Annotated in this window: 58 protein-coding genes (2 of these 58 cut by a window edge); 24 read left to right on the top strand and 34 right to left on the bottom strand. The window is 66.4% G+C overall.

The window, feature by feature from the left end:
• The 6 genes from OG225_RS43425 to OG225_RS43400 all read left to right on the top strand — a co-directional run.
• Positions 1-1,150, top strand: the 3' portion of a protein-coding gene (locus OG225_RS43425) for an NAD(P)/FAD-dependent oxidoreductase (RefSeq protein ID WP_331760997.1). 407 nt of this gene lie to the left of the window's left edge; the window shows 1,150 of its 1,557 coding nt (coding positions 408-1,557); its start codon lies beyond the left edge, outside the window; the stop codon is at positions 1,148-1,150.
• On the top strand, positions 1,147-2,589 hold the full coding sequence (locus OG225_RS43420; protein ID WP_405183686.1) for an NAD(P)/FAD-dependent oxidoreductase: 1,443 nt from the start codon (positions 1,147-1,149) through the stop codon (positions 2,587-2,589). The genes OG225_RS43425 and OG225_RS43420 overlap by 4 nt, the downstream gene beginning before the upstream one ends.
• A gap of 1 nt (position 2,590) precedes the next feature.
• Entirely contained in the window at positions 2,591-3,880 is a 1,290-nt protein-coding gene (locus tag OG225_RS43415) for an oxygenase MpaB family protein (RefSeq protein WP_331760995.1), read from the top strand.
• On the top strand, positions 3,871-4,947 hold the full coding sequence (locus tag OG225_RS43410; protein WP_331760994.1) for a porin PorA family protein: 1,077 nt from the start codon (positions 3,871-3,873) through the stop codon (positions 4,945-4,947). The genes OG225_RS43415 and OG225_RS43410 overlap by 10 nt, the downstream gene beginning before the upstream one ends.
• A gap of 2 nt (positions 4,948-4,949) precedes the next feature.
• Positions 4,950-6,623 carry an enoyl-CoA hydratase-related protein gene (locus OG225_RS43405; protein ID WP_331760993.1) on the top strand — a complete coding sequence of 558 codons (1,674 nt, stop codon included), beginning with the start codon at positions 4,950-4,952 and terminating at the stop codon, positions 6,621-6,623.
• 184 nt (positions 6,624-6,807) lie between these two features.
• Positions 6,808-6,951, top strand: coding sequence for a hypothetical protein (locus tag OG225_RS43400; RefSeq protein ID WP_331760992.1), 144 nt, complete (start codon positions 6,808-6,810; stop codon positions 6,949-6,951).
• Between the two features lie 38 nt (positions 6,952-6,989).
• Here OG225_RS43400 and OG225_RS43395 read toward each other — a convergent pair whose 3' ends face one another.
• Entirely contained in the window at positions 6,990-7,538 is a 549-nt protein-coding gene (locus OG225_RS43395) for a GNAT family N-acetyltransferase (protein ID WP_331760990.1), read from the bottom strand.
• Positions 7,539-7,670: 132 nt separating this feature from the next.
• Complete coding sequence (locus OG225_RS43390; RefSeq protein ID WP_331760988.1) at positions 7,671-8,489, bottom strand: abortive infection family protein; 819 nt, start codon at positions 8,487-8,489, stop codon at positions 7,671-7,673.
• Positions 8,490-8,809: 320 nt separating this feature from the next.
• Between OG225_RS43390 and OG225_RS43385 the strand changes: the two genes are divergently transcribed.
• From OG225_RS43385 to OG225_RS43365, 5 genes are all read left to right on the top strand, one after another.
• Positions 8,810-10,288, top strand: a complete 1,479-nt coding sequence (locus OG225_RS43385) for a hypothetical protein (protein WP_405183685.1) — start codon at positions 8,810-8,812, stop codon at positions 10,286-10,288.
• 94 nt (positions 10,289-10,382) lie between these two features.
• Positions 10,383-10,820, top strand: a complete 438-nt coding sequence (locus tag OG225_RS43380) for a hypothetical protein (RefSeq protein WP_331760985.1) — start codon at positions 10,383-10,385, stop codon at positions 10,818-10,820.
• Between the two features lie 221 nt (positions 10,821-11,041).
• On the top strand, positions 11,042-11,245 hold the full coding sequence (locus OG225_RS43375; RefSeq protein ID WP_331758815.1) for a cold-shock protein: 204 nt from the start codon (positions 11,042-11,044) through the stop codon (positions 11,243-11,245).
• A 281-nt stretch (positions 11,246-11,526) separates the two neighbouring features.
• A complete protein-coding gene (locus tag OG225_RS43370; RefSeq protein ID WP_331760983.1) occupies positions 11,527-12,045 on the top strand; it encodes a hypothetical protein in 519 nt (172 codons plus the stop codon).
• Positions 12,046-12,115: 70 nt separating this feature from the next.
• Positions 12,116-12,532, top strand: a complete 417-nt coding sequence (locus OG225_RS43365; protein WP_405183684.1) for an ECF-type sigma factor — start codon at positions 12,116-12,118, stop codon at positions 12,530-12,532.
• Positions 12,533-12,569: 37 nt separating this feature from the next.
• On the opposite strand, the gene OG225_RS43360 is transcribed toward OG225_RS43365, so the two are convergent.
• From OG225_RS43360 to OG225_RS43310, 11 genes are all read right to left on the bottom strand, one after another.
• A complete protein-coding gene (locus tag OG225_RS43360) occupies positions 12,570-12,833 on the bottom strand; it encodes a hypothetical protein (protein WP_331760979.1) in 264 nt (87 codons plus the stop codon).
• Positions 12,834-13,251: 418 nt separating this feature from the next.
• Positions 13,252-14,550: a M23 family metallopeptidase gene (locus OG225_RS43355; RefSeq protein WP_331760977.1), complete on the bottom strand. Its 1,299-nt coding sequence runs from the start codon at positions 14,548-14,550 to the stop codon at positions 13,252-13,254.
• Between the two features lie 382 nt (positions 14,551-14,932).
• Complete coding sequence (locus tag OG225_RS43350; RefSeq protein WP_405183683.1) at positions 14,933-15,580, bottom strand: hypothetical protein; 648 nt, start codon at positions 15,578-15,580, stop codon at positions 14,933-14,935.
• A 1,026-nt stretch (positions 15,581-16,606) separates the two neighbouring features.
• Positions 16,607-18,433, bottom strand: a complete 1,827-nt coding sequence (locus OG225_RS43345) for a hypothetical protein (protein WP_331760973.1) — start codon at positions 18,431-18,433, stop codon at positions 16,607-16,609.
• Entirely contained in the window at positions 18,430-18,555 is a 126-nt protein-coding gene (locus OG225_RS43340) for a hypothetical protein (RefSeq protein WP_405183682.1), read from the bottom strand. The genes OG225_RS43345 and OG225_RS43340 overlap by 4 nt, the downstream gene beginning before the upstream one ends.
• A 571-nt stretch (positions 18,556-19,126) precedes the next feature.
• Positions 19,127-19,531 (bottom strand): RNA-binding S4 domain-containing protein, encoded by a 405-nt coding sequence (locus OG225_RS43335; RefSeq protein WP_331760971.1) that lies wholly within the window; start codon positions 19,529-19,531, stop codon positions 19,127-19,129.
• 4 nt (positions 19,532-19,535) lie between these two features.
• Positions 19,536-20,186 (bottom strand): C40 family peptidase, encoded by a 651-nt coding sequence (locus OG225_RS43330; protein WP_405183681.1) that lies wholly within the window; start codon positions 20,184-20,186, stop codon positions 19,536-19,538.
• 699 nt (positions 20,187-20,885) lie between these two features.
• Positions 20,886-22,979 carry a biotin/lipoyl-containing protein gene (locus OG225_RS43325; protein ID WP_405183680.1) on the bottom strand — a complete coding sequence of 698 codons (2,094 nt, stop codon included), beginning with the start codon at positions 22,977-22,979 and terminating at the stop codon, positions 20,886-20,888.
• Between the two features lie 23 nt (positions 22,980-23,002).
• Positions 23,003-23,125, bottom strand: coding sequence for a hypothetical protein (locus OG225_RS43320; RefSeq protein WP_405183679.1), 123 nt, complete (start codon positions 23,123-23,125; stop codon positions 23,003-23,005).
• A gap of 2,140 nt (positions 23,126-25,265) precedes the next feature.
• Positions 25,266-26,183 carry a hypothetical protein gene (locus tag OG225_RS43315; RefSeq protein ID WP_405183678.1) on the bottom strand — a complete coding sequence of 306 codons (918 nt, stop codon included), beginning with the start codon at positions 26,181-26,183 and terminating at the stop codon, positions 25,266-25,268.
• Between the two features lie 310 nt (positions 26,184-26,493).
• A complete protein-coding gene (locus OG225_RS43310; protein ID WP_405183714.1) occupies positions 26,494-27,405 on the bottom strand; it encodes a hypothetical protein in 912 nt (303 codons plus the stop codon).
• Between the two features lie 287 nt (positions 27,406-27,692).
• Between OG225_RS43310 and OG225_RS43305 the strand changes: the two genes are divergently transcribed.
• The 4 genes from OG225_RS43305 (at position 27,693) to OG225_RS43290 (ending at position 30,177) form a co-directional block, all read left to right on the top strand.
• Positions 27,693-27,953, top strand: coding sequence for a hypothetical protein (locus OG225_RS43305; protein ID WP_405183713.1), 261 nt, complete (start codon positions 27,693-27,695; stop codon positions 27,951-27,953).
• Entirely contained in the window at positions 27,950-29,041 is a 1,092-nt protein-coding gene (locus OG225_RS43300; protein WP_331761261.1) for a site-specific integrase, read from the top strand. The genes OG225_RS43305 and OG225_RS43300 overlap by 4 nt, the downstream gene beginning before the upstream one ends.
• A gap of 128 nt (positions 29,042-29,169) precedes the next feature.
• The gene (locus OG225_RS43295) at positions 29,170-29,469 is read left to right on the top strand and encodes a hypothetical protein (RefSeq protein WP_331761260.1); all 300 of its coding nucleotides are present in this window, start codon (positions 29,170-29,172) and stop codon (positions 29,467-29,469) included.
• Between the two features lie 501 nt (positions 29,470-29,970).
• Entirely contained in the window at positions 29,971-30,177 is a 207-nt protein-coding gene (locus OG225_RS43290; RefSeq protein WP_331761259.1) for a hypothetical protein, read from the top strand.
• Positions 30,178-30,820: 643 nt separating this feature from the next.
• On the opposite strand, the gene OG225_RS43285 is transcribed toward OG225_RS43290, so the two are convergent.
• Complete coding sequence (locus tag OG225_RS43285; protein WP_331761257.1) at positions 30,821-31,081, bottom strand: helix-turn-helix transcriptional regulator; 261 nt, start codon at positions 31,079-31,081, stop codon at positions 30,821-30,823.
• 2,371 nt (positions 31,082-33,452) lie between these two features.
• On the opposite strand from OG225_RS43285, the gene OG225_RS43280 reads away from it, so the two are divergent.
• Positions 33,453-34,433, top strand: a complete 981-nt coding sequence (locus tag OG225_RS43280; protein ID WP_405183712.1) for a hypothetical protein — start codon at positions 33,453-33,455, stop codon at positions 34,431-34,433.
• Between the two features lie 176 nt (positions 34,434-34,609).
• Here the strand turns inward: OG225_RS43280 and OG225_RS43275 are convergent, their stop codons facing one another.
• A complete protein-coding gene (locus OG225_RS43275) occupies positions 34,610-34,804 on the bottom strand; it encodes a hypothetical protein (protein ID WP_331761251.1) in 195 nt (64 codons plus the stop codon).
• A 465-nt stretch (positions 34,805-35,269) separates the two neighbouring features.
• Between OG225_RS43275 and OG225_RS43270 the strand changes: the two genes are divergently transcribed.
• On the top strand, positions 35,270-36,076 hold the full coding sequence (locus OG225_RS43270; RefSeq protein ID WP_405183711.1) for a hypothetical protein: 807 nt from the start codon (positions 35,270-35,272) through the stop codon (positions 36,074-36,076).
• A 113-nt stretch (positions 36,077-36,189) separates the two neighbouring features.
• Here the strand turns inward: OG225_RS43270 and OG225_RS43265 are convergent, their stop codons facing one another.
• Positions 36,190-36,555 carry a hypothetical protein gene (locus OG225_RS43265; RefSeq protein ID WP_331761246.1) on the bottom strand — a complete coding sequence of 122 codons (366 nt, stop codon included), beginning with the start codon at positions 36,553-36,555 and terminating at the stop codon, positions 36,190-36,192.
• Between the two features lie 70 nt (positions 36,556-36,625).
• Positions 36,626-36,862, bottom strand: coding sequence for a hypothetical protein (locus OG225_RS43260; RefSeq protein WP_331761244.1), 237 nt, complete (start codon positions 36,860-36,862; stop codon positions 36,626-36,628).
• Positions 36,863-36,925: 63 nt separating this feature from the next.
• Here OG225_RS43260 and OG225_RS43255 point away from each other — a divergent pair, with 63 nt between their 5' ends.
• Positions 36,926-37,222, top strand: coding sequence for a PadR family transcriptional regulator (locus OG225_RS43255; protein WP_405183710.1), 297 nt, complete (start codon positions 36,926-36,928; stop codon positions 37,220-37,222).
• A gap of 475 nt (positions 37,223-37,697) precedes the next feature.
• Here OG225_RS43255 and OG225_RS43250 read toward each other — a convergent pair whose 3' ends face one another.
• Both OG225_RS43250 and OG225_RS43245 read right to left on the bottom strand, forming a co-directional pair.
• A complete protein-coding gene (locus tag OG225_RS43250; protein WP_331761239.1) occupies positions 37,698-38,462 on the bottom strand; it encodes a hypothetical protein in 765 nt (254 codons plus the stop codon).
• A gap of 142 nt (positions 38,463-38,604) precedes the next feature.
• Positions 38,605-38,739, bottom strand: coding sequence for a hypothetical protein (locus tag OG225_RS43245; protein ID WP_405183709.1), 135 nt, complete (start codon positions 38,737-38,739; stop codon positions 38,605-38,607).
• Positions 38,740-38,875: 136 nt separating this feature from the next.
• Between OG225_RS43245 and OG225_RS43240 the strand changes: the two genes are divergently transcribed.
• The 5 genes from OG225_RS43240 (at position 38,876) to OG225_RS43220 (ending at position 41,452) form a co-directional block, all read left to right on the top strand.
• Positions 38,876-39,124, top strand: a complete 249-nt coding sequence (locus OG225_RS43240) for a hypothetical protein (RefSeq protein ID WP_331761237.1) — start codon at positions 38,876-38,878, stop codon at positions 39,122-39,124.
• Positions 39,125-39,133: 9 nt separating this feature from the next.
• Entirely contained in the window at positions 39,134-39,463 is a 330-nt protein-coding gene (locus tag OG225_RS43235) for a type II toxin-antitoxin system PemK/MazF family toxin (protein ID WP_331761234.1), read from the top strand.
• A gap of 267 nt (positions 39,464-39,730) precedes the next feature.
• Positions 39,731-40,288 (top strand): hypothetical protein, encoded by a 558-nt coding sequence (locus OG225_RS43230; RefSeq protein ID WP_405183708.1) that lies wholly within the window; start codon positions 39,731-39,733, stop codon positions 40,286-40,288.
• A 100-nt stretch (positions 40,289-40,388) separates the two neighbouring features.
• Positions 40,389-40,757 carry a hypothetical protein gene (locus tag OG225_RS43225; RefSeq protein WP_331761229.1) on the top strand — a complete coding sequence of 123 codons (369 nt, stop codon included), beginning with the start codon at positions 40,389-40,391 and terminating at the stop codon, positions 40,755-40,757.
• Entirely contained in the window at positions 40,757-41,452 is a 696-nt protein-coding gene (locus OG225_RS43220) for a hypothetical protein (protein WP_331761227.1), read from the top strand. Before OG225_RS43225 ends, OG225_RS43220 begins: the two co-directional genes overlap by 1 nt.
• Here the strand turns inward: OG225_RS43220 and OG225_RS43215 are convergent.
• The 15 genes from OG225_RS43215 to OG225_RS43145 form a co-directional block, all read right to left on the bottom strand.
• A complete protein-coding gene (locus OG225_RS43215) occupies positions 41,449-42,000 on the bottom strand; it encodes a hypothetical protein (RefSeq protein WP_331761225.1) in 552 nt (183 codons plus the stop codon). The genes OG225_RS43220 and OG225_RS43215 overlap by 4 nt on opposite strands.
• Positions 42,001-42,154: 154 nt before the next feature.
• Positions 42,155-43,678, bottom strand: a complete 1,524-nt coding sequence (locus OG225_RS43210; RefSeq protein ID WP_331761224.1) for a peptidoglycan DD-metalloendopeptidase family protein — start codon at positions 43,676-43,678, stop codon at positions 42,155-42,157.
• Positions 43,678-45,387, bottom strand: coding sequence for a hypothetical protein (locus OG225_RS43205; protein ID WP_331761223.1), 1,710 nt, complete (start codon positions 45,385-45,387; stop codon positions 43,678-43,680). The genes OG225_RS43210 and OG225_RS43205 overlap by 1 nt, the downstream gene beginning before the upstream one ends.
• Positions 45,371-46,852: an SCO6880 family protein gene (locus OG225_RS43200; protein ID WP_331761221.1), complete on the bottom strand. Its 1,482-nt coding sequence runs from the start codon at positions 46,850-46,852 to the stop codon at positions 45,371-45,373. The genes OG225_RS43205 and OG225_RS43200 overlap by 17 nt, the downstream gene beginning before the upstream one ends.
• A 40-nt stretch (positions 46,853-46,892) precedes the next feature.
• A complete protein-coding gene (locus OG225_RS43195) occupies positions 46,893-48,734 on the bottom strand; it encodes a hypothetical protein (protein WP_331761219.1) in 1,842 nt (613 codons plus the stop codon).
• Positions 48,728-49,543: a hypothetical protein gene (locus OG225_RS43190; protein ID WP_331761217.1), complete on the bottom strand. Its 816-nt coding sequence runs from the start codon at positions 49,541-49,543 to the stop codon at positions 48,728-48,730. The genes OG225_RS43195 and OG225_RS43190 overlap by 7 nt, the downstream gene beginning before the upstream one ends.
• A gap of 35 nt (positions 49,544-49,578) precedes the next feature.
• Positions 49,579-50,169 carry a hypothetical protein gene (locus tag OG225_RS43185; protein ID WP_405183707.1) on the bottom strand — a complete coding sequence of 197 codons (591 nt, stop codon included), beginning with the start codon at positions 50,167-50,169 and terminating at the stop codon, positions 49,579-49,581.
• Positions 50,170-50,183: 14 nt separating this feature from the next.
• The gene (locus tag OG225_RS43180) at positions 50,184-50,426 is read right to left on the bottom strand and encodes a hypothetical protein (RefSeq protein WP_331761213.1); all 243 of its coding nucleotides are present in this window, start codon (positions 50,424-50,426) and stop codon (positions 50,184-50,186) included.
• 2 nt (positions 50,427-50,428) lie between these two features.
• Complete coding sequence (locus OG225_RS43175; RefSeq protein ID WP_331761210.1) at positions 50,429-50,701, bottom strand: hypothetical protein; 273 nt, start codon at positions 50,699-50,701, stop codon at positions 50,429-50,431.
• The gene (locus OG225_RS43170; protein WP_331761208.1) at positions 50,698-51,360 is read right to left on the bottom strand and encodes a hypothetical protein; all 663 of its coding nucleotides are present in this window, start codon (positions 51,358-51,360) and stop codon (positions 50,698-50,700) included. The genes OG225_RS43175 and OG225_RS43170 overlap by 4 nt, the downstream gene beginning before the upstream one ends.
• Positions 51,357-53,237: a cutinase family protein gene (locus tag OG225_RS43165; RefSeq protein ID WP_331761206.1), complete on the bottom strand. Its 1,881-nt coding sequence runs from the start codon at positions 53,235-53,237 to the stop codon at positions 51,357-51,359. Before OG225_RS43165 ends, OG225_RS43170 begins: the two co-directional genes overlap by 4 nt.
• The gene (locus OG225_RS43160) at positions 53,234-53,881 is read right to left on the bottom strand and encodes a hypothetical protein (RefSeq protein ID WP_331761204.1); all 648 of its coding nucleotides are present in this window, start codon (positions 53,879-53,881) and stop codon (positions 53,234-53,236) included. Before OG225_RS43160 ends, OG225_RS43165 begins: the two co-directional genes overlap by 4 nt.
• Positions 53,882-53,908: 27 nt before the next feature.
• Complete coding sequence (locus tag OG225_RS43155) at positions 53,909-54,610, bottom strand: hypothetical protein (RefSeq protein WP_331761203.1); 702 nt, start codon at positions 54,608-54,610, stop codon at positions 53,909-53,911.
• A gap of 19 nt (positions 54,611-54,629) precedes the next feature.
• Entirely contained in the window at positions 54,630-55,532 is a 903-nt protein-coding gene (locus tag OG225_RS43150) for a hypothetical protein (protein ID WP_331761202.1), read from the bottom strand.
• A gap of 29 nt (positions 55,533-55,561) precedes the next feature.
• The gene (locus OG225_RS43145) at positions 55,562-57,346 is read right to left on the bottom strand and encodes a hypothetical protein (protein WP_405183706.1); all 1,785 of its coding nucleotides are present in this window, start codon (positions 57,344-57,346) and stop codon (positions 55,562-55,564) included.
• Between the two features lie 320 nt (positions 57,347-57,666).
• Between OG225_RS43145 and OG225_RS43140 the strand changes: the two genes are divergently transcribed.
• On the top strand, positions 57,667-57,671 hold the 5' portion of the coding sequence (locus tag OG225_RS43140) for a helix-turn-helix transcriptional regulator (protein WP_331761196.1). 523 nt of this gene lie beyond the right edge of the window; only the first 5 of its 528 coding nucleotides appear in the window; its start codon is at positions 57,667-57,669; the stop codon falls past the right edge of the window.

Here is a 57,671-nt window from a genome sequence, read left to right as displayed (position 1 = left end):
CACCACCACCGGCGGGCAACACATCCTCGCCGAATACGTGGTGTGGGCCGTCGGTCAACTACACCGCCCCGCCATCGCGGATCTGCGCGGGCTGGCCACCTTCGGCGGCCACGCGTTCCACTCCGCCCGGTGGGACCACAGCGCCGATCTCACCGGCCACATCGCGGTGATCGGCACGGGATCCTCTGCTGCGCAGATCGTCCCGCACCTCGCCCGTACCGCAGCGAGGGTGACGGTGTACCAGCGCACCGCGGCCTGGATCCTGCCCCGCCCGCGCGAACGGTTCGGCCCGATCAGCCGCGCGGCCCTCCGATCCGTGCCCGGCCTGCACCGGATCTACCGCCACGGGATCTACCGCGCAGCCGATCTCGTCCTCGCCCCGATCATGCGTGGCGGGTGGTCGGCCCGCCCTGCGGAATGGATCGCTCGCGCGCACCTGCGACGCCACGTCAGCGACCCCTGGCTGCGGTCGCGCCTGACCCCGGACTACCGCATCGGCGAGAAACGGATCCTGCTCGACAACAACTTCTACCCTGCGCTGACGCTGCCGCACGTCGAGCTGGTCACCGATGAAATCGACCACGTCAGCGCCGACGGAATCCACACCACCGACGGCACTTTCCGGCAAGCGCAGGTGATCGTGCTCGGTACCGGGTTCACCGCCTCGCAATTCCTCGGCGGGATCACCGTGCGCGGCCGGGACGGGGCGGACCTGCACGCGCAATGGCAGCAGGCCGGAAGATCCGAAGCGTACTTCGGGCTCGCGGTACCGAACTTCCCGAACATGTTCCTGATCGCCGGACCGAACTCCTTCACCGCCGCCAACTCCAATCCGGCCATCAAGGCCAGCCAAGCCCGCTACATCATGCGCGCTCTCGCACTCGGAACCCGGCTTCGCACACCGATCGAGGTCAGCGCGTCCGCCATGGTCGACTACCGCCGATGGCTCCACGACGCCCTCGCCGACACCGTGTGGTCGACCGGCGTGCCCAGCTGGTTCAAACAACCCGACGGCGCGGTCACCAACCCCTGGCCGGGATCGGCGAGCGCGTTCGAGCGAATGACAGCACACGCCCGCCCCGAACACGACTTCGTGACAGTGCCCTCCGCGGCGCCGCACCTGCTCGCGACCGCGAGGCGGACAGCATGAGCGCTCCCCCAGTCCCGAATCCGCGCACAGCACCCAGCAGTGAGGACCGCCTACCGGCACCCTCCACCGCGCGGCATCGATCCCGAACTCACACCGACGCCTTGGTGAACGGCACCGAGCACGGCGAGGTGAGCACCGCAGTCGTCATCGGCGGAGGGATCGCAGGCACGCTCGCCGCCTGGGCGCTGCGCGGATACGCCGAGCGCGTGATCGTCATCGAACGCGACCACTACCCGCAGCAGCCCGAATTCCGCTCCGGTGTTCCCCAAGCCCGTCACGCCCACCTGGTACTACACGGCGGGCACCAGGCCCTCGAGGAACTGATCCCCGGCATCGGCGCCGACCTGGCCGCCGCGGGCGCGAACCGCGTCGCAATGAGCGGTGATCTGCGCTGGCTGACCTCCGCCGGATGGATGGCCACCCACCCGAGCGAGCTGACATTTCTGAGCTGCACCAGACCCGTGCTGGACCATGTGGTGCGCAACCGAGTAGCCGTCGGATCCGACGTGCAGTTCCTCCAAGGCGCTCACGTCGTCGGCCTGACCGGCTCACCACAGGCCGTGACCGGTGTACGAATTCGACGACGAGGCAACTTCACCGAATACCGACTGCCCGCGCAATTGGTCATCGACGCCTCCGGGCGCTCCACGAAACTGCCCGAATGGCTCACCGACATCGGATGCCGGGACGTACCGACACAGACCGTCGACGCCGGAATCGCCTACACGACACGCCTATTCCACCCGCCCCGCCGACGACCCGAATTCACCGCGCTGTATCTGCAAGCCACCCGTGACCAACCCTGGACCGGTGCCCTGCTGCCCGTGGAGGACCGGTGGATCGTCTCGCTCGGCGGAATGCGCGGACACGAACCCGAACCCGGCACCCCCGGATTCGAGAAGCTGCTGACCCAGCTACAACAACGCGATCCCGTCCTGAGCCAGACACTGCGCGACGCGCGCCCCGCCGGTGACGTCCGAAACTTCCACGCAGGCCCGAGCACACGCAGACACTACGAACACCGCACCACCCCCTCTGGTCTGGTCGTACTCGGCGACGCGCACACCACCCTCAACCCGGTCTACGGGCAAGGCGTGACCATCGCGGTGAAAGGCGCCCAAGCCCTGCGCGCGGCCGTTCGCCACCACGGCGGCATCGGACACCGTGCCGCGGCCGCGGCACGTGACGGGATCGCTGCGGCCTCCCGAGACGCCTGGCTGATGTCCTCGGCCGAAGACGCCCGCTACCCGGGCACCCTCGGCGGCCCCACCGGTCGCCTCGTGCGCGCCCAACACCGCTACCTCGACCACGTCCTACGCCGCGCGACCGTCGACCCCCAGATCACCGCGGCATTCGAGCGGGTCATGTCGCTACTCGACCGCCCCACCGCGCTGCTGCGGCCCGGCATCGCGACATCTGTCCTGACCGGATGGCGGTGAGATGGTGCACGCACCGCACGCGCGCCTGCCGCATCCACCCCTGCTCAGCGCAGGGCCGCTCGCACTGGCGATGCGCCGACTGGCGCCCGGCGATGCCCGCGCGACCCACGCCCAACGCACCGCCTACCTTCGCCGCTACACCCAACTCGGCGACCCAGAAGCCGACGCCGTAGTCGCGATGTTCGCCCGCCTGCCGCCAGGGCAAGGACGGCGACTGTTCGAGGCTGCCCTCGAGTACGGCATCGACACCCTCATCGCGCCGCCCGACGAACTGCGCGAATTCTTCGCCGCCATCGACGAAGTCCCGTATTGGGTCGACACCGACCAACTCGAGCGCGGGTGCCGGGTCATCGGGCGCGCCGGGCCGGTCGGGGCCACCGCGCTGGCGATGCTCGCACTGTGCGGGGGCTACCTGGCCGCGCGTGTCGCCAAACCCCTGGTCGCGACTGGCGAACTCGCGGCGATGGCCCCACGTCGTCTGGGCGCGACCATGCGTTGGTGGACCGCGGTCACCACCCCCGGCGGCATGGACCGATACGCGCCCGGATTCACCGCGACGGTGCGCGTTCGCCTCACCCACGCGCTGGTCCGTGCCGGACTTTCGCGCCGACCAGACTGGGATCACACCGCCTGGGACACACCGCTCAACGCCTCCCAGCTCGCGGGCACGATCACCCTGTTCGCGCTCGCCCACCTCGCCGGATCGCAAGCATTCGGAATCCACTTCACCGCCGCCGAACGCGAATCCGTATACGCGGTGTGGCGCTACATCGGACACGTGATGGGCGTCCGCCCTCAAATACTCCCCAGCACCGAGCGTGATGCCTGGCGAATGTGGTGGTTGCAGTCGGACTACGAGTTCCGGCAGCCGGATCAGGACTCGAAACTCCTTGCACAGGCACTGATTTCGGCAATCGGCCCCCTGTGTATCGGGCACGGCGAAAACCTGCCCTCCCGCCTGGGCCGAACCATGGTGACCGAATCCATGTCCGCCTACGCCCGCCTCATCCTCGGCCGAGACAACGCGGATTTCCTCGGCCTGGCCGATCGAAAAGCATTCCAAGCCTGCATCATCGCCGCAGCGGCAGCCGCGGCCGTACTGGAATATCCCAGGCGCGCGATCCCCGGCGCGACGCGCTGTGCCGAGACGATCGGGCGCCGCGCCATCGTCACACTCACTCGCCGCATGGCAGTGCTCCAAGACTGCGCAGTGCCGAGCGAATCTGCGACGGCAACACCTCTTCGCCCAGCCTCCTCGACACGAGCAAGGAATAGACGACCATGCACCTGAAACGACGCCTCGCGCCCCTCGTCGCGCTCGGAGTCCTGCTGCTCGCGGCAGCGCCGATCACGCACTTCACGGTGGCGCCCTACCTGGCCAAGCTCCCGTCGAATCTGGACCAGACCACCGTGTTCGACGGGAGTATGCAGGTCCCCGACATGGCGTCCGGCGCGCTGATCGAGCGGCCGATCCAGCTGGAACGACGGCTGAAAGCCGAGTCCGTGGACGGAGACATCGCGGTCGTCACCCTCACCGCCGAGCTGTTCGCGTCACCCAGAACCGAGGGCGCGCAACCGCTCTCGCGTGAAGTCCAACGCTACGCCGTGGACCGCACGACGTTCGAGCAAGCCGCACCGCCGACCGGAGTGCAGGTCCTGGACCAGTCCAGCGCGGCCGTCTTCGCGCTGCCACCCGACTTCGACCGCGAGGGAAACCGCTTGTTCGACGCCGCCGCCCGCCAGGCCGTTCCGCTCACCTACCTGTCCACCGATTCGATCGCCGGGCGCACCGCCGAGACCTTCCGCGCCGAGAACACCGCCGAAGTCGCCGACCCCGATCTGCTGACCACCCTGCGCGCCGGAGTCGGCGGCCTGTACGGAACCGACGGAACCACCGTGCCGACCGCAGCCCTGGCCGGCCTCGGCGTGCCCGCGGACATCCTGGCCGTCTACGGTGACGCGGCACCGGTCACGCTCAGGGTCCACACGATCTGGCAAGCCAGCGCCGACCGCGATTTCGGCGCGCTTCTGGCGCTGGACCAAACCGTGCAGGTCGACGCGGTCGTCGGAGACACCGCCGACCCCATCGGGACCATCACCTTGCAGAAACTGCACGTCCGCACCGCCGAGACCGATATCGCCCGAGCGGGCGCGGATCTGGACAGCAACGCGAGCAAGTTCGGACTCGTGCAATGGTGGATCCCCATCGCGGCCGCTCTGCTCGGCCTCGCATTGATTGCCGCCGCTGTCCGGCGCACACCCCCAACATCAGCCGCGACGCCGGCCTGGCACGACCTGGCGACCCTGCGCCCCGCCGACAGCGACACGACCGAGCCGGAGAAGCAGGCAGCACCGTGACCATGCAGCGAGTGCTTCTGATGGTCACCTCCCGAAACGGCTTGACACAACGCGCTGAACTGGCGCTGCGACGCGCAGGGCGAAGCGTGCGCACCGCCGTCGTCACCACCGACGCCGAAATGGACGCCGCGACCGCCTCAGTCGACTACGACATCGTGATCTGCCCCTACCTCACCCGCCGGATCCCGGCTCGGATCTACTCGAGCGGCCCGCCGGTCGTGATCGTGCATCCCGGCCCGATCCACGACCGCGGGCCGTCATCGATCGACTGGGCGTTGACCGACCCCGAGCAGACAGCGACCAGCGACGGCCCGCGATGGGGAGTCACCGCTATCGGAGCGGTCGACAAAATGGACGCGGGCCCGATCTGGGCATCGCGCATCGTGGTCATCGACACCACCGAATCCAAAAGTTGCCTCTACAACGGCGTACTGGCAGACGCCGCGATCGAGGTCATCTGCGAAACAGCCGATCGCGCACTCGACTGCGACTTCGTCCCCCTGGACCAGGGTCGGGCACCGCGCCCGGTGCCCAACGCACGCACCCGCAGGCCCATGCGGCAATCCGACCGAGCATTCGACTGGGGCGAGGAAGCACGAACCATCCTGCGCCACATCCGCAGCGCCGACGGATCCCCCGGCGTCCTGGCCACCATCGCCGAGCAGCCCTTCTACCTCCACGACGCCCACCCCGGGCAGCCTCAGTCATCCGGTGCGGCCCCGGGAACCATCATCGGCCACCGCGAGCACGCCATCGAGATCGCGTGCGGAGTCGACGACAGCATCTGGATAGGCCATCTCCGTGCAAAACTCCACGACGAGCCGACCTGCAAAGGCCCGGCCACCAGCGTGCTGCGCCGCGCCGGAATTTCTCTGGCGCAAGCACCCGTCAACCCCAACCCGACCCCGACCCGTGACATCGCCTACTGGCAAGAGGGTCAGATCGCGACGATCCGCATCAACACCTACAACGGCACTTTGACCACCGCCCAATGCGCGCGCCTGGTCGACGCGATCAACCACGCCAGCACCCGCCCCATCTCGGTCCTGGTACTGCGTGGTGCCACCGGCCCGTTCTTCTGCACCGGATTGCACCTGGGCGCCATCGAATTGGCATCCAACCCATTCGGGGAAGGAATGGCCAACATTCGGGCGATCAACCAGGTGTGCCGCGCACTGCTGCAATGCCCACACACCGTGATCGCGGCGATTACCGGCAACGCGGCGGCAGGCGGGGCGATGCTCGCGCTGTGCGCCGACATCGTGGCCGCCCGCGAGCGCGTCATGCTCAATCCCCACTACCGCATGGGGCTGACCGGATCCGAGCTGCACACCCTCACACTCCCGCGCCGGGTCGGAACCGCCACAGCCACACGCCTCCTCGTCGACGGGGAAACCCTCGACACCCACACTGCCCGCGACCTCGGTCTCATCGACCACATCGGACCCAATTCCAACGGCGAATTCGATGCCTGGCTATCGAACCTCGCCCGCAGCCTCAGCGGACCAGGAATCCTTACCCGCACCACCAAGGCCCCCCACTGGGATCGCGCCACCATCGACCATTTCGAGCGTCACGAACTCGCGCAGATGTCGCTCGACCTCTCCAGCGACGCGCACGCCCGCGCCCGCCGCGCGTTCCTGCTACACCAACCCGAACCCGCCCGGGTCTCGTGATCGCTCGAAGCCCTCAATCTCGGCCGCCTGCGACGGGTTCGCCGCAGGCGGCACCCACCGAGACAGCTCACCGCATGCTCGCTCAACGTGACCCCGCGACGTCGACGGACCGGCTCGTCGACGCAATGATGTGGGACACCTACTCTCCGAGGTGGGACGAGGTCGAACCAGGGAGACTCGAACAATGGCAATAGATCCCACGCAGCTCGCCGATCTCGAGGCCGGGCTCACCGACAACATCTTCACCGACGACGAGATCGTAGAGCGCGTGCGCGCGGCCGGACTACCCGAACTCGCCCGCGTCCTCCGCACAGCATTTTCGCGATGAACGACTGCCGTGTCCCCCGCTGACGCAGCAGGTAATGATCAGATGTGCGTGTTTTTCCCAGTCGCCGGGCCGGGGATGGTGAAAGGCTGAAACGTCGTTCCGTCCCTTCGCTTCTCGGGATCCTCGCCAGCTAAGTCGAGCCTCCGCAGCATCCCGAGGCTACCGACGTTCGTAACATCCACCGACCCGCCCAGGGTCGCAACATCAGAGAGGGCCGGTTGCTCGAATAGGACTCGCAGGACAGCCGTGCCGAATCCGCTTCCTTGTCGTCTCGGGTCGACCACGATGTTCACACCGCCATGAAAGGGCGGACCTACCGGACTTGCTTTCCCGTCGGGGCCGCTCTGACCGGTGACCTGTACCGAGACGTAGCCGACGCAGACACCAGTCGATTGATCGTGCGCCATCCAGCGCAGTGTCGGCCTGGCAATGCGGCCCCCGGACATCGCCGTTCTTTCGAGCGGGTCTTGTAGAACGGTCGCCAGAGGACCGAGATATTTCCGAATCGCCTCGTCCTGCCACCACTGTCTCAGGGTGGCCTCGTCTTCCGCTGTGTATTCGGTCAGCACGACCGCAGGCACTGCCATTTCGTCATTCTTGTCGTCGGGCGGCCGACGTCGCGACCCCCGGCACCTCGCCCATGGTGCTGTCGATGCTGGGCATTCCCGATAAGTTTCGTGCCCGTGAGCCAGACCTGTGATCCATAAGAGTCCAGGACACTAGTCGGTATCCAGGTCTTGGAGCGTATCCAACACGTAGTGGCACCACATGAGCGCTGCGCGGACCACCAAGCGGGCGTGGCGAGGTTCAACGGAGCTAAGCGCCTGAACCATGCCATGACCGTCGCCGTAGTTGTTCCTCAGTGTGCCGACGAACGAAGTCAGTTGCTTGAGTAAACGCATAGCCTCGGCCTGGGGTGACTTCCCACTTGGTTCGGGGTTGAGGTCGAGTGCTCGCAAAGACGCATTTACCAACTTGTCGAAGCTGTAGTCATGAGCCTCTTGATTCTGGTCCCTCAGCACAGCCTTCGCGGTGGCCTCGACGAGGTTCTTTGCCTTCGCGACTGCCGCCCCGAGGTCGGTACTCAGCAGTCCGGGAATGCGGGCGAGTTCCACGCGGATGCCGGACGGGTCGCTCAGCAGTTCGTCTGCGAGTTCGCCCAGTTCGTCGATCTCACTCGGAAGATCACCCCGTTCGAGTTCGTCCACGCGGTCTTGCAAAGCACCGCGGACCTCCTCTGTGATCTTATCGACGTACGCCCGACGCTCCGCGTAGGTCCCCCACCTGGTCTTGGAGAACGCAGTCCATTCATCGAGCGTATTCCAGCGGAAAGGTGTCTTCACCCCCAACCGGATCAGCAGCGGGTTGAGCAGACGGCGGCAATCTGAGTAGGCCCGGGTACTGGGATCTTTACCGGTCGCTGCGGCGGCCAAGATGCCGAGCAGGTCGTCCACCCGCTCGATTCCCGCCTTCAGTTCATCGATGCTGGGTGGTGCCGCGTCGTCTTCATCCCAATTATCGTCTACTGACCAGTTCACTCAGCCATTGTCCCTACTCCGTCCACCCTGTTTCGTGTGCTCTACGACATGCGGCGAGTTGCGTGGACATGCCCTCTGCTCCGAGCGAACAGCGAGCAGCGAGCACAGTCCATCGGTGCTGCCCGGCAGACGACACCACATCCGAATGCATCAAGTCACGTTATGCAAGAAGCGGGGTCGACTGCGTGCGGTGCATCCGCGGCTGGTGAAGGGTTTGCGCCGCGGATCGCGGAGGGTGTCGGCAGTCGCGGCTACCGTTGAGGGGCAACATGTTTGCTGTGTCGTCGACGGTGCGACGCTCGAGCGAGGGGGGATGTCTCATGCCGAAGTCCAAGCGCCGCAAGCCTGCCAAGAACCGGGCTCACACCGTGCCGCGAAAGAACACGTCGCGGATCCCTACCGCGCCCACCCGGTACGCGGCGGGCCGATTGAAGGGGTCTATGGAGCAGATCGCGGAGCTGCTGTTCTCCGGCCAGGCCGCGCCCGACACGGTGGTGGAACTACTGCCGCCGATGTTGTGGCTGGGCCACATGCACGGCCAGCCCGCCAACGTGTGCGTCGACGCGTCGATGGTGCTGCACTACGCCTACGCCGAACTCGGCATCACCGCCCACCCTCGCGCGGTCGACCTCATGATCGAGGACCAGCGCACCGGCCAGACCATCGCCTACGGTCGGCCCGACCCCGCATGGGAGGACACCACTTTCGCTGGGCACTGCATACTGTGGCTGCCAGGGTCGCTGCGCATAGTCGATGCCACCGTCGAGCAGTACCCGGAGGTACGCCGACACCGGCTCGGTCCGATCGTCGGACGCGTGGCAGCGACGTCAGGAAACACCGCGCAGCGATCAGCGTTGCAGCGCGGCGAACTCGCCCCCAACGCGCACATCGCGGTGCAGCGCGAGGATCTTGTGCTGCTCTACACCACCGTGGGCAATGAATTCGACCAGATCGTCACCGGGCATCCGGGGGTTATCGCGAACGCCGAACAGCACCGGCTCGCCGGTATCGACCTCGCCTCCCATGCCCTGATGTTCTGGCGGCTACCCGGCGTCGTCGACCGCGTCCGCGCGGCCCCCTACCCGCGATTGCACGCGCTTCTCGACGCCGTCGGCACCACCGATCCCGTTCCCGACGACACCGGGCATCTGCGTTTCCCCGTTTCCGTCGGCGACGGCACCGAAGTCGCTCTGCGCCTGGACGACATCACCGCAACAGCCCATCGCGACACCCCATCGCCCAGTGCACCCGCCGAACCCCAGGTCTTCGATATCCTGACCGACCGTCGCCGAGCGGCCGCGGTGCTCGAAGACGTGCGCACTCACGCCCGCCTGCTCGCCGTCGCCGACGAGGCTACCGGCGGTGGCCACCTTCCGGTGATCGTGTTCGAGCCCCTCGCAGCGGTCGTCATGACCACTCCGGGCACCGGTCGCAGGGTCGAAGCCCAGGCCGCCGGGATCATCAGCGTCGGATTCGCGCCACTGGGCCCCGCCGCGCCCGTTCGCGTGCCGCTGCTGTCCCGATGGTCGATCCGGCGCACCCTGACCGGTCTGCAACTGTGGGATCACGCGGCGAAGTGGGCCGTCGCCGAGGTCGCCGTACCCACCGAATGGCTCTCCGCTGCCCACCGGCACGGCCAGGTCCAGGTCATCTACGGCGTCAACACCGGCGCCCGGATCCCCGAGGCAACAAATCCCGACACCTACACCGACCGCCGCCGCACCGACGAACTCACCGCCGCCCGCCGCCACGGCACCGCCGCCATCGCACGAATCCCCTACCGCGCCAGCACACCGTAAAACCATCGGAGGCGAACAACAGCAGCAAAGGCGCGCAAGGCTCACCGGCCCGGCCCCACAACCGGGCAGGTCATAGCTGTGTCACGCTCATTCTGTGAGTGATGTCGTCGTCGAGCGTAGCTCCGCGCACCTGGCGCGAGGCTCGCTTGCACGCCTGCTGCACGCGTTGGCGGCCATGCACCGACTCGTCGCCGACAGCGACTTCGCGCACCCGAAGTGGCTGCCCGAACTTGCGCCGGGCGCCCGATCAACTCACCTGATCGCGATCCACGGTGAGGAGATGGCGGGTTTCCTCGCAGGGCGACCACATGACGGCCATATCGCGCTCATCGGATCGTTGCGCCCCGGCGTAGGAATCGGCGCTGCCCTGGTCGAGGCCTTCGCGCACCACGCCACCGCGGCGGGTACACCACAACTGAGCGCGGTCATCGACACCGAAGCAACTCGCCGCTGGCAACGACGAAAGTTCCTCGAAAACAACGGTTTCCGTCTATTGGAGGGAAGTGCGCTGCACTTCGTTCGCCAGCTCTGACACGTTCTCGCGAGAACCGCGCAACCGCTGCCCCCACGGGGATTCATACGGCCCGCCCGAGCCGGGCATCGGATTCGATGACACCCGCGCCGGTCCGTAACAGGCTCCGATACCGGACACTACTGTCCGGGTTGTGGAACCGATTTGATCTTGGCGGCGTTGACCTTGGAGACCAGGGCATTCCCATTGTCGGCATCTGGCTGGAACAGAAAGTGTATGAAATGGCTCAAGGCACCGTGAAGTGGTTCAACAGCGAGAAGGGCTTCGGCTTCATCGCCCAGGACGGAGGAGGCCCCGACGTCTTCGTGCACTACTCATCGGTCAGCGGCTCCGGATTCAAGTCGCTCGACGAAGGGCAGCGCGTGGAATTCGAGATCGGCCAAGGCAACAAAGGCCCCCAGGCCCAGGACGTCCGCGTCCTCTGAAGCATCGCATGTCGACGGCCCCGCCACCGGCGCACCGTGGCGGGGCCGCCATCGCGCCAACCCCACGACACTCCGACACGCAGACCCCATGTCAGCGGAAGTCGTTGACACAGAGTAGATTACAGGCCAGCCGCGTACTTCATCCAGGTGATCCGCCGCGCGTGATCAGCGATCGAGGTTCGGTCCCTGGAGCAAGGGCGCGCATCAAGGGGGAATTCACAAGGGGGTGAACTCCAGAGCCGTGCTCAGAAGACCCGCAGTCGCAGGTCGAGGGGGATGCCGTGAATGCCGACGCAATCGATACACTGCCCGACAGCCGACTCATCGTGGCCACATTCGCTCGACACGATGAAAGCGACCTGCCCACCACTACGGAATCAGTGCTGCTCGATTCGCTCGGGGGGCTGCTCGACCTACACCGCCGGATGGCAACCCGAACCACGACTGTCGATGTGCCTGTCGCATCCGCAGTGCCGGAGGCGGCAGACGCCGAACTCGATTCGGTGATCGAGATCTGGCACGAGTCACAGCGCCTGATCACGGCCATCGATCGGGAGGCGCGTCGGATCCTCAGCGCCCCCGCCCCGGGGGCCATCGAGCATCCCGATGGCCTGGGCGCGGTGTACTCCCGTCTCGCCTACCTGTACTCGATCTCATTCGATCGCTTCGTGTTCGACGGTCCCGACGGGGGCAACCGTCGCCGACTGGGCCGTGCCTACATCGACCACGACGACCTCCACCACCACCTGATGAGCGGCACAAAATTTCTGCCCACCGCGCTCACCGCTTCGGACAGCTGACGATTCAGACGGCGATGGAGGACGCTGGACGCGCGGCACGCTGGTGTGTGGGGCCGACGCAGACGACATCGTGGCCCACACCGTCGAGATCGTCTTGCGACAGTGGAACGTCATCCGCACACCCAAGGCGTTCCTCTACATGGTCGCTACCCGCACCCTCGGCGCACACCGTACCGAACTCGCACGCGCACTCAGGACCTTCGAGACCGACGACGAACTGTCCGACGTCGGGTTCTTCTGGTGGCGCACCCACGATCAAGCCCCCGAAAGCGCCGCGCTGGACGAGGAGTTCACCGCCATCGCGGTCGGTGCGATGACCACCTCAGAGAAGGCCGTGTTCCTGCGCAGGATCGCCGGCTACAGCAACGCCGAGGTCGCCGCCGCACTCGCCATCACCGCCCGCGCCGCTCAACGCGCTTACGATCGGGCCCGCGAGAAAGCCCGCCGCAGCCTCAGCGACCGCGGACTCCACGACGACCGGACCTGAGCACCTAGCACTGACACCAGGTGGGACGACCGTCGAGCTACGGCTGCTCCGCCGAATCGTCAGGCCCGCTGGCACGCCCATACAGCGCAGACCCGAACTGCCGAAGCAACTCGACCTCAACACCAAGCCGCTCACGGTCGTCACGGGCGGCCATCACCTCGGCGACCGCCGCCATCCCGTAGCGCTCGACCACGCGGTGCAACGTCAAGTCGATGTCGTCATCGCCACGACGGTGTGCGGCGCGCAGCGACGCCATCTGCTCCAGGATGGCGTGCGCGTCCTGGTCCGAAATGTCGCTCACGGCCCCAATTCTCCCCGGGGCGAATCCGAACGCGTCTGCTTCCCAGCGATTCCGTGGACCCTGCCGCGTATCCCCCGGCGTACGTCGCCGACGGCGTCGGCTACACGAAGGGCACCGGCGGCGTGGCGCAAGTCGTCCCCGAGGGCGTCCAGGTCGGTGAGGTAGCAAGGCGAACGCGCCTGCTTCCAGCGATCCGGCCGCCGCACGCAGCGTGTGCCGACGCATCCAGCCGGTGAACCCGTCGCGGGTGTGGGCCCGAGGGCTGGGACTCGTCGGTCGAATCGTCACGTGATCCCGCTGTTGTGCCGCTGCGGGAAGTCGGCGACGACAGAGACTGCCGCTGCGGCTACTGACCACCTAGGCGTCATGCTTGCGTCGAAACCTCGCTGCCGGTCGATCCACTGCTTGGTTGTAGTGGTCACGAGGCCCATGACGAGAGTGGCATCTGAGCACCCCGGTCCTCCAGCCAGGGTAATGGGTCGATCTTGAAGTTGTCGATGTCCCAGACCTCGAAGTACAGGTGTGGGAAAGGAGACCCGCCACCGACTTTCGCGATCTGGTCGCCTGTGGAAACCTGCTCGCCTGCCGTCACCGCCGGTTGCCGGATATGGCCGTATACCGTCACCGTTCCGTCGCTGTGGCGCAGGTACACCCAATCGGACTCAACCGCGTCAACCACACCGTCGGCGACGGCGGTTACCGGAGTTCCGATGGCGGCGGCGACGGCGATGCCGGTGTACGGGACGTTGTGGTCGGGGAAGAGTCGATCGGTGAAGCGACGTATCACGGTCTGGTAGGGCTGTGCTTGAGGGTCGATGGGATGATGTGCCATCACCGGTACATCGGAGTCCGCAGCGGAAACGACCGTGATCTGCGGAAGATCTGGGGCGTACCAGTGTGTTACGTCGGGTCGAGGTGCGCGTGGTGTCGACGCAGGAAGCGGCGACCGGGACAGAATCCACGCCACGGCGACGCTGGTGAGCATGTGGTGCAACCTGGATGTCGTCGCACGAGAACGCGCATGCCGACCGCGGACGCGGGGCGTCGTGCGCTCGGCCCGGCTGTCAGCCGAGATCTGAACTGGCTCAACAACGACTGATTCGATCGACGCAGAACCGACAACGCGTGCATCAGAGATCGCCCCTTGCCGGAGGGCAGCAGCGGTGACACCGAGAACCATCCAGGATACGGCGATCGCGACGTCGAAGATCAAAGACCAGCGTGGGCTGATGTTTTCGGTGAAGGTCACCCACGCTGCCGATAGCGTGCAGGCAGGAACCAACACCAGCGCCGCAGCCTGTGCTCGAATCCATCGGTCTCGGTCGCTCGATGTGGAGGCTGCATTCGGCGCAGGCACCGATGGCGACCCCGGTTGGCCGTTGGCGGGTGCGACGGGGGGTGCTTTGACGAGATGCCACGCGCCCATGACCGTTTCGACATCAGATGCTGGCAGACCGCAACCGACGAAGAACGCTCTGACCTGCTCACCTTTGGTTGGAACGTGGGGGCGCCGCTCATCGAGAAAGGTGTAGGCGGTGCTTCGCGGCAGCACACGGCGGCCGTCGATCGCCCCCGCATTCTTCGAGATCTGTCCCGCGTTGAGGCCCGATGCCATCTGCACGGCGCGCATCAACTCCAGAAAATCCTGCTCAGTGCTCACCTGCAAGCCGAGCGCGGCGAAGACCGATCCGTCGACACCGGCCACGGCGCTGCTCATCGATCCTCGCAGCCCGCCGCACCAATCACCCCGGGACTGTGTCGCGCGTGTGCGGCCTTCGATGAGCACCACGCACGCGCGACTGCCGACTCCTGCGAGGCGTCCCAGGAATCGGCGGTGGCGGCAGGTTCGGCATCGGTCTCACCGGTGCGCTCGACGCAGGCAGCGCCGACGGTGGCCAGATCCCTCACGTGAGAAGCGCCCAACGTTGGCGCGATACCACCGCGCCCCCACCGACCTACTGACACGGCACGGTAGAGCGAGCTGCACGCTGACCACCTGACGACATGGTGGCCTACCCGCCCAGCAGCCCCTCCACGGATCGGTGTGCTCGCGGCGCCGATCGCGCAGACGGGTGCTGGCTTGTGCGGCATCGGATCCGTTACTCTTGGCCGCTGGTCGTGTTGTCCTGGGTGAGGGCGGACTTGACGATGCCGCCCACCGCGATCGCAGCATCCGCGACCACGCCGACCGCCTTGCGGCCGCGACCGCGGCGAACGCGTCGACGGTAGACCAGAACCACGATCGCGCCCACCACTGTTACCGCGCTCATGCTCACGGCGCTCAGGATGTCGATGTCGACGTGGGCCAAGGCCAGGACACCGATGAAGAGCAACACCATCGGCACCAGTGCCAGCAGCACCAACGCGCCGCGATCCGGCTCCCGTTCCGACTCGGCGGAGGAACCGATCTGCTCGGGCTTGGTGTCGCTCGGCGTCGCAGAAGCGTTCGCGCTGTGCTCACACGATCCGCAGGCAGCTGCGATCGCAGCGGGATCGGGCCCGCCCGGTTGCGCGAACGGCACCACGCTCGGACCACCAACGTCGTTCGCGTTCGGACCGGCGAGAGCTGCCGGAACCCGCTGCGAACCGGTGTGGTGTGCCGAGATGGAGTCGCGCTGTGGGTGACACATTACCGATTCTCCCTTCATTTCCGTCGTGGGCCCGCTCGGGGCGAGCAGGCCCACGACCTGGAATGCGGCCGATATGTCAACGGCCCCGATCTGCAAATCGGAGCCATTCGTCGTCACGGGTATGACGATGCGCTGAGTAAAGCACATGGATGTCCCCGAAGTGAAATCGAATACCCCCTCGCGAGAACAATACGAGACTCGGAAAAGGGATGTCTTCAATCGGTCTTTCCGAGGAATATTTTCCTATGCAAACTATCTGATATAACAAAGGCTCGGAATGGGTTTTCGAGGTAGTCTACGTGCGTCCATGTCGCCGCCAGGCGACATCTGGACACCACCTTCGAACGTAGACAAACCCGGCCCCACCTGCATAGATAGGTTGGACGATTTCTTTTTGCGGATTGAGTTGAATCAGACCCCTCCCCCGTGAAAGACTGAGCTGGGGCGGGTTGTGCCCGTTCCCGAAAGCCCCCGAACTCCCTGCAATGGAATGCGGCCGAGAATTGGGGTGAATGGTGGGTCACTCATCTGCAAATGGGTGGCCCACCCTCGGCTTTTTCGAGGCGAGATGAATTGTATTAATATCGACCGAAAACTTGATTCGAAAAAATATCGATTGACGCGTCGGATGGAAAAGCGGGATGGCGTACTCGAGAATTGCAGTCGGTTCCAGTTGGCAATTCATTCCGAAATGTAATGGCACGCCCCGGCCCGAGCGGGTCCGGCCATTGCGCGCGCGAAGTCGACGACACAAGTGACCGCTGGGATGAACGGGCGACCCGCAGCAGCAGTCCGAGCTCAACGGAACGATGTTGTGCTCTCGGCCCTGAGCGCGGCTCTGCACGGGAGCTACAGCCGCCGTTCAGCAGCCACCGGCGCTGGACTACGCAGGATCGAGAAAGCCTCTGCCACAGCTGATAAGCCGAGGATTGGGAAGGCTCGAGCGCTGCTGGAAGACAATCCCCGGTGATCCGTCAAGTCGGGTCGCCGCATCGCCAACGCGAAGGGAATTCCCTCGCGCAGGAGCTGTCATGACGAGGCCGGTCGACGAGGGCAGAGCACAGCCCAGCGCGCCACGATAGCGGCCAGCCGACGGCTGGCCGCTATCTCACTCACTTCTCTGCCCAGCGCCTATCGACCGCCTCACACGGCAGCGCGCATACTCCAGGCGCAGTCCACCACTGCCACAACCTCTCCGGAGCCAACGCCTACATTCTCGGGCTGTTTGATCCTCACGGTTCCCTCGATCGGTGCGTGCAAGAAGAACGCGACCCTGCCCGACCTGAAGAGAGCGAGTTTGTCATCGAGACTGACCGGATCACCGTCGCGCACAAGCCAACGCTCGATATGCCCGTCGACTCTCCCGTGGGGAAGCCACGGCACGGCGACCGCGCCGCGGCTCTGCGATTCCGGCGTGAGGTCCTGCTCGCTGATCAAATCCTGCACCACGCCCGGGACTGCGCCGGGTTCCAGCACAGCACTACCGAATGCGGTGACCGGGGGCACATACTGCACCTCGTCCCAGGATGACGGCATCTCATCTGTTGCCCAGAAGTCGTTCGAGGGAAGCCAGGAGTCGCCCCCCCAACCGGTCTCACCCTCGCTGATACTCACCCGATCGACGTCGTGGAAACGCACGTCGATCACGCCCAGAACTTGACCGGCCTGAACCCATGTCGACCGGGGTGTGGCGATCTGGTTGAGCACGCCGACCATCCCTCGGGGCAGAGACAGGGTTTGCGTACCGCCGTCCTTGAAGGCGATTGTCAATACCGGCTGGTCATCACCGATCTCGTCGCCGACCTCGGCGAGCCAGGCGACTACTTTCACACTGGTGTCGTCTCCGATGCTCGGCAGCCGGAACGCGTTCCCCACACAGAAGCTGGCAACCCGGCGGCAGTGCGTGACAGAACGCTGGTTCAAATCGCCGACCATCACACGGCGGTTGTCCGGCGACAGATGAACGACCTGGCCCTCACCGGCATAGATGCCGACACGCTTCCTGGAAAACGTGACGATGTCGCCGGGTTCCAGTGCCATCGCATCCACCGGGTCGCCGGCGCAATCCATGTTCCGGTGCAGCGCGAACCCGGCTTCTTCGAACATGCGCCGAACGAACTCCTCCGCCGACGACTTGTACAGCATGCCGACTCGGTCCTGCGCAGCACGCAAGGCGAGCAGCCCCGGCGATGGCTGTCGCTCGTTTGCCTCCACGGCGCCGAGATCCGAGGTTTCGCTGGCTGTAGCTGACACCTCGAGCCGATCAGCCGGGGTCGCCGGGCGAGGCAGCGCGACACGGCCAGACCAACTGCGTGCTCGAGTCCACCATGACTGTCGGCGTCTCCACGGAAGTACGAGCAGGGCGACGACCACGACAGCAGATGTCAACGGCCGCGGTTGTCCCGCGATCTCGATTCCCGCCCACAGTCCCGAATCCAGCACATACCCCACCCCCGACACCGTCGCCACGACCGACAACGCGTACCAAACGTGACTGCGCCGATGCGCTGGATCTGTTTGCGCTGGGCCGATGTCGGGCGTATCCGACAGCGTCGGCTTCAGAGGCGGGGAATCCGCGGCGACCGGGTCGGCGATGCGGGCGGTAGCCGACTCGTCATCGACCCGTTCTCCAGACGGCTGCGACCAGTCGGGTATGCCGAGGGGGGCATCGCTGCACAGGCCGCGCCACAGATCCAATACATGCTGCACCTGCCTCGGCGAGCAGCCACAAGCGTCGAACCAGGCCGCGACATGCTCTTTCTTGCTGGGAAGCCGGGACGGCCCGGTCCTCTGTTGTATGTAGCTGTAGGCCGTCGAACGGGGAATACCGGTCAGAACATTCAGGCTGTGTGCTGTGAGTCCGGCCATCGTCAGCACCCGTTTCATCAGGGCGCGGAACTCGTCTTTCGTGCTCGCAGTGAGGATTGCGTCATCGACGGCGACAGCTCTGTCCAATGTCGCGGTGCTCATTCGACGGGGTCACCACATCCGGCCGCACGGCGACTCACCGGGCCCCCAGCGTGGAAACCGGGCGGTGAGATGTACCCGTGCAGCCAGGTCGAATCGCCATCGCGGACGTCGATGTAGGCCATGAACCCCGCTCCTCTGCATCAGGTGTTCCTGTTTCTCCAGCAGGCAATGCGAATCGTTCCTCCGTCGTCACCCGCAGGAAGAGACACCGCACCGACAGTTCATGGAGATGGTGTGTCGAACCGGACAAGCCTCGCGTGCCCACCGCAGATCCATCACGGTCACAACTGCAAGTCGATCTAGGCCGATCTGCACCCCAACCAGATCCCCTGAGTCCGTACCGAACCCGCCGATCCGTGCGCGACCAACCCGGCCGCCGCATGAGCGCACCGTCAGTCTTCCACGACAGCCCCGTCGAAGCCAGCCTGTCGACGAAACAACCCCGCAGGATGCCAGACCAGCCGCCCAACCAACGACCTCCACCGATCCGAGACTCCGACCAGCGCATTGAACGTATTGGACTACACGTCCAACTTCCGTTGCCCAGACGTCTACATAGCCACGAGCAGTGACGTCCATGTCGACCATCCAGCCCACGAATATGGAAAAACATCCCCGGAACTGCCATTCGGACAGAGTGTCCACGTCCAACTGCGGCGCTGGGGTTTCTCGCATGGGCGATACAGCCGAAACCTAGTCCTGCGGTGGATCGTCGCGGCCGAGGAGACGGTCGGTTTCGCGACGTTCGCGCTTCGTAGGTCTGCCGCTGCCGCGATCACGACGCGGCATGGTCGCGAGAATCTCTCGCGGAGGTGGTGGCGGACTGCGGTCGATCAGGCATTGCGCGGCGATGGGCGCGCTGACGCGTTTGGTGACGACGCGCTCCACGATCACGATGCGCTCGACACCACCCGCCCGGATCCGGACCTCGTCACCGAGGCAAACCGGTTGGGCGGGTTTCGCCGTGGCACCGTTGACGCGAACGTGACCGCCCCGACATGCCTCGGCCGCAGCGGATCTCGTCTTGAACAGGCGCACCGACCAGGTCCACGAATCGACGCGGGCCTGGGACGGGGCAGCCTGCTCGGCGGGGGGCAACCCCTTATACGACGCGGCGGGCGGTGACTACATCGTCGGCGTCGAGGTGGGTGTAGGACACCGGGGTACCCGACTGGACTGCATTGAGCAGCTTGCCGTCGCCCGCGTAGATGCCGACGTGGCCGCCGCCGTTGGTGATCACGATGTCACCGGGCTGCAAGTTCTGGAAAGCGACGGGAGCGCCGACATGCGACTGCTCGAAGCTGGTGCGCGGCAGTTCGACACCGGCCTGACGGAACGCCCACTGCACGAGACCGGAGCAGTCGAAGCTGACCGGGCCCGCGGCGCCCCAGGAGTACTGGGCGCCCACCTTCGACCGAGCGGCGTCGAGCGCCTTCGCGGCCGGGGAGTGGTCTTCCATGAGGTTCGGGAACTGGAGTCCGCCCTGCGGAACCGCGGGCAGTGTGCCGAAGGCGCCCTGCGGGATCGCGGGCTGCTGGGACAGAGCCGCAGCGATTTTGTGGCCTTTGCTGGCGTTGAGGATGTTCAGCGCTTGCTGCTGCGGGATCACTGTCCCCCGTTGCTTCATCACCGCGACGGCAGCGCGGTTCAAAGCGGCGGCGTCCCGGACGATCTCCTGGTCGGAATCGGTGGCCTGCGCCTGCGGTTCGGCCGGGATCGCGTCAGCGGGAACCGCAGCGACTGGTGTGGACACAGCTGGACCGACTTCTGCGTTCCGCTCTGCGGCTACCGCTTCGGCCGACACCGAAGGTGCCCCCGGTCGAGTCGGTACGGCACAGTGCTTTCGTATGGCGACGTCCCAGGTGGCGAGAACCCATAGTCCGACTACCGCGACGTCGATAGCCGAAGACCATCGTAGGCCGACGGTTTCGGTGACTACTGCCCACGCCGCCGACAGCGCGCATGCTGGCACCAGCACGAGCATTGCGGCCAGTGCTCCAACCCGCCGGCCTCGATAAGCGGACGATTCCGTCGGTTCCGGGGCGCGGGGCGGCAGTGGCGAGACATTCAGAGCGCTCTCGAGCGCCGCCGACCGTGCCTGATCGAGGCTTCGCCACCTGTCCATGACCGCTTCGATCTGCCATCGCGTCAACTCACACGCCAGAAAAAAAGCCCGGACCTGCTCGTACCGGGTCGGGATCCGGGTCTGAGACCTATGAACGAACTTGTAGGCGGTGCTCCTGGGCAGCACGAAACGGCCCTCGATCTCGCCGGCTTTTCGGTGGATCTGTCCGGGATTGAGTCCCGACGCCTTCTGCGCGGAACGCATCAACGCGACGAACTCGATCTCGGTACTCACATCGAGGTCGAGTGCGGCGAGGCCGGATCCGACGGTATCGGCCGCGGCGCTCTTCATCGGTCATCGCATTCGACGGCGGCAACCGAGTTCAGGTCAGGCAATGTCCATCCTCGGCGCGTAGGTGGTTCCCACCACTCCGACGACATCACCGGAGGCGACGCCACCTTCTGACACCAGGATCTTCACTATCCCTCGGCCCGGGGACCGAAGAACCAGGTCGAACCCGGCCGTCCTGACCACAGCGATAAGCTCGTCCACCTCGACCGAGTCGCCTTCCCTCACCAGCCAACGTGTGAGAGAACCGTCGACCGCCGCCCGATTGAGCCGAGGCACGGTGATCATCTTGTCCATCGCCGCACCCTGGCTACCGGTCTGCTCGCCGGTCACCCCCCAACCCGGGCCCGGCTTGAATCTCGGATCACCAGGATCGGCCTTGCGCGTATCGGAGGCCGCGACATCGGCTGGTCGCCGGACAGGTTCAGCACGGACCGCGCCAGCAGCGACATCGGCCTCGGGGTGCACCTCGGTGAATACAGCGGGCTTGTCCCCGTTTTCGCGGTCGGCCGGAGTCGACCGTGCTGGACCGCGCTCCTGTATCGATCGCCAATTCACCACCCAACGGCTGCTGGTGTCCAACTCCTCGGCATGCCGATCGGCCCGCATACTGACGCACGGAACGTCGGCGATGTCGTCAGTGGTTGCCTCATCTGTGCGGGGCTCGACCTGGGCGAAAAGAGCATCCATGTAGTCGGGAACCAGCGTGATTGCGGCTGACCGCACTTCGACGTCGGCGCAGCGCACCTCGTCGATCACCCCCAAGATGTGATCGGTCCACACGCAGGACGAGGTCGGGGCGGCGATCTGCTTGAAAACGGCGACCATTCCGGGCGGCAGAAACAGAGTCCTTTTCTCGCCGTTGCTACAGACGATCCGCACTATCGGCTCGCCACCACCGATCTCGTCGCCGACCTGCGCGAGCCAACGGTCCACCCTCACACCGACCGAATCGTTGATCCTCGGCAACCTGATCAAAGGCCCCGGCAAGTAGGGACGTATCCGCCAGCAGTCCACCGCAGCTCGCGCGTTCAGCAGGCTGATGACCACGTCACGCTCCGGTGACAGATGAACAATGTTCCCCTCGCCGGCATAGAGCCCGAAACCCACCTCGTGATCGGAGGATTTGACGATGTCGCCGGGCATCAACGTATCCGTGGCCACCCGATCGCCTGCGAGACCCAAGTTGCGACGCAGCGTGAAACCGACGTTCTGGAACATCCACAGAACGAACCCCTCCTGGGTCAAGGTGTCCGAATAGCCTGAGCCGACTCTGTCGAGCGCTTGTGCCAGAGCATCCAGGCCAGGTGATCGTTGTGGCACTTCGTCGGTGCCGACAGCGGGCGTATCCTCGCCCGCGACGACCACATCGGCAACGACCGAGGCCGATATGTCGACTACGTCGGTCACGCGCGGACTGTCGCGTGCCTGCACCTGCGACAACTCTTCACCAGTCCCGGCAGAAGGCAATCCAGGCGGCCCGCCGTGAAGTTCCCCGGTCGCACGCGATGCGGTGATCAGCCGCTCACCCCGACGGGCGAGCGACCCGACTACGCCAACCATCGCGACCATGATCAGCGCGGAGATCACCGGCCGCGGCCGCCCTGCGATCTCCCAACCCGCCCACAGCCCGGAATCCACCACGAACACCGCCACCAGAAACACGAGCACCAGCACGGCCGACGACGGAACGAGCCAATCCATCAGTCCGGCCAGCGCGCCGGTGCGCGCCCCGGCCGACTCCACCACCGCTACGACAGGCGATGAGGTCACCGGCTCGAGCGGCTTCGCCCCGCCACCGATGATCGCTGGGTCTTCACTCTGATCAATCCGCGGTTCAGCCGGTTGCAGCGGGGCACCGTCGCGCAGACTGCGCCACACACGCAGCACCTGCTGCACCTGCGCGGGCGAGCAGCCACAGGCTTCGAACAATGCTGTGACGTGCTCTTCCTTATCCCTGCGAGGAAAGGGGCGCTCGCCGTGCTGGATCCAGCTGGAGGTCGTAGATTTCGGAAAACCGGTCAGCTTCTCAAGGCGGTAGGGCGTGAGTCCGGCCGACCTCATCATCGTTCTCATCAGGATGCCGAACTCGTCCTTGGTGCCCGCCGTGAGCATCGCATCCTCGACGCCCACGTGCCCGGTCGATGTCGTAGTACTCATTCGCCGTGGTCACCGAATCCGACTTCACTGCGGCGCACCAACTCCCGAAAGCAGACACCACGACACCCGGCATGCCGCAGCAGGCGCGGGTCGCCGTCGTCGGCGCTGAGGTGGGCCACGAGTGTCACTCCTCTGGAAGGGTTCCCGCGGCAGACAGCGCATCGTTCGTCCATTCGACCCGTGCATGCGGGGACACCGCACCGAAAAGTTCGTGGAGATTGTGGGTCGAACCGGACGAGCCTCGCGTGTCACCGCAGATCCATCACGGTCACAACAACAAGTCGAAATGCCGATCTCGCACCCCAACCAGATCCCCTGAGTCCGCACCGAACCCGACAATCCGTGCGCGACCTACCCGACCGCTGCATGAGCACGTGACCAAGAGTGTTCCACGACAAGCCATGTGGAAGCCAGCCAGAAGACGAAAATCAACTCCGAAGTTGCGTAACCAGCCGTCCACCAGCCCAGACCACCAGTCCTAGCGCTCTGAACAGTGCGTTAGACGCTATGGACCACGCGTCCGAACTCGGTTGCCGCAACGTCCACGAGCCCAATCCACAATGGCGTCCACATCAACATCCACATCCGCGTATTCGCGACACCTCATACCCTCTGACCAGTCATTTAGACAATCTCCATGGCCACCTGCACGTCCGAGGCGTCAGATGGTCGACACCCTCGACCAAATCACCGCGCCCCTCCGTCCTCAGCGAGGCCGACGCGTCTTTCGCGTCGGCGCCGACGTCGGCGCGCGGCTCAGAAGAAACGTCGGCACCCCCTAGGGATTTCACCGACTCACGGTCTGAAACTGCGGTCGCCCACAACCACCCAGCCGTTGACCCGGCTCCCACTGAACCCAGCTTCGGCCAAGGGGCACCCCTCGAGCGTCACAGCGTCAATCGATTCCAGTAACCGGACGCACGACTGTCGGGAGAGCATGGACAGCCGGACCGGACGGGCATTGCCGACAAGGACGCCACTACCCCCGAAAGGGGCGAATGGCATCCGGGTCATCCCGCGTACTTCGTGCGAGCCGGTGACCGAGCAACCCGATGATCGTTACAAGGATGTGACCGAGCCTCCAGGTTGCACGCAGAAAAATTGGAATAACACTCCCATGTGGTCCCCTACACGGGAATTTAAAAATCCGAGTCCGAATTGCCCGGATTGGCGCCAGCGGCAAAGGAGCCGCTTGTTGCCGAAATGACGAACGAGCCGTATCTTCATAATCGGCAAGAACGAATAGCTCCAACCACGAGTAACGGTCCGCATGCGAATGCGGACCGTTGCCCACTCCGTAGAGCCGAGAAGCTTTCCGATATTTAAACCCAAGATTTACGGAGGCGATGCCGAACTCAAATAGACAAGAGAAAGAGAGAATCAATGAACACGGATAACAACAAAAGACGAGGTTCCGTCGAAATTGCCCTGAGGACACAGGCGCGGCGGGATCTAGGTAGGCGGCCCTGGTCGTCGCACGCCAAGAGATTAGGCAGGCTGATCAGCCTAATCTACTGGCTCCTGAAAGTCGTGGACTTCTTGGCCAACAGTGGACTGTCGCTGTGATGACGCTGTCGATCGGACACCGTCCTCGAGCATCGAGATATCGAACAGGCATCCCTGGCGATTCGAACGCACGGAAATAGATAAGCCGCCGAAGCCCTGCGCGAGGCCGCACAGCTCTCGTTCGGGGCAACGGGTATCACCCAATATTCCAACCGCATCAGTTCACTCGAACTTCCAACCGGACAGACATCAAATTCGAGTAATTAATGAATGGAGGTCATTGGTAACGTAGAGTCGCAGCATTCGCTACCGGCCAAATTTTCGCATATAAGCATGCTCCCACTGTCGCAGCCGTAGAAGAGGGCGGTGCCCAACATCATCGGCGTTGCTGCTGGGTCAGGCTGTCGACTCCACACCCAGCTCCACTGGTGTTGTAATCGATCAGTGGGCTACGTCGCAGCCCTTTCGGGCCTACGAGCCTTCGCCCGACGCACCGGCACGTGGTGATCCCTCATCCTGCTCCGGCTCGAGGGTGACCGCGCGCCCCGAAAGGGGCTGATGGGCTGGTGAATCGGCAGAACGCTCTCGATCTGGTCGACTGCCCGTGCGGCTGCACGCTTCGCTCCCGGGCTCATGCAGTGGAATGTCGACCGAGACGCGGGATTGGGCGTCGCGGGGCCTCTATGGGCAAGCGTCCAGCCTCACTTCCCCAACACATTCCGCGTGTGGCGACAGTGCACCACAGCTGCGGAGCTATGCGGCCGGACGGCGCTGGGTACCGTAGCGATAGGCATCGCCGAGCTGTTCAGTCCACCATGTCCGAATCCAGTCGTCGCTGTCTTCGCCCTGGTCGATGACCCCAGAGCCGACGACCGTATCGGCCAAGTCGACGTCGGACAGCGCAGTTTCGCCGGCCATGAGAATCCGGTCGCGCTCGATGATCTCAACGACCTCACCCGCCTTGGTGACGGCGGTGTAGGGAAAGCCCCCGGCCACGTCCCATGCGATCTGATCGGCGGACTCGGCAAACGACGCCGAGTGATAGCCGAGGTCGGTCAACCCCGCATACAACGTCATGTCATCGAGAAGTACGGCACGCCGGACCTGTCTGCTGCGCCCGGTCGGAGACATGAGCGTCATACCGTCGAGCAACAGGTCGTTGTGCTCGGCCGCGCGCGGCCAGTACGGATGACGGCACTCGTAAGTGTGCTGGATGTATTCCTCGAGGGGGAAACGAGCAATGTCGCCGTCGTCGGCGCGGCGGGTAAGCGACGGGTCGCATCGATCGAAGAACCGCATAGCGTCGAGAAGAGTCTCGACGACCGGTCGGCCCGCGACCGAATCCCGATAGCGGTCATGGGGGGTGCGGCTCTGATTCGGTTCGCCATGGCGAACCTCGGCGGGCAGGTCGGCATATTCCTTCCACTGCGGGAACACCCGCCACGGGTAGTCGCGCGGCCCGCTGACCACGCGGTCGGTGTCCACGTCGATGGGTGCGTGTCGGTGAACCTCGGAATTGCGGATCAACAGCAACCCGCGCACAACTCGGCCGTCGCGGTCACTCGACCACAAAGCCGTGTAGCGGGCGCTTTCGGCCGGACTCAGCAACTCACACATCAAAGTATCGATCGTGCGCATCACCGTCACCGCGTCGGCGGTGTCGATCGACACCTGCTCGGTGTCGATTTCGAAACCCTCGCGGTACAACGCGACATCGCTGCTGACGGTCGCCGACCACACTCGTGCGATCGCGTCGCCGAATGCGCGGTACTTTCGTCGCAACTGCTCCCGGCCGGGGCTGGGAGGGATCTGGAACAGCCCTCGATCGGTGGCAGCAGGCTGACCGGGCATCAATGGCATCAGGTCTTCTTCCGGGACCTCACCGGGTGAAGGCAAGGGTTCCAGACTACCTCGAGGGCGACCATACTCTCGGGCTGAGAGCCGCGTGCCGCGTGATTCGCTGTCGCGGGTGGCCGGAGGGTCAGAGCGGCGGCGCGGAATCGGACTCGGCCGTCGCCGATTCCGTCGGCCCGATCGAGGCAACGACTGTCGGGATCGGAACCGGCGCGGGCACGTCCGACGACGCATATTCCGCGATTTTCGGTGTGTCCAGGCGTTCCCGGTACCGCGCGGCCACCGCCGCCGGAAGCTCGGCGACCAGTTCACGCGCGTACGCGCGATTCGCTGCCGCCCGGCGAAGCTGTTCTCGCCTGAGTCGAGGCGCCAGCGCGGCGGCCAGCGCTTCGTCCACTTCGGCCCGCCGAAGGACCAGCGCCGCATACAGTTCCGGATCGGGTTCGGTGTCCTGTTCGAGGAGCCGGGTGTCCAGCCGCGCCAGCTGCTCTGCCTCCCCGTCCGTACTCAACAGCTCGAGACGGGCCGCGACCGGCCCCGGGGCGGATTCGTCGCCGCCGTGCGCGCCGATCCACGTGTCTAGCCGCGCGGCCCGGCGCGTCGCGTCCAGGTCCGGATCGCCGAGCACGGCCGCGCTCAGGACGTCGAGATAGGCTGTCTCCCAATCGGCTTCGGCTGATTTCCAGGTGGAGTGCGCGGTCGAGCCCGACATCCCCGCAGCGTCGCCGAGTTCGCGCCAGGTGGCCTCGTTGCCGCGTTCGGCGACCGCGGCGGCCGCGACGAAGCGATCGGCGAGCGCGCGCACCGCGATCGCGTCGGCCAGCAGCGCGCCGTGTGCCTCGGAGTCCAGGGCACGGGGTGCCAGCGCGCGCGCCGCGTCCGATACCTGCGCGGCCAGCCCCGCGACCTCGAGCGCGGCCAGCGACCGCGCGGTGTACATCACCGGCACCTCCGGCGAATCCTCCGGCGCGGCGCCCAGGTTCGGATCGTCCGGAATCCCAGAGGACAGCACGGCGTATGAAATCGGTGATCCTGTCACGATATGCAGAATATCGAAGATTCCGAAAATATTCCGCATCACCGAACTCTGCGTCCACGGTTGGCAACTCCGGATAGGATCAGATTGTCACTACCGTCAGATGTCGTGCCATGTATCCGATTATCCGAAGAGTTCGATTGCTGTTCGGAGTTCCGAATAGACCGCGTCTGGCCCCCCATAACGTGGCTTGTCGGAGGTCAGGAAAAGAGCCCGAAACCGGCTACGATCAGGGTGGATGGTGTTGGTGTGCAACACCGCTGCCCGTCGACCGAAGTGGAGTGTGGTTCGTGAGCTACGGTGAGTTGGCGCTGCGGTTGCACGTCGAAGTTCTCGCGGGCAGGCTCACTCCCGGCGCGGCGATCGACCAGTTGCAGCAGTACTCCGACGGCGGACTCACCTGGCAGGGCGCGGCCGACCTCTTCGCGGGCACCCTCGCGCCTCTCGATCTCGACGGCCAAGGCAACTGCGGCGATACAGTTCAGCGTGTCGGAGGTCCGACCGACAAAGCGATCCAGCACGTCGAAGCTCCGGACGGCACCCCCCGGTGAGCGCGCCCTCACCAGCGCCGCCGACGGCCAGTCCCCTCCGATCCGACGCCGCGCGCGTCGGCCCGACCGGCGCCGTGCTCGACCCGGCGCTCACCGACCCCGCCGTCGCCGCGCTCCTCGCCGAACTCGACGCCTCGGCGTCTCGCCAGATCCCGCCGCATCCCAATACCGTCGACGCCTACGCCAACGACTGGCGCGCCTGGGTCCGCTTCCTCACCGACTTCAACGCAGCGCTGCGCGCCGCCGACCCAGATGCCCCTGAAATACCTGACACCGCAACGAATTACGGCCTGTTCGTGGCCTTCGTCGGCTGGCACGAAACCCGCGGCCTCGCCCCGGCGACCATCCGCCGCCGCGTCTACGGCGTCGCGGTCACCCAACGCCGACGCGGCGTGAGCGTGCCGCCCGAATCCCTCGCCGCCGCCCTACGCAAGACCGAGATCTACGAGGGAGAACTGGCCCGCGCCGGTCAGAAACGCGGCCGCGGCAAGGCCCCCGCGGTCGCGATCCCCCACCTGCGCCGCATCGGTGCCCGCCTGTCCGACGACACCCTCGCCGGAGTCCGCGACCATGCACTAGTGCTGCTCGGATTCGCGATCGGCGCGCGCCGATCCGACCTCGCCGCCCTCGACATCGGCGACATCGAGATCAGCGACGAGGGTCTGGTGGTCAACGTCCGCTACGGCAAGACCGGCGCACGCAGCCCCGCCGTCCCGCGTGGCACCCACCCCCGTACCTGCCCTGTGCGCGCGGTACTGGCCTGGCTCGGCGAACTCGCCGAGATCGCAATCCTGACCGGTCCCCTCTTCCGGGCCATCGACCGGCACGGCAACCTCGGTGACCGACGCCTGTCCCCGCGCGCGATCGGCGAGATCATCACCCGCACCGGCGAACTCGCAGACCTCGATATCCACGTCACCGGCCACAGCCTGCGCTCGGGCATGGCCACCGCCGCCCGCCGCGCCGGACACGACGCGAAAACCATCGCCACCCAGGGCGGCTGGAACCCCAACAGCGCGGCCCTGTTCGGCTACATGCACATCGCCGACCAGTTCGGCGACAACGCCCTCCAAGGCATAGGCCTCTGAACTGGTCCGTCAGGATCAAGTTGCACTGTGCCGCAGAATATCTTGCGTGTGAGACGGCATGCCCTCTCTCCTGGGCTGTCGCGGACGCACCGGCATCGAGGGCAACAGCGAGGACTACTCTGTAGGCCGTGACCGCGAGCTTCCCACCACCCGGCCTGGACGGCACCTACTCGGCCACATGTGTCCGTTGCCTGCGGGGAACCGATACCGGCGTGGCCTTCGAGGGCAGCGCGGAGTGGGCGATAGCAGGTCTGGTCAGCCTGGGGCTACCCGTCGAGCAGGCGGTGGCGGCCCTGGGCTGGACCGACGGCTCCGTGCCGAGCGGCCGGATCACGGTGCCGGTCCGCGTCTGCGGCACATGCGCGGCAATTCCCGGCATCCCCACAGGCATACCAGCACTCGGACTGCCCGTCGTCGGCCAGCCATAGCCGTCGACGACCCCCGTAGAACCTCCCGAAACAGCGAAGACCGTACCGGCACGATGCCGCAAGGTCACCGGACCTACCTAGCGCACTTGCTGCATCGTGCGCAACAGCGATATCGCGGCGGGGTCTACCGAGCGCCGCCGTCGACGCTCGCGCCGACCTCCGGCCCGCCGGGTTTCGCTGGCCGCGCGTCGTCGCCGCCGTCGTCGGGCATGCCACCGGCTAGGCCGAAACATTCTTTCCTGATTGTCCTTGTCGCCGTTATGCGAAACGCGCAGGTGAGCGGCGCGAAGGAAACGAGTTCCCCACGCCGGTAGCGCGACCGATGGGGACTCCATTTACGCGAAGCCATTCTGTCGCGTACTATCGGCGACAGTTACAGCTCAAGAAAATATGCGAAGTCCCCTTTCTTCGAATGGCGTGCCCCCGTGGTGCGCATTCTTCCGAAAGGGGGCATTCGTATATCCCACTGAACCGCAAGCATCATGAAAGGGCACCGCCCACATGAACGACTACAACGACATCGCCAGGCCAGATCCGCAGGAGCCGTTCTCGACCGGGCTGACCCTGCTCGCCGCTGCTGCCCAGAGCGCGATTGTCTGCGATGACCTCGGCATCGCCCCAGTTCCAGCGGCATTTATGCTGCTGGTGGTGGGTATGACGCTCGGTGCTGCCGCAATCCTCGCGACGCCGCCGTACTCCTGGCGATAGCCACTAACGGTCCGTCCACGGCCGGTCATATCGCGATCATCAACGGCCCCGATTCGCTGTATACAGCGAATCGGGGCCGTTCGTACGGAAAACGGGACCGTTACCGCACTATCATCATGCCGTTCCAGCCGAATTACCACTACACCGCCAATCCGCTACACGTAATTTCAGTACCGTACGGAGATCGTAGCGACGTTTTACGAATCTCACAACGCGGCTACTATTCAATCCTACAAGAGATTACATCCAGAATTGCTACGAAGGTTCGCTATCCAATTTGATGAACAGATCGTGCGCAGGGTCTACCGAAGATTTGAGCACCGAATCTACAACGAGTTGCTGCGAAATCTGGATCCGAGGTTCGATCTCCGACTTCACAACGAAATCCAGCTCCGGTTCCCCGGTCGGGAATTCCGCGCCGCAGACAGGGGGAACGGCGTCGCGGATGCGAAATCGACGGCCTACGACCCGATCAGCCACGAGATTTCGGCAGCCGGGAACCCGCGTGGCGAATCGTCACGTGATAAAAATGGGCTCGATCGTGCGTCGGCCGGATGCTCGGCAATCGCGCGCCCGCCTCCCCGCTGCTCACGGGCTCGCCGTCGCTGTTTAGCAGGGCGGTGGTGGGACGGTGTTCGTCGAGCTAGTCGGATTTCTCGGTACTCGAACTGGTGAACAGCTCGCCGATGTCGACGCCGAGGGCATCGGCGATGGCCCACAGGTTGGCCACCGAGATGTTGTGCTGCCCCGATTCGATTCCGCCGTAGTACGGCCGGGCCAACCCGGCTGCGGCCGCGACCGCGCTCTGGCTCAGGTTTCGGTCGGTGCGCAGGGTCCGCAGGCGCTGGCCGAGTGCGAGGCGACGATCGCGTACGAGTTCGGGGTCCTCGGGTGTTTCCGGCACTTCCGAACTTTAGTACACCACCCGAATGTCACATATATCATACATCATGATGTACGATATATGTAACATTCGGAAGGGAGTGCACGTGACGAACCGGAGTGACGTCGAACCGGCAATATCTGATCACGGTCCACTGACGGAGGCGTCGGTCGTGATGACTCCCGAGGGTGCGGGCAGCGTGGTGGTCGTACACGAGGCAGGTGCCGTTGCGCTCATTCGTACAGCAGAAGGATTGCGGCCATGGGCTTTTCGAGAGCTGACCCATGTCGACGGATCGCCGGTGTGCGCGGTCGGCAGCGAGGCACGGGCCGCTGATCAGGGTGCGCGGCTGACCGCGGCGCGGAGCCTGGAGGGCATCGGGTTGCGCGGTGGGTACCGGCTGGCCGAACTGGACCTCACCGCCGGACACGGTCGAATCTACGATGCCGACGGCACGCAGGTCGCCTACGTACGCGCGCGAATCGGTGACGACGGACGGCGCTATTGGTGGCTCCAGTCCGCCAGCGGGGGCGCACCTTACGAGAGTGCATACCCGGAGCATGCGCGTTCGGATCAGCCCCATCCAGCAGTCCGGGCTGCCAACTGGGCGTATTGGTATCTGCGGTCCACCGTCGAGGCCGGACCTGTCGCGGCGGAACGGGCGCGTCGCAGCGTGACGCTGACGCTGGCTCGTGTCCGGGAGCTGCGAGCGCTGCCGCTGCCGGTCTCCCCGATCACCGGCGCCATCGTCCGCGCGCCGGATTGGCGCGACCGGTGGCGACGCTACGAGCTGAGCGTGGACCAGATGAACAGTCTGGCCGCCGCCGCACGCACCGCGCTGTCCACCACGCCCGGCGACACCGCCGAGCACCGCCGCCGCAGACGAGTACTGACCGCTGCGGCTGAACAGCTGGAATTCCACGCCTACGACACCGCACGCGCCCACGCCACCGTCGCCTCGCCCGGCACGCCCGACTCCTACGACCACCCGTACGCGGCTCCCGCGCCCGCCGCAGCCATCATCGACCTCGACATCACCGAGGGCCGCGAGCCGAACGCGCTGTTCCACCTGCCGACAGCGACGGTGTCAGAGTCGGAAACCTCTCCTGCACAGGATATCTCGTTGCTCGGCGGCGAGAAGATCGCGGACGGACGAGCGGAGCGCAGCGGTCCAACAGATAGCGATGCCGTTCGTCGAGTCCTGCTCGCGTCCGAGTCGTCGGCGACGGGCGAGCGTCGAGCATGGGGGAGATCGCCGCGGTCGGGTTGCGCTGTCGGCGATGCGACGACCCGCGCGCGGGAGCCACGTCCGGAACGGGCTCATCCGCGATCGGCGCGTACTGCGAACAGCGCTGTGCCCCTTCCTCGCACCTCACCGGCGCGAGGGCGCGTGCCTCCCCGACTGCACGCGGTCGGCGACTCGAGGACGGTCGCTTCGCGCAGGCCGTTCCGCTGGGAAGATCCGGATCGAGGAACGGACTCACCCTCGATTCCCATGAGACCGGTACGTCCTCATCCTCGATTTCGCAGGACTCCGAGAAGCTACAGCAGTACCGCGGGCGAGTCGGACCGCGCGCGGAGAGGATGTCGCACGGCGGTAACCGATGCGACGCTCGAACTGGCTAGGCTCGTGGATGCCTCCGGTCTACCCCGGGGCCCGTGTCGATGGAAGTCCCGCCCGATCTCCACGCGGCACGGCGGCGGTGGCGAGTCATCCAGCCCTGGACTCGCCGCCGTCTTCCATCCGCTCGCCGTCCAGGGCCGCGCACCGGTCACGTGTATCCCGTCCGGCGACCAGGCGCAACCAGAAGTTGCCGAATTCCTCTGTCCTGATTGCTGTATCCGGGTCGCGCCACCGGCAGGAGGGGCATCGGCGGCACGACCCGGATCTATGCGCGGGTCATCAGGGGGTGACACCCGCGTCGAATGTCAGCGGGGTAGGTTGCTGACACATTGCGAATCTTACGCTTGCCGGATGCTGGCGGTAGCGTTTTGCCGCCGAACCGCCACCGCGGCCTCGACTTTGGCGGGAAACCACAATCGAGCGCACCGGCAATCCGCGACAAGTCGAGCCGCCCCGTTCGGCCGTCCTTCGGAGCTGCTGAACGGGGCTGGGCCACCGGAACCGCCCAGACATCTCGTACCGAGCACGGGCCGACCTTCTCTCGCCCGGACGCGTGCGTCATCGGTATCGAGAGACCGGTCGTTTCGATGAACTCGGCGTTTTCCATATGCGCGCAAGCTATGATCGCGTTCGGAGACAGGACGCGCACGCTCCTCGCCAGTCGCACCGCCCACGCCGGTTGCGCGACAGTGTTGGCCAAGGTTCCTACCAGGGGCCCGCGATCACATCGTGATCCCCTGTCCGCATGCTCATTTCATCGTCGGCAGGGTGGCGTGGGCACCTGTGCCGGAACGGATGACGACCATGCCGAAGAACCGCAGTGCGCGCCGACGCCGACGCACCCGCCGTACCGCCGACGCTACCGGCCTGACATTCACCGCCGCTCAACGACTCGGTGACGTCCGCGCCGCCACGCACGACAGCGACTCCGATTCGTCGCTGCGCCCCGGCAAGATCCAGATCGACGGCGCGTGGCGGTATTTGCGCCGCAGCGATGCACAGATCAGCCAGGACGAACTGAGCGACCCGACCAACATCGAGGTGGTGGCCACCGCCGACGCCGCGCTGTCACGGGTTCGCGCGCTCATGTCCGCGCGGCTGCGTCCGGTGACCGTACCGGTGCCCGACGGGCAACCTCGACGGGTAATCCAGTGCACCGACCTCGAGCGATTCCGCACCACCGTGCGCGAAGTGTTCGACGACCTTGCCCGCATCCGCGAGGACGCCGATATCGCCCACGTCGATTGGCGCACCGTCGCCAACGCTGTCTCCGTGGACTCGAAACTCGGTGAGCTGCGGCGTATCACCGACGGGACCCTACGGGACGCACTCGAAACGGCTGTGACCGCGACCGAAATCCTCGCCACCACCTGCGAGGCGGTACACAGCCTCGGATGCCTTCTCGGTGCCGGGGAGAATCGCACCCGCCGCGGAGGCAGCTACTCCCCCTGCGGCGGTGGCGACATCCGGGTCCGGGTGCGGATCTACGACGACGAAACGACAGTCACCGACCCGGGATGCCCCCGGCATGCCGCCGAAGAGATCACGTGCCGCGATTTCGAGGTCGAAGCCGGCGATGTCGGCGTGGAGATTCTCGGTGGGACGGATGAGGACTTGGATCTCGTCTTCGAGATCGCCGATCTGGTGCGCTGCGAACGCGAACAGCGCTGGCACGCACGGGAGAACGACATGACCGCGGTGGCGGAGACGATATCGCCACCGTGGATGCAGAGGGAGCACCAGTGGTGAACGCCCTCGGTCCTGGTCTTGGGATCGGAGGCCGCAGCCGCGCACGTGCGCCAGACTCGCCGGATCGCCATCGGCGCCCGCCGACGCGGTGGCTTCGCCCCGGGCCGGATCGGTTCGGTTCCGGCCCGGGGCGAAGGACTTCCGCGATCGAATCGGTTTTCGATCGGCCGCGTCCGCTACGGCAGCATCCGGCGTACGACGTCGGCGGTCGCGAGGGCCAGGGTCACCGCAGCGACGTAGCCGGCGTCGAACGCGAGTGCGCCGCCACCGACAGCGGCGGCCGCCACCACGCAAACCACCTGCTGCCACCAGGTCGGCGGCTGCGAGCCGGGGTCGTGGTGCGAGCTGTCGGGGGCGACTACGGTTGGCATGTCGGGGTCCTCCTCAAGATGGTTCTCGGCATAGGCGGGCCCCAGGGATTGAGCCCCTGGGGCCTGCGCCCGAATAATGCGACCGGCACCTGAAAACCGGCCTCGACCACCAGGATTCGGTGGCACGACAGCCATAGAACACCTCGCCGCCACCCCTCGCAACTACCGCTTCGTCGACTTGGGTTACACTCGACCGTCGCTCTAAACCTGCGGTATGACGCCTCTTCACGACGAGCTTTGCGAGTTAACTGCATGTTTAGACAGTCGGATCTAGAAGCACAATTTTAAAGAAAATCGGGGGTTGGAGTGGCGCAGATCACCAATGTCGAGCGGGCGAAGCGGCTTCGGGGTCGCGAGCCCGCCATCCGAGCGGCGATGGAGCGATGGAAGGATTTACGCGCCGCGGGCGGGCTGCGGAACCCGCCGGACCAGTTCCTGATCCGGAATTCGTTCGTGGAGAACGCGGTGTCCGCAGGTTCTGGCAGCGAACGCCGACTTCCGAAGCGCGCCGATCGACCTCCCGCGACGCGCCTGGTGACCGCGCAGGGCTCGCTGCTGCAATTCGAGCTCGCGATTCTCGCCGAAGCGCAATTGCGCACCGGCCTCGGCGGCGCTCCCGACAACAAACGCCCCCTGATGGTCGATGACACCACCGTGGACTGGTCGGACCTCTTCCCGCTCGAGGCCAAACCGACCGGTGGGCGCCGTGCTTCATACCGCACCGTCCAGGATCTGCGCCGAGACCAACTCGTCGGCAATGTCGACAAACTCATCGAGCGCGGATTCCTACGCGAACCCGACAGAGATCCGCCGTCGACCCGGTTCGACGCCGAAGGGTTCCTGCTGCTGGAGGAGAACGGCCCCCGACCGGGATACGCCGGCGATCCCTACCTCGTGCCGAAAACGCCGAAGGGCTGCTTCACGATCCCCTACTCGCTGATCGAGAACGGTTGGCTGTTCGTCCTCCCGGAAGCGGCGCTGGTCATGATCTTGTTCGCCGCCCGCCACTACGACCCCGATGCCAAGGACGGTTTCGTCATGTCGGCCGAGGACCGGGTGCGATTCTTCGGCATCAGCCCGTCCACCTATACCCAGGCTCAAATGCTCGACACCATGGGCGTGCTCGAGGTGATCATGGATCCCGCCCGCGCGATCCTGGGCGAGGACACCCCTCGCGACAAACGCCGCTCGCGTCCCAACCAGCTACGCCTAGTGCCAGAAGGCCTCGACGACGACGCGCTCGCAGTCACGCTCGCCTACCTCGAGACATGAGATCGCCGCGCACCGTGCCGGTCGTAACCGCCGGTGACGCTCGCACCGATCACACAGAGCGGGGCGGCACCATCGAAGACGATGGTGCCGCCCCGTAAATCGGTCGATATCGGTCAGGGGCCATCCGGAGGATGCGTCGCTACAGCGATTACGCCCAGCGCATGGGCCTGCTCGCGGTAGATCGCGGCTGCGGTGAAGGCCATGCCGCCCAACGCCGCGATATCGGCGAAGGCGGTGACCATCTCGGCCTGCCCGAACGGCAGATCGGCGGGAATGTGGCTTTCCCACCATTCTTCGTCGTCGGTGCGCGGCACCCTGGTCAGGTGCGGGCTGAAAGCGCGCAGCTGCATTGCGAGTTCGTAGACCGCGCGCCACTGCGCCGCCGCCTGCTCGGCGGCCTCGCGGCCGACGCGCAGGGACTCGGCGCGTTGCTGCTCGATTTCGTCGTCGATATCGGACTTCTCGGTGGTGTGGTCCATAGGGACTACCTCGATCCGGTGATGCGGCTGGTCGGTGCCGGGAGGGGTGAGCCTCCCGGCACCGGATCGGTCAGCTGGGGACGATGCGCAGGTCGACCATGCGCGTGTCCCCGGCCGTGTCGCACAACGTGATCCGTACCGTCTCGTCATCGAACTCGACGTCCTCGATACCGATTCCGTCGACCTCGTCGTCCCCGGACAGGAACCGCGCCAGGTCGGCATAGATATCGGATTCGGTGAGGTCGCCGACGGGCATCGTCGGGTTGTCGTCGGTATTGCCGCTGGTCGCGGACATCGGGTGTGCCATCGGGGTCTCCTTTGATCGACTGGCAATAGGTAGAGTACAACCTAAATAGGTAGAGTACAACCTATGAGGATGACGCATGCGATGGTCCAGGTCGCCCGTGCGCTCATGGCCGCCCCGACCGACCGCCACTGGGGCTACCAGCTCAGACAACAGACCGGACTGACATCCGGTGTGCTGCACCCGATCCTGCATCGCATGCGCGACGAGGGATGGCTCACCCCCGCCGATGACGACGGCGACGGGGGCGCGGCGCCGCGCGTCTACTACTCCCTTACCGAATTCGGACGCGAGCAGCTCGCCGACGTCCTGGACCGCGCCCGCGCCGCGCCTCGGTTCGCCGTGCTGTTCAACGACCGCTGAGACCTTCGGGCCGATCGAGTTCGTGTCGAGTCCGAAACTCGTCGTCGACCCGCCGGGCGTGGCGCCGCTCTCGCGCGCCGTGCATGGGTTACCGTGATGCACGAAATGCTGCTGGCCGCGGGCCGGGCGCCGAACCCCCGAGAGGGCGATCGGTCCTGGTTCGCGGCCACAGTGCGTTTCGCCGCCGAGTGCGGGATCGGACGCTCCTGTCATGAGAGGAGGCCGATATGGCACAGCTGCATCGCCCGCACCTGCTCCCGTCCGAGGCCCGAGCGTGCCGGTGTACACCGTGTGCCGGAGACGATCCGATATCGCTGCGACTCGCGCCTCCCGGTCAGGCCATCACCGGCGATCAGACCTTGCCCAGCGCGATCCGGCGACTATCGGTGATTCGATGCCGCTCCCGGCACTCACGCGATATCTGTCGGCGTTGTCTCGGTCCGCGTGCGCCACCGAGGTCGGCATCGATACCGGGTCAGCCGGTTTCCGGCAGCCTTCGCCGGGTCCGATGCGCGTGTTGGACGGACCAGCCCATCGCACCATCTGCGGCGGGTGCGGCGACGAGATGGGTCGTGCGGGCCGCGCGGCCGCGCTCGCCCGCCGAGACCATCACGTGGATGGCGCGGACACGGCCGAAGCCTGCCCCCAACCCGTCGTAGGCGACCGTGCGCGCGGCGAGGGTGAGATCAGCGCGCAGACCGCGGATCCGACGCCCGCTCAGGACCAGCGCGCATCCGTGATTACGGACTTTCGCCAGCACCGGCCTCCCCCCCGCCGGAGTGACGGTGAGGTCATCCACATCCAAGACCACCATGTCCAGGGCCTCGGTCAAGATCGACAGCACTGCCAGCGGATCCGGCCCTGGTTCCACCACCCACAGCCGGTCCAGTCGCGCGCCGAACTCGTGGGCGCTGAGCAACCCCAGAGATCGCCCACCGATCACGGCCGCAGTGCGGCCCGCCCCGGTGACCGCGGCGAGCAGCCCAGCCAGCACACTGCCGCGCGGGCAGGCGGTGACCTGTCCGCGCACCAGCCCCCCGGCCGGAAGCACCTCGCCCAGGGCACCAGGCACTGCCAGCACCTCATGCTCGGGCACCCGCGCCACCCGCGATGCGCTCGCCACCCCGCCCCCCACGGCCTCCATCGCACGCCTCAACGTGGCCAGCTGATCGCCGCGCCCCTGCCCCGCCAACGCGGCCGCGTCCACACGATGCCCGTGTCCGCCTATGCCGCCGCTCATACGCCGTCCACCGAACTCGAACACATGTTCGATACAATACGGATGTCGCGGGAATTCGTCACGATTCCATCGTCTCGACGCCCCGGCCCGGCGTGTCGTCGCGGTCGGGCGCGTTCGCCTCCCCCGATGCGCGGGTCGCGCGTTATTGCAATGGCGACGCCTGGTCAAATACGGCCGCCTCGACGCCCTCGGGATCGGGAAGACCGCACTGCTGGAACATCGCGCAATCCTCGAAGCGGCCGAACGCGCCGGAATCCGAATCGACCGCGACGCCCACGGCATCGGTGTCGCCGTAGCGCCCGGCGGTCTCGCTGACCCGATGATTCCGCAGCCTGTTCGGCTGGATTGCAACCCCTCGGAGGCGCCCTCCGCAATGTAAGGCAAAAGGCCCTCCATAATGTATGGTAAAAAGTATGGCAAAGATGACTATCCACGTCTCCGACGAGGATCTTGCGTTCCTCCGGAGTGCCGCCGAGCGCGAGGGCGTCGCGGTCAGTCGCTTCGTGATCCAGGCTGCGAAGGCCGGTGCTCTGTGGGCCGATGCCAACCGGCCCCGTCCCCGCACCGACGCTGCCGATCTCGCTCGCGCCGAGGAGTTGGCCGCGTTGGACGCGGCCGCCGAAGCCGAGGCCCGAAAGCATGGACACGGGCACGCTGCGTAACGTAGCCCCGTGCAGCGAGGCGACATTTTCAAGTTCGACCGAGATCGACCCACACGCGAGGGCGCCGACGAACGGACTCCCTACCGGGTTATCGTCACCCCGGGATATCTGCTTGCGCCCGGCGAGAATTGGGTGATGGTTGCCCCTATCGAGAGTCTGGATCCGGACAAACTTCTAGCCGTCCCCTTGGCGGACTCCGACCCGGTCGCGGGCTGGATTCGGCCCGATCGAGTGACCACGGTCTACCGTCCGTGGCTCAGCGGCCCGGTCGGACGACTCGGCACCGACACCCTCGCCGTATTCGACCAGCGACTCAAAGCAGCCCAGGGCCTCGACTAGCGTACGCAGAGAAAGCGCTCCGCGAGATCGAATGATTCTCTACGCGGGAACTTTTCGCTCGCGTCATGCGTCTGACACTATGAGGGTCGTCATTCCCCCGACGGCCCGGCGCAGGTCCGGTAACCCCCCTTGCCGTAGACCAGCGCGCCCGGTCCGGTGTCGAGAGCACCCCCCTGCCCCGACACCGGACCGGGCACACCGCACCTTCAGCTGAAAACCCGTCCGGGGATCGTCGCCGAGCACCACACGAATCCCGCACGAGCACTGGTGAGCAGCGGCCGCGACGAGGAAGACAAAGAGTGGGACCAGGCGGTGCTACTGATCACCGCGCGAGTGGTCGAGGACCACGATCAGGGCGCTCGACCATGGCTGTCGGAGCTGGAATTGTTCTTGCGCGCCAACGGATTCGGACATCCCGACAGCGTGCTTTCCACCGACCAGACCGACTGGGCACTTCGGATCGTCACCGACCACCCCTCCACCATCACCCCGAAATGGCTCGCGCTGCGTACCAGCCGACCCGAAACCGGAGCCCCCGACCACCTGCTGTTGTGCGCACTGGATCTGTCGACCGAATGGGTGGCGGCCGCGCGTCGTGACCGGCGGATCGCCGTCGCGATCGGACCCTGCACCGCGCACTGGGACGAAGCTGGCGATGTTCCCCGTGACGTGGTGTTCGACCTCGGGAACATCATCGACCCGCCTGGGCCCGACGCTGGCTGCGGGTGCGGTGCATTGACCACCGAGCACGTCGCCGAACTCATCGACGAGGCCACGTTCGTCGTCGGCTTGGTCGACGTCGTCCCCGACAACGCGACCCGGTGAATGACCTACCACCTGTCCGTGGATATCGGTGACACGATCGCGATCGTTGCCGCCGGTGATCCATCGACCCGGGGAGCCACAACTATGTAAGATACTTGGTATGTCCGAGATGAAGGATGTGCGGGTGACCTTGGCGGTTGCCGCGATCCTCAACGCCTTCCTCGAAGGCATGGGCCAGGCGCAGTACGGCTACAAACTCATGACCGAGACCGGGTTCAGCAGCGCGAAGGTCTACCAGATCCTCGCGCGGCTGGTCACCGCCGGATGGCTCATCCGTCATGACGATCCAGACGCCTCGCCCGCATCCGGCGGCCCACCGAGGATCACCTACACCCTGCGCCCAGAAGCCGTCCCCCGCGCCCGCCGCGCCGTCACCACTGCGCGCGCCCCGCTGGAAGCTGCACCGCAGAAGCGACGTTTCACTCTGCCCGGGTTTCAGCCCGGTGTGGTGACGGGCTGGGATACCTGATGAGCGCCGTGCAGACAGTGGTCGTTGTGGTCGTTCTGTACGTGCTCGGATCGGCAGCGCGGAAGATCCTCGGTGACGAGGCGCGTGCGCGGATCGATGACCTGCCGAAGACCATGCTGCGTCTGGCGGCCCGTCAACTGCCCGCGGACGAGCGCGAGAAGTGGCTGATCGATTGGGAGAGCAACCTGCTCATCCCACTCCTGACAGAAACCGAGCGCTACCCGCTGACCAGATTCCTTCGGAGCTGGCGTTTCGGTTTCGATCTCATGCTCCACGCCACGCGCATCCGGGCCGAGCTCACCGCCACCAAACCGCCGGTCCTCAATCTCGTTGCCTGGCGCAAGGCCGCCGTGGACACAGCTTGTGTTACGTCATTGGTGTGGGTGCCGCTTCACCTGCTGAGCCCAGGTACCTTTTGGGGCATTTTTGCGGCCGGGGTTGCTGGGGTGAGCACTCTCGGAATCGAAGTGCTGACCTTCAAACGAAGTTACTACGCCTTCGACACAACTCCGATGGTGGTTGAAGCTGGTGTCCTTCGTACCCTTCTCGGCCGAAAACTGATCTTCCGCCTATTGATGTTGGTCCTGCTACCGCTCGCCGTACTCGAAGGGATTGCGCATGTTGCTCGGGGCGGATCGCCGCGCCGCATGCGCAAACACCGCGACGTGAAACGGACGCGCCGCGCACCGCGCTAGGTCCATGAGAGATGCGCCAGCTCAGCGACCCTCCAGCCCGCTTGCTTCTCCGCGACGACCAAGCTGACGATTCGCATGGAGCGCGGGAGTTTTCCTGGTGTCGTGACCGTCAAGGTCGTGGTCAGTTTTCGGTGCCAGGTACCCGCCGTGTCGACGGGGTGTTCTTCGGCGCTGATGACTGTGTCGGCGCTGACCAGTGCCCGCGCGTCCATCCACTCCTGCCAGGTGCGCCGTGAGATTGGCAGCGGTCGATGAGTCTCGGCGCCTCGCAGTGTGAACAGTGGCCCGGCCCGGCGCGCGGCGATCTCAGGGCCGATCTCGCCGTTCTCGGGATGCCAGTCGAAGACAGCTCGTGCGGTAGCGAGCACAACCGCCTCTGGGGCGGTCCGGTCCAGGTTCTGCCATGGTGTGGGCAATTCGGGCAACGACTCGGCGCTTGCACCTACGGGTAGGCCAGGGCCGAGATCATGCTCGCCGAAGTCCTGTGAGGAGACCGCGCATCCGCCTGCCCCGACTCCGACCAGCGCGGCTGTCGCGATCGCGATCACGCGGCGTTCCCACGCTCCACGCCCGCATGCGCGCAGCCGGTCTGTTCCCTCGCCGAGGAGACGCCCTGGGACGCGCCGCGTCGCCGGGCGCGCCGTCCGTGCCTGGTCTGGATACTCGTAGCGGCCGGTCGGATTCACAGGGTCTCCCTTTGCGTCATGTCGTGTGGCTGGTGGTGAATCGGCGGATCGCGATCAGATTTCCGCCTACGGACACCGGTGCCTCGGTGACGGTCTGTCCGCTGGTCGGCGCGTGGATCATCAACGGTGTCCCGTCCTTGGTGCCGGAGTAGACCCCGACATGGACCGCGTCGCCGTCGGAGCCGAAGAACACCAGATCGCCGGGGGCGGCATGGCTCAGGTCGGTGACGGGTGTGCCCATCTGGAGTTGGCCGGGCTGGCTGCGGTCGCCGGTGAAGTGCGGCAAGTGCTGCCCGGTCGCGGCGTGTACGGCGAACAGTGTCAGCCCCGAGCAGTCGACGCCGCCGTTGGTCGCGCCTTTTTCGTCTCCGCCGCCCCACACGTACGGTGTTCCGACCAATCGCCTTGCGGCGGCGACGATCTCGGCTCCCTGACCGGTCCCCTGTCCCGGAGATGTCGGACTGACCGGGCTGCATCCCTCTCCCGCCGCCGCGCGCCTGACCAACCGCGCGAACAACTCGCGTGCCTCGACTTCACGCGCCGCGTACTTTCCCCGTAGTTCCGCGCGCGGCCGCTGGACGTCGGCCGCGGCCTCGGTGAGGGATTTGCTCTGCCAGTTGGTGGCCAGCAACCGTCGGAAGAACTCTCGCGCCTGGTGTTTGGGCTGCATCAGCTCGGCGACGGTCCCGTACCCCATGTCGACCTGCTGTTGCAGCACCCCGACCGAAGCGTGGTCACCCGGGTCGACGCCGTCGTTCGGGTAGGCAGTCGACTCCGGCACCTTCTCACTGGCCAGGTTGCGCAACTCCGACTCGACGAGCCCGACCGCCAGCGCTATGACGATCGCCTTCTCGGGCACACCGTCTTCCAAGCCCGCGGCGATGATCGCGGCGGCGTTGCGGTCGACTATCTCGCTCGTCGACGCGCGCGCGGTGACCTGCTGCTCCGCGCCACCAGTAGTGGTGGTCTGTCCGGACCGTATGCGTTCGAGGAGCGATGTCGGATCCACGGGGTTGTACTGCTGGATACGGTCGGGGCTGTCATGCAGCTCGAAATGCAGATGCGGCCCGCTCGACTCTCCGGCGTTTCCCGAGGCGGCGATGACGTCGCCCGCGCGGACCTGCTGGCCGAGTTTCACGTGCACTCCGCCGGGATTGATGTGGCCGTACACGGTGCTCATTGGTGTGCCGTCGATGGTGTGGGCCAGCACCACCCAGCCGCCGAACCCACCGACGCCCTGGTCCTGGGCGGCGGTGACCGTCCCGTCGGACAGAGCGCGCACCGGAGTGCCGACCGGCACCGCGAAGTCGACGCCGCGGTGGAACTCCCCGCCCTCGCGGTAGCCGTAACCGGAACTGATCGCGGTGTTCGGGTCGACCGGATACACCAGACCACCGACGGCGGCTGCGCCCGCCGATGTCGCGCAACCGTTCTGGTCGTTCTCGCGTGCGCTGCACTGCGCGATCAGCAACAACAAGACGATGACCACGGCCAGGATCTGACGTCGGTAGCGCAGCAGGAACAGTAGCGCCGCGGTCATCACGCGCGTTCGCTGCGCAGGGCAGCGGAAGTGTCGTGAATGCCCAGCTCGAGCTCCATCGGGCTGATCCACGTCCTGAACGGCACACCTGGTTTGCTCGGGTCGTCGGACCACTTGCAGATGAACCGGCCCATGCCGTCGTGCACCGCGCGGCGCCCGTACCGGGTGGGTGTGCCCGAGTCCGACCAGGACTTGAGCAATCCGGCTTCCGGATCGGTGTAGTCGATCAATCCGCGTTGCTGGTCGATCTCGTTGGCGTTGATCGGCCCAACGAACTTCACCCGCGATCGTGAGATGAACCCGGTGGCCTGCAACTGCTCGTGCACCGAGTCCGACACGCCCTTGTAGTCGCCGACGGTATGGGTGGAGGTGCCCAATGTCGTTCCGTCGGTGCGGTTGAGACGCGTGATCCGGTCGACGGTGGCGATCTGGGAGGCGCCGCCGACCTGGAACAGCTGCCACAGCTCATCGATCATCAGGTCGGTGACCGTCTTGCGCGCCAGCCCGTGCGCGGCGAGCAGGTTGCGCACCCGCACCGATTCCTGCGCCTCGAGACCGGTGATCGCGATGACCGCAGCGCGCAGATCCCGCGCCGAGAGCGGGATCACCGACAGGTCGACATCGATCATCGCGACGTCGAGATCCATGCGGGTCGTGGACCGACCGTTGAACGCGCGCCCGAGCGAACCCTGCACCAGCGCGCGCAGTGACTGCACCAACCGTTGGGTGATGTGGGCGAATTCGGCGTCGTCGGCCGCGGCGACACTGGCCCGCATGGTCTCGGTCGGGTGATCGAATTGCCCGATGAGATCGGACAGGATCGGCGGGCGCGTCGGGGAGAACCGGGCCCCCTCGTACAGCGCAGCCAGCGCGGCATCGATGACGCTGTTCTCGTAGTCGGCGGTCGGCGCGCGCCGGACCAGGGCCACCAGCGAGATCACGTTGTACGCCTGAGCTTCGTGGAGCTGATCCATGAGCGCCCGGCCGTCCTCCCGGTCACCGAGTCGGTCGATCGCGTTGGCCAGCGCCCCGGGATCGAGCACGTTGAGCACACCGCCACCGAGACCGCCGACATGGAAGACCTGTCCGTCGGGGCCGAGCAGTTCGCACAACCGCCGAAAATCCGGCTTCGCGTCGGCCAGACAGATCACATGGCGACCCTGGAACAGATCGTTGAGCACGATCTGCCGCAACAGGGTCGACTTGCCGAAACCGTTCGGGCCGATCACCGAGAACGTCGGGGAGGTGATCAGACCCGCGTCGAACCAGGCCAGCGGATCGAAGAAGAACGGCGCGCCTCCGGCTTGACGTCCGATCGGCAGCCCCGGAGTGGTCACCTCGCTGGCGATGGGAAACGGATACAGCCCGCACACCCGGCACGTCGTACCGCGCACATACGGCATAGGCAGCGGCTTTTTCATGTAGCCGCCGTGGCGCGCGAGAAACCCGTTCGGTGTCGGCATTCGAGGGGCCTGCCAGGGTTGCCGGGCCTCGGCCGCGCCGAGTTGCCACACCGCGATCTCGTGCGCGGCCAGCCGCCGTGACGCGCGGAACCGGGTCCACGGCGACATCGTGGGCAGCAACTCGCGCAGCTCGTCGGCTTCCTCGTGGTCGAGCAACCCGGCCGGTGCGCTGCCCGAGGAGGATCCCAGACCTCGGCGTAGTGGCGCGGGCAAGGCCTCGCTGAAGGCGTCAGGCAGCCCAAGCACCGGGCCCGGCTTTCGTTTCGTCCATGTCGGGGTAGACCCCGATTCCCAACCCCGCCAGGAACATCGCCGCCTGATCGGTCAAGCAGGGAGCGAAGGCGAACGAGGACGACACCGCGGCATCGTCGAGCATCTGGGCCGCATCGCGACCGCTCGCCTCGAACGGCACGGTCACCGTCACCAGAATTCCCACATCGGTCAGGCCGTGGCCTTCGGCGAGGTCTTCACGCGTGGCGGCGTTGTCCTCGAAACGGATCTGCTGACGGATATCGGTCAGGCCGCGATGGGTGCGCTGCGACCCGGCGAAGGAATCACGCAACTGGCCGTCGGCGAGTTGACGAGCGTCAGCGGGTCGGTACGGGCGATAGATCATCGTGACCCGCTTGTAGGGTGCCCGGAAATTCTTCCCCAGGATCTTCGCCAGAATCTGCTCGTCGACCGGCTGCACCGGAAACTCATATGCTCGGTAGGTCATCGACCTTCCCGAGTCGTGCAGGTAGAAGCGAGGATTCGTGTCGTCGTGGAACGATGGCCCGGCATCGGTCCAGCGCAGCCCCGTATCCCCGGACCGGGCCATCAGCTCGTCGATGCGGCCCGCCGCAGCGGGGTTGAACGCGGTATGGGTGAACGCGACGATCTCCGAGCTGAGGCAGAAGTCGGCTTGCAGGCCCGCACCCGCGGCCGCGGTGCGCAACTCCGGCAGTCGCCGCGAGACCGACGCGACACCATCGATGAACGCGCCGGAGTGGTAGCGGAAGGTGATGGCGATGCGCTGGGTCGCGCGGATGGTGTCGAGGGGCATCTCCTCGGCGCGCGCGTCGACGACCTCGGCCGCGAGGTCCGGCGCCAGCTCCGAGCGACGCGACTCGACCTCTGCGGTGTAGGTCGCTCCGGTCTCGGGCACGGTCTCGCTGACCACGGCCACACCCGCCACATCGCCGTGTTCACCCATGATCCGCAGGAACTCACCCCACCCGGCCACCCGGCCGTCGATGATCTGCTGAGGCAGAGTGTCCTGGCCATGGACCGCCACCACCAGCACGACCGTGATCGTGTGATGCACCAGATTCACCAAGGCCCCGATGTCTTCGCCGGAGTCGGGATCGAAACAGTCGGTCAGCGTGATCGGGGACGCGAGCCCCGGCAACGGTGAACGGCCTCCCGGAATATGGCTGAACAAACCCGTTTTGTAGAGCTGGGCTTCCCTGGCGCGGATCGGCAGGGTCCGCATCCACGCGGTCAGCATCTCCCCTGCCGAGATGCCCCGGATCCGGACCATCGTCGGTGCGATCACCAACACCGAGACCACCAGCACGATCACCGCCAGCAGCGGGGCACCGGCGAAGAACCACAGCCCGACCGCCACCATCAACGACACGACCGCGAGAACCGAGGCCGCCGCCGAGAGCCCCGGCACCAATCCGGTGCTCTCCGGTTTGCGCCATCCCGCGTACTTCTGCTGTCCCATCAGCTATCTCTCCGTCCTTACCCGAAGTGGTTCACGCCGCTCAATTGATGCGCCCCAACGTGTCGCTGGGCCCTCCGCCGCGTCGCCGCGTAGGCGCTCGCCGACGTGACTGCCGCTGCTGCGGCGGGGGTGGCGTGGGATCGCCCGAAGTCCGGCCGGATCCAGCAGAAGACCCGGTGCCCGAGCGGCCACCGGCACGCTGAGACGCTGTCGCCGACCGTGACCCGGCCGAAGCCGCAGACCCGGAACCCGAACCTGAACTGCGGGAACCTGTTGTGCGCGCCGACGATCCGCCCCCGGACTGACGACCCCGACTGCCCGCCGTCGTCGCGGAACCCGAACCCGGGCTCGAAGTGGGCGCTCCCGCCGACGAGGAGCCCGACGCGGCCGACTGACCGGAGCGGTTGCCGCTCGCGGTCCGGGTCTGCCCGCCACTACCGGTTCCCGTGTTCGCCCCTGCTGCGCCCGCGCTCGCGGTGGCCCGGTTTCTGGAATTCGTGGCATTGCCCGATGCGGTGGATTGACTTCCACCTGCGGAAGGGTTACGCGAACCCTGCGCCGACGTCCGCGGGGGTGGCGTCGCGAGCGATGTGTTCTGTGACGGCGCGCTCGACGCGCGCGCCGAGCGTCGGGCGTCATCTGCGGCGTCGGCCGATTCCCTCGCCTGGCGGCTGCCCGCATTCCATTCGTCGCGCCGACTGGCCGCCCACCGGCGCGTGGGTCGAACGATCTGGGATATCCCGCGCAGCATCGGAGTGCCGGCGAATCCGACCGAGGTGTTGCCGATGAGGTTGACCAGGACCGGCATACAGAACGCGGGCGCGACCATGACGAGCACCGCGGTCACGACGTCGGCGCCGCTGTCGAGTTCCCGGATCTGCCAGAATCCGACCGCGAACAGCAGCGCCGCGATCGGTTTGAACAGCAACACGGTGACCCCGAGGCGCAGCATCGCGCTGAACACGGACTTGCCCGCGCCGGTGACTGAGGCCGCTCCCGCGATCGGCAGCGCGATCGCGACGTAGATCATCCAGGCTTTCTGGAGGAACAGCTGAATCGCCAGTTCGACGTAGGCGATGAGCCCCAGCAGGCACAACGCCAAGGAAATGACATCCTCGGTCTTGAGTCGTTCGTCGCGACCACCGAGGGCGGAGGTCAATGTATCGATCACGTGGGTCGGGCCTTCGGGCCCGGCCGCGGTGGTGAATATCCACTGCGCGAGCGCGTCGCTGGCCGCCGACAGCGACAGCAGTGTCGGTGCGGCCAGCGTGGCCGCCAGCGCCCACCGCAGGAACCCCGCGAACGCCTCGGGTGCCGCGTCGTCGCCGGTGAGCATCATCCGGTGGACAAGCATCTGCATCAACGCCACCAGGAATCCGAGTCCTGCGGCGATGACCTGCAATTCGCCGGTCATGTCGTTGATCTTCTGCACCGTCGAGGTCGAATTCGACATGTCGACATCGACGCTGATGAACAACTGCCAGATGTATTTGGTGATCCAGATGAACCCGTTGAGGACCGCGTCGACGATGTCGCTGAGAAAGGCTTTGCTCGCGTCGGTGACCGCGCTCGTGACGCCGTCGGGTATCGGTGTGCACACATCGATACCCGGGATCCGAACGTGGCCCTTGCACGCATCGTCCTGGACGCCTGGAGCCGAACTGGTCGGCGGTGCGGGCGTTGTCGTCGACACCCCGGGCGCCGGGGGTGTCGGGGTGGACGTCGTGCCCGGCACCGGCACCGCGCTGGTGGACGGCGATGACGATGGTGGTGGTGTCGGTGCGGGCTGCGCGGTGCTGAGCCCCGCGAGCACGACTCCGGCCACCACGATCGCGCCCAGGATCGCGGCCAGGCGGTGCAGAGTCGTGCACGCAGTCACCATCGGGGCCACCCGGTCGGCTCGTCACGGGCGATCGGTTGCTTCTGCTGGCCGGAGTAGCCGATCTCGCCGATGCTCTGGTCGGTCAGATACCAGTCGTCTCCGGCCCACACCACTGTCACGTCGGTGCTGTATCCGCGGCCCTCGGCGGCAGGCGGGAACCAGAACTCGATGTTGTAGACCTGTGCTGAGACCTGATCGGCATGCCAGCGTGCGGGCCGACGGATGCCGTCTCGTCGGTAGGTCGCCAGGCAGTTCGCCTCCCGCGCAGGGACTTTCGTCTCGTCCAGGCGCAGGCTCGGTACGACGCGCGCGCGGTCGAGCGGCCCGGCGATCGTCGCGATCGCGTCGGGCGTGACCACGGTGCCGCCGAAATTGCGCAAGTGGAACGCGGCCAGGGCCGCTCCGATCGTCGTGTGGGCGAATCCGGCGTAGATGGTGTCGGCGCGCAGCCGGGTCGGTCCGTCGGTGGTGGTGAACGGCAGCGCCTCGCAGTGCACCCGCTGCCACATCACCGGCCCGTCCAAGGGCGCATGATTCTGTGGCAGCGCCACGCCCCGTTGGTCTTTGGCCTGCTCGACCGCGCGCGGTTGCAGCTGGGTGCTGCCCGTCATCAGCGGGGTGCCGAACCGCTGGGCGAACCAGTCCGAGTCCTTCAACGGCACCGCGCCGGAGGGTTCGCCGGTGGTTCCGGGCTCGACGGTGCCGTGCTCGTCACCGCCCGCACCGCAGCCCACCAGGAGTGCGACGAGCACGAAAGCGACAATGCCGACGACGAACCGGCGGGCGAGATGGTGATGAGGGCGGGGCATCGGGTTCCTTCGGCAGCAGGGCAGGCAGGCGGGGGTCAGGTTTGGGGAAGCGGGTTCATGTCCGAGGGCAGGGCGTCGTAGGCTTTGACCGTCTTCTCGGTGGGCGCGGGAAGCTCGATGAGCCAGCTCTCACCCAGCCAGACCACCCGTCTGGTCAGACCCGTGATCGAGTGATCGGGCTGAGCGAGGAAGATCTCCACCGTCGCGGCCTGGTCGGTGAACTCGAAGAACCGGAATCCCTTGACCCGTGGCAGCTTCGCCGCATCGATCCCGGTGACCGTGATCTTGCGGCGGGCATCCAGGTAGGCCCGGTAGCCCTCGCCGACGGTGAAGTAGTCCGCGGCGATCGCACCGAACTGGCCGTCGGTGGCCAGGTCGAGCATGGTCTGGCTGTTCACTGCGGCCATCACCGCGCCGTCCATCGTGTGCGGATACCGCACCCGATCCTCTTGCCCGGGTGTCGCGGGCGGTTTCACCGTGCCGTTGGTGACCCAGTCCGCGCCCTGGTAGGCGATGATCGACAGCGGTGGGCCGTTGGCATCGCTACTGCCGCATCCGCTGGTCGTGCCCGCCGTCGCGACGATCACGAGGGCGGCCAGCACTGTTCGGCGTAGTTGTCGTCGCATACGAATCGCTCGATTCAGTTCGCCCACTCGGCGATGTCGAAGGTCTTGGCCGCCACCGCCGCGCAGAACAGGATGATCAGGATTTCTTTCCAGAGGTCGATCGCTGCGGCGCCGTCGTCGTAGCGCAGCCAGGCGCGGATGCTGACCACGAGGATCGCCGCGACCGCGAGATAGCCGCTCAGCGTGATCAGTTGCCCGGCCAACTTCAAGATCGGTCCAGTGACTTCGTCGGGGAGTTTCTGGTAGGCGAGATCCATGGTCAGCTCCCCGAACTCGCCCAATTGACGATCTGGGCAGCCATGGCGGCGACGCCGAGGAGCAAGCAGCCCATGAAGATCCAGGACAGAACCTCAGATTTCTGCATGGTGAGCTTCTGGTAGTAGTAAATGGCGACGGCCGCGATCAGCGCGCCGACGGCGATCGCGCCGGAGAAGAAATAGAGCAGGTTCAGAAATCGGCTCACGATGTTCTCGAACGGGCCGCCCTCGGGCGTCGGCTGGGTGACCGCCAGTAAGGCGGTAATGCTGTTCACTGGGCCTCCTTGACTGCGGGACCGCGCGATTCGCGATCAGCGATGATGAAGAACAGGCGGTTGTAGACGCGGGCCAGCACCGTCGGCACATCCGGGCTGGTCACCGCACGCGGCGACCAGCCCGCGGGCTCGGTCGGTGCCGCCGTCTGGCCGGCCAGCGCCGGGGAGTGCTCGCAGGTGATGATCTGCACGCCCGCCGCCTGCGCGGCGGCGAGCATTTCCTTGAGCTGGATGCCACCGCCGGTGCGGGAATCGGATTCCACGGCCACCACGACGATCGCCGCGACGATCGCGGACCCGGGCGCGGTGGACGACAGCGCCCCGGCGAGCTGGCGGGCCCGCCGGATTCCCTCGACCGAGCGCACGGTGATCAGTACCAGGTAGGGGCTTTGGCCGGGCTCGGGTTGCCATGCCGGATCGCGGGCGATCTCGCGCGAGCACGCGCACCAGCGGTCCAGCGTGGATGCGCCACTGCCCTCGGTCACCGGCATGACCGACCAGAGGGCGGGCCAGTTGTCGTCCTGGGGCGCTGCGTCCTCGATGACGGCGGCGGTGTCGGGTTTGGTCAGCGACACCGCGTTCGTGTCCACGTCGGGGCCGTCGCCGGTCTGCTCGGTGTCGGTCGCCCTGAACGGGTGTTCGCGGGCGGTGGTACTCACTTCGCGCTCTCCTTGCTCGTCGCCGAGACCGCCACCAGCACCGGTGATCCCAGGCGCAGCAGCACAGCGCCCGGGTCCTGCCCCTCGATGGCCTGTATCAGCCGCGCCGCGATCGAGGCAGCGCCGTCGGGAACCCACGAGATCGCCGCGGGCACGCCGCCCACTGGCGTCGGCTGTGTCGGGGTGGGCGCGGTGGTCAGCCGGACATCGTTGGGGGTGTCGGCCTTGGCCGTGGCGTCCAGATCCGGTCGGTCACCGACCACCGCGTTCACCGCGCCGTCGTGGTCGCGGTCGTAGCGGGCGGTGGGTGGTGCGGCGTCGGATTGTTTCTGCGGCGCCGTCGTCGGCTCGTCCCGGTGCTTGTCTGCTCTCGCGTAGTCGCGCCCGGCGGCGATGATCCAATCGGCGGTGATCTCGGCCGGGGTGGAGCCGTCGAGCGCGACGCGGTCGGTGCGGTATCCGGCATGGGTGCTCGCTTGACTCCACAATCGCGAATCCATCAGCAGCGCAGGAAGATCTGCGTTCGCGTGGACTTCGTTGATCAGCAGGTCGAACACGGAGCTGACCTTCTTCTCCGCTGAGCTCGGAGGGATGATGTTGATCGCCGCGGCCGCGGCGTTGGTCGCCAGGTCGATGACCGGTGCGGCGAACGCGCTCGCCGCGGTGGCGGACGCACCCGCTGCCGCCCCGGCCCCGGCCGCCGCCGCAGCGGCGGCCGGTCCGCCCGCCAGCGCCGGAATTCCTGCGGCCGCCGCACCGGTCACCGCGGAGGTGATGACCTGCGCACCGGCGTCGAGCAGCGAACTCAGTACCTCGGTATCGAGTATCTGACCGATGAAACTGGTCACCGACGACATCACGATCTGTCCCAGCTTGAGCACTCCGGCCAGCGGGTTGGTCTGCTGGTCGGCACTGCGGGGATCGGCGGCCTGCTCGAGGCGCTGGGAGATCGAGGCGTCGGGGTCGAAGTACGCATCCGCCAGCGACTCCCCCTCGATGTCTTCGCCGACGAATGTTCCGAGGCCGTTGCCCACGACATTGGCGGTGGCGGCCGCCAATGTCGCTGCGACACCGAACGGATCGCGACTGAAATCGAGGCTGCTCTGTCCGGCGATCGCCATCCCGGCGCGCGCCAAGGAGATCGACTTCGGCGCCGAGCACGACAGATCCCCGCTCACGCACCACTGCGCCACTCGGCCGTCGAGCGAACCGAACGACGCCGCGATGTCGCGTTCGGGGCCGATGCCCTGACCGGTGGGTGAGGAGTACATGTCGGGGAACTTCGTGGCGCTGGGTGCGGTGTTGCCACTGATTCCCGGCCACCGACCGGGCCCGATCTGTCCCGCGCGGTTGGGGAACAGGGGTGCATCCGCAGCGCGCGTCGGGTCGCCGAAGGTGACGACCAGCGCCACGTTCTCGGCCTTGACCTGTTCGGCTTTGCCCGCCGCGACCTGCTGAGCCCACATGCTCACCGCCTGGCCGCCTTGGCCGTAGCCCAATGCGATCAACCGGGTGCGCGGGCACTGGGAGAGCACCCGGGTCGAGATCTGGGCGGTGCGCCGGTACCCGTCGAGCACCGTGGACTTGTATGCGGCCGAAACCCCCTGACCGGCGGTGTCGGCCGGGTAGGGGACGTAGGTTCGCTCGACCTCATAGCCTTGGCTCTGCGCGGCGTTGAGCACGGGGACGATGACCGCGGCCAACTCGCCGGTGTCCTGCGCGGTCGGCGAATCGACCGTGGGTCGGCTGGTGGGCTCCACCGCGACGACATGGATGTCGGGGCAGGAATCAGGCTGGCTACGGGCGGGCGCGCAGACGATCACCGAGACGATGACCGTCGAGACCGACGCCGCGGCGACCGCGCCGAGTTTGATCATTGCGGCGCCTCGGCATCGCCGATCAGCGTGTCCAGGCGTGATTCGCGCCAGGACTTGAATCCCGGTGCGCGACACCAGTCCAGAGCCGGGTTCTGGGATTCGGACACCTTGAGGTGGATCAATACCCGCGCGGTGACCCCCGATCCGGTCAACGTCGTGGTGTCGACGCGGTGATCGGAGATCAGCAGCCGCAGCCGGACGGTGTCGAGTTCGGCTTCACGTCGGGCCTGCCCGGCGATGTAGACCGCTTTCTCCGCGGCCGACAACGACGCACTGACCTGGTCACCCTTGCGGTAGTAGCGGTCGTCGGGATGGAATGTGCCGTACCACAGCGCCTCTCCCTCGCTGTCGCAGACCGCGAAGGAGCCCGCCTCGGCGTCGGCGGCCACCCACAGCACGATCTGGGGAGCCTCAGCGGCCGCGACCGCCAGTTCCTCGGCGCGTTGTTCGGTCGCGGACTCGCGCAACTGCTCGTAGTCGATGCCGAGTTGCTTGCGCAGTTGGGCTTTGAGCTTCGGAAACAACGTCCGGCTCGTGAGGTCGTTGTCCTTGGCCCACTTGTAGATCTCGCCGTGCGTGCTCATCGTCCGCAGCGCTACAGCGTGCTCGGTCACGGCCTCGGTGACGATGTCCCATTCCGACATGTGTTGTGCTCCCTCAATTTTCGGCGGTCAGCCCGCTTTGTCCTCGATACGGACGATGGTGTGGAGGCCGCCCTGGTCGGCGACGTTGATGTTCAGCAGCCACAGCACCGGCGGCTGACCTTGGGGCTGATGACGCACCGCGGTCTCGAACAGCCCGCCGCCCATGTCGGTAATCGACACACACCACGGCGCACCGACAGGCACGGCGGCGATCCCCTGCGCGAGCTGCGGTTCGGCGGGAAGCCCTGGGCCGCGGTCGGTGACATCCAGGGCCGCGCGCGGATCGCGGGCGACGAAAAACGCATGCTCATACGCCGCGATCACGCCCTGACCCGTCGCGCGGTCACCGGCGGAATTCGTCACGACCGTGGCCCCGACCGTCCCCGGTGAACAGAACGGTGGTGGCCCCGCCGAGGTTGTTGCCGCCACCGCCACCGACGTCGACGGGGTGATCACGGCATAGGGATGGGCAGCAGGGTGCCTGCCAGTCTCGTCCGCGCTGGTCAGTGCCACTGCGGCAAGTCCCGCACCACTCACGCCCGCGATCAACGCCACAACCACGATGCGGCGTCCACCGCCGGAATTCCGGGGCGAGGTGGCCGCGCCGCTGTGAACATCGCGCGCGCGCCGTGCCCGCCCCCGGCGGCCGACCGCCACGGGTGTGCTCTCGTCGCGGACGACGGCCGGGTCTTGCAGCCATCGCCGCCACTGCTCGCTCGTGGTGCTCATCAGCGGCGCGGCCCTGCCCTCACCCCGCCGGAACGGCTTCGGGCTCGGGCTGATCGGCGGGCACGGACTCGCCTTCGGGTGCGGGCGAGGCTTCGGGGCCCGGGGCCGCCTGCTCGTCGAGCTCGCCGCCCAGTGCACCGCCCGCGGCCCCGCCGGTGATGGCACCGACCAGGATCGCGGCCACCGCCGCGGGCAGCCCGATCACCAGCGTGCCGATCACGCAACCAGCGATGCCGCCGATCACCGCGCCCACCGGACCGGCGACACCGCCGGTGGGGATCCCGCCGATCGCCGCACCGGCCACCCCGCCGATCGCCAGACCGCCGAAGCAGCCGATCAGAGCAGGCAACGGGGTGGCGATCACACCCACGGTGTAGCCGCCGACGAACGCGGCCGCGATCGCCGCGGCCGCCGCGTGATCGGAGGCTTCACGGGGATACCCGGCCAGATCGAATGCGTAGGCGGTCCACCATTCGGCCGAGTCCGCCGCCGCCTGCGCGTCGTGGACCAAGTTGTCGGGCAGGAAGTCCGGGGCCACCACCGTCGCGGTGCCCAGCCGGATCAGTCGCGGGTTGACCACCGGCTCCAACTCCGCGGGTACCTCGGGCACCGGGGGTTCCTCGGGTTCGATCTGCTCCTGCGGCTCCGCCGGTGCCGGAGCGGGAGCGGGTGTCTGCTGGGGCGGGGTGACCGGTGTCGGATTGGTCTGTAGTGGCGGACGCGGGCGCGGCGGGGGCGCCACGGGCAGTTCCTCCACCGGAATGGTCTGCGGAATCTGCGGGGCGGCCTGCGGTGAGGGCGTCGCGCTGGGTGCCTGCGGGGACTGCGTCGCTCCCGGATCGGCCCACGACACCCCCGCCACCGCCACGCACACACCGGCCATCACCGCCGCGACACCGGCTGCCAGTCTCGTTCGGAACATGAAATCTTCTCCTCATCAATCGGTTTCGGTCATCGGGTCTGGAAGGTCAGAAAGCGCACGACCGCGCCTTCGTGCAGCAGCCAGAACGTGCCGGTGTGCATGCGCCGTACGTACTGCGGCGGGATCTGGAAGGTCTGTTGCGCGCGTGCTGAATTCAGGCTGAATCCGTGTGGATCACCGGCGGCCTCGAGCTGCCAGCGTGTGCCCGCTGCCTCGGTGACGGTGTCGGGCAGCGCCGAGCGACCCAGGATGACCGCGACACCGGCGCCGAGAAGACGGCGTTGCATCTGGGTCTTCAGCGAATATCCCTCGATGGTCTGCCCGGCCAGGATCAGCCCGACATTCGCCGCCCGCGCGGTCTCGAGCACCTTGGCGGCCTCCTCGGCGGCGTCGGTGTCCTCTTCCACCATCTGCGGGAATTCGTCGATGATCACAGCCAGCGGCGGTGCGTCGGCCGGATCGGTGGTCAGCCGGGCACGATCGACCAGGAAGTCACGCAGGTCGCGCAACATCAGATTGGCCAGCATTCGTTCTGAGTGCAGTACCGGCGAGAGGGACACGATGGTCGCCGAGCCGGGGACCAGTTTGGAAAATGACCAGCCCGCACCGGTTTTCGGCAGGTACTGCCGGATCGGGGCGAACGAGGCATCGACCTTCTGCGCGACCTCCATCGCGTCGGTGTGACCGTGTCGATCCGCAGTAGTGATCGGCCCGGCCAACTGCTTGCCGACATACCTGACCGGATCGGCCAGTCGCAGGGTCAGCTCATCGAGTGAGCGCACCAGCGACTTGGTGCCACGACCGTCGATGACGATGTCGAGGACCCGCTTCATCTGCTGCTCGTAGTAGTCGGTACTGGTCGTCTTCGGCGCGATGAACATCAGCCGTTCGAGCAACTGGTCACGGGTGCAGTCGAAAAAGTCCCAGCCGCCGATCCCGACCCGTACGTCCGCGCTCGCGCCGAGGTAGTCGCGCTGGTTGCGGGCGTCCTCGCCGAAGCGGATCGCGTCGGCGGCCTGGCCCTTGAGATCGATGAGCACGCTCGTCATGTCCGAGCGGTTGAACACCGCGTGAAAGCCCGCGATGAGTTCGGTCTTTCCGGTGCCCGATCCGGCGATGATCAGCGCGCGGACCTGGCCGGCCTGTTGTGGCACCAACAGCAGATCGACGCCGGGGGCGGTGAACTGGGCGCTGCGCTCGAAGTCGGTGAGACGTTCCTCGGGCATCAAGATCCCGACGGCGTATCGGATCGAGTCGCCGATCTCCACCGGCACCGGGGCGGTCTTGCGCCGTTCGGGGTCGATCACACTGACCTCGACGGTGTGTTCGTGCAGACTGATTCCGACCTTCCGCGCTGTCAGTTCGTCGTCGGCCCGCCGAACCGCGTCGGCGACCTGAGCCGTCGCCAACACGTCCTCGGTGCGCCCCTCAAGTACCTGCTGGCGCAGTAGTCGTCGTGCCATCACGAACGCCCCCGGTGCGGCGATCACACCGGCTACCGCCGACACCACCATCGGAGCGATCAGATCCTCGATTCGACCGTCGCGCACCAGCAACAGCGACCGGGCCGCAGCGCCGAACACGACAGCCACCGCCGCCAACGCGCTCCAAGGCAACCAGACGCGCTCCGGTGTCAGGAACAGCCACCACCGGCGATGTTTGGCGGCAGCGTATCCACGCAGCCCGGCCAGACAGGTCAAGCCGACGACGGCCAGCCCCGGAGCGACGACGACGGCGCCGATCACCGCGATCATCACGGCCAGTATTTCGGCGGGTGGCTGCCTGTGCGCCATCGCCGAGCCCTTGTCCTGCACGCCCACCTCGATCTGCCACGGGAGGAGTTGCGAATCTCTGCCCTCGTCCCCGGACTCCCCCGCCCCGGTCGCGGTGTGCCCCGGGTCGGCCTGCCATGCCCTCTCCTCCGAAGGCGGGATGGTTGTGGGGGCATGGGCCGCTGCATCGGCGGCTCGACCTCCAATCTGCCACCTAAGCCAGACAAAAGCCAATATTAAGCCAGTATTGAAGCCAATTTTTTCGAGCGATGTGGACGGTGGTGGCGGGATCTCGGTAGGATGGTTCGCGGTAGTAAGGGAAAAATCCGCTTAGGATTCGCTTAGAGGGGTACGATCCGCGCATGAG

The organism is Nocardia sp. NBC_01377 (assembly GCF_045040005.1).
GTDB classification, from domain to species: Bacteria; Actinomycetota; Actinomycetes; order Mycobacteriales; family Mycobacteriaceae; genus Nocardia; species Nocardia noduli.
The sequence above is the reverse complement of the archived record's forward strand: the minus strand, read 5'-3'. Positions and strand labels throughout refer to the sequence as shown.

What these genes read in the sequence shown, in the direction of transcription:
- OG225_RS43210 (WP_331761224.1), bottom strand. Translation starts at nt 43,678, where the DNA reads ATGACCGCGGCGCTACTGTTCCTGCTGCGCTACCGACGTCAGATCCTG.
- OG225_RS43225 (WP_331761229.1), top strand. Translation starts at nt 40,389, where the DNA reads ATGTCCGAGATGAAGGATGTGCGGGTGACCTTGGCGGTTGCCGCGATC.
- OG225_RS43185 (WP_405183707.1), bottom strand. Translation starts at nt 50,169, where the DNA reads ATGCGACGACAACTACGCCGAACAGTGCTGGCCGCCCTCGTGATCGTC.
- OG225_RS43290 (WP_331761259.1), top strand. Translation starts at nt 29,971, where the DNA reads ATGAACGACTACAACGACATCGCCAGGCCAGATCCGCAGGAGCCGTTC.
- OG225_RS43260 (WP_331761244.1), bottom strand. Translation starts at nt 36,862, where the DNA reads ATGGCACACCCGATGTCCGCGACCAGCGGCAATACCGACGACAACCCG.
- OG225_RS43220 (WP_331761227.1), top strand. Translation starts at nt 40,757, where the DNA reads ATGAGCGCCGTGCAGACAGTGGTCGTTGTGGTCGTTCTGTACGTGCTC.
- OG225_RS43165 (WP_331761206.1), bottom strand. Translation starts at nt 53,237, where the DNA reads ATGATCAAACTCGGCGCGGTCGCCGCGGCGTCGGTCTCGACGGTCATC.
- OG225_RS43420 (WP_405183686.1), top strand. Translation starts at nt 1,147, where the DNA reads ATGAGCGCTCCCCCAGTCCCGAATCCGCGCACAGCACCCAGCAGTGAG.
- OG225_RS43400 (WP_331760992.1), top strand. Translation starts at nt 6,808, where the DNA reads ATGGCAATAGATCCCACGCAGCTCGCCGATCTCGAGGCCGGGCTCACC.
- OG225_RS43340 (WP_405183682.1), bottom strand. Translation starts at nt 18,555, where the DNA reads ATGGCCTACATCGACGTCCGCGATGGCGATTCGACCTGGCTGCACGGG.
- OG225_RS43375 (WP_331758815.1), top strand. Translation starts at nt 11,042, where the DNA reads ATGGCTCAAGGCACCGTGAAGTGGTTCAACAGCGAGAAGGGCTTCGGC.
- OG225_RS43250 (WP_331761239.1), bottom strand. Translation starts at nt 38,462, where the DNA reads ATGAGCGGCGGCATAGGCGGACACGGGCATCGTGTGGACGCGGCCGCG.
- OG225_RS43200 (WP_331761221.1), bottom strand. Translation starts at nt 46,852, where the DNA reads ATGGGACAGCAGAAGTACGCGGGATGGCGCAAACCGGAGAGCACCGGA.
- OG225_RS43150 (WP_331761202.1), bottom strand. Translation starts at nt 55,532, where the DNA reads ATGTTCCGAACGAGACTGGCAGCCGGTGTCGCGGCGGTGATGGCCGGT.
- OG225_RS43415 (WP_331760995.1), top strand. Translation starts at nt 2,591, where the DNA reads ATGGTGCACGCACCGCACGCGCGCCTGCCGCATCCACCCCTGCTCAGC.
- OG225_RS43410 (WP_331760994.1), top strand. Translation starts at nt 3,871, where the DNA reads ATGCACCTGAAACGACGCCTCGCGCCCCTCGTCGCGCTCGGAGTCCTG.
- OG225_RS43255 (WP_405183710.1), top strand. Translation starts at nt 36,926, where the DNA reads ATGAGGATGACGCATGCGATGGTCCAGGTCGCCCGTGCGCTCATGGCC.
- OG225_RS43155 (WP_331761203.1), bottom strand. Translation starts at nt 54,610, where the DNA reads ATGAGCACCACGAGCGAGCAGTGGCGGCGATGGCTGCAAGACCCGGCC.
- OG225_RS43395 (WP_331760990.1), bottom strand. Translation starts at nt 7,538, where the DNA reads ATGGCAGTGCCTGCGGTCGTGCTGACCGAATACACAGCGGAAGACGAG.
- OG225_RS43355 (WP_331760977.1), bottom strand. Translation starts at nt 14,550, where the DNA reads ATGAGCAGCGCCGTGGCCGGTGTCGACGGATCGGTCTTCGCCGCGCTC.
- OG225_RS43190 (WP_331761217.1), bottom strand. Translation starts at nt 49,543, where the DNA reads ATGCCCCGCCCTCATCACCATCTCGCCCGCCGGTTCGTCGTCGGCATT.
- OG225_RS43180 (WP_331761213.1), bottom strand. Translation starts at nt 50,426, where the DNA reads ATGGATCTCGCCTACCAGAAACTCCCCGACGAAGTCACTGGACCGATC.
- OG225_RS43265 (WP_331761246.1), bottom strand. Translation starts at nt 36,555, where the DNA reads ATGGACCACACCACCGAGAAGTCCGATATCGACGACGAAATCGAGCAG.
- OG225_RS43195 (WP_331761219.1), bottom strand. Translation starts at nt 48,734, where the DNA reads ATGGTGACTGCGTGCACGACTCTGCACCGCCTGGCCGCGATCCTGGGC.
- OG225_RS43405 (WP_331760993.1), top strand. Translation starts at nt 4,950, where the DNA reads ATGCAGCGAGTGCTTCTGATGGTCACCTCCCGAAACGGCTTGACACAA.
- OG225_RS43275 (WP_331761251.1), bottom strand. Translation starts at nt 34,804, where the DNA reads ATGCCAACCGTAGTCGCCCCCGACAGCTCGCACCACGACCCCGGCTCG.
- OG225_RS43385 (WP_405183685.1), top strand. Translation starts at nt 8,810, where the DNA reads ATGCCGAAGTCCAAGCGCCGCAAGCCTGCCAAGAACCGGGCTCACACC.
- OG225_RS43345 (WP_331760973.1), bottom strand. Translation starts at nt 18,433, where the DNA reads ATGAGCACCGCGACATTGGACAGAGCTGTCGCCGTCGATGACGCAATC.
- OG225_RS43240 (WP_331761237.1), top strand. Translation starts at nt 38,876, where the DNA reads ATGGCAAAGATGACTATCCACGTCTCCGACGAGGATCTTGCGTTCCTC.
- OG225_RS43160 (WP_331761204.1), bottom strand. Translation starts at nt 53,881, where the DNA reads ATGTCGGAATGGGACATCGTCACCGAGGCCGTGACCGAGCACGCTGTA.